Origin of the sequence: Phocaeicola faecicola (assembly GCF_013618865.1) — a bacterium.
In the GTDB taxonomy this organism is placed as follows: Bacteria; Bacteroidota; Bacteroidia; order Bacteroidales; family Bacteroidaceae; genus Phocaeicola; species Phocaeicola faecicola.
The window spans coordinates 1-53,778 of record NZ_JABSOE010000031.1 but is presented as its reverse complement, the minus strand read 5'-3'; the positions used below and the strand labels follow the sequence as shown (position 1 = coordinate 53,778).

Annotated in this window: 34 protein-coding genes, 5 tRNA genes and 1 pseudogene; 24 read left to right on the top strand and 16 right to left on the bottom strand. The window is 45.9% G+C overall.

The features are described from left to right. Positions 1-229: 229 nt before the first annotated feature. The 4 genes from H3001_RS10090 to H3001_RS10075 are packed head-to-tail and all read right to left on the bottom strand — an operon-like array spanning position 230 to position 7,206. Complete coding sequence (locus H3001_RS10090) at positions 230-1,396, bottom strand: DUF1735 and LamG domain-containing protein (protein WP_181214823.1); 1,167 nt, start codon at positions 1,394-1,396, stop codon at positions 230-232. 12 nt (positions 1,397-1,408) lie between these two features. Continuing rightward, the gene (locus H3001_RS10085) at positions 1,409-2,509 is read right to left on the bottom strand and encodes a glycoside hydrolase family 18 (RefSeq protein WP_181214822.1); all 1,101 of its coding nucleotides are present in this window, start codon (positions 2,507-2,509) and stop codon (positions 1,409-1,411) included. A gap of 35 nt (positions 2,510-2,544) precedes the next feature. Continuing rightward, the gene (locus tag H3001_RS10080) at positions 2,545-4,119 is read right to left on the bottom strand and encodes a RagB/SusD family nutrient uptake outer membrane protein (protein WP_181214821.1); all 1,575 of its coding nucleotides are present in this window, start codon (positions 4,117-4,119) and stop codon (positions 2,545-2,547) included. 12 nt (positions 4,120-4,131) lie between these two features. Next, positions 4,132-7,206 carry a SusC/RagA family TonB-linked outer membrane protein gene (locus H3001_RS10075; protein ID WP_246368547.1) on the bottom strand — a complete coding sequence of 1,025 codons (3,075 nt, stop codon included), beginning with the start codon at positions 7,204-7,206 and terminating at the stop codon, positions 4,132-4,134. 862 nt (positions 7,207-8,068) lie between these two features. On the opposite strand from H3001_RS10075, the gene gpmI reads away from it, so the two are divergent. Further along, the gene (gene gpmI / locus H3001_RS10070) at positions 8,069-9,583 is read left to right on the top strand and encodes a 2,3-bisphosphoglycerate-independent phosphoglycerate mutase (protein WP_178245714.1); all 1,515 of its coding nucleotides are present in this window, start codon (positions 8,069-8,071) and stop codon (positions 9,581-9,583) included. A 102-nt stretch (positions 9,584-9,685) separates the two neighbouring features. Further along, positions 9,686-10,267, top strand: coding sequence for a DUF3109 family protein (locus H3001_RS10065; protein ID WP_178245716.1), 582 nt, complete (start codon positions 9,686-9,688; stop codon positions 10,265-10,267). 37 nt (positions 10,268-10,304) lie between these two features. Here H3001_RS10065 and H3001_RS10060 read toward each other — a convergent pair whose 3' ends face one another. After that, positions 10,305-11,672, bottom strand: a complete 1,368-nt coding sequence (locus H3001_RS10060; RefSeq protein WP_178245718.1) for a FimB/Mfa2 family fimbrial subunit — start codon at positions 11,670-11,672, stop codon at positions 10,305-10,307. A 255-nt stretch (positions 11,673-11,927) separates the two neighbouring features. Here H3001_RS10060 and H3001_RS10055 point away from each other — a divergent pair, with 255 nt between their 5' ends. Then, positions 11,928-13,937, top strand: coding sequence for a family 20 glycosylhydrolase (locus tag H3001_RS10055; RefSeq protein WP_181214820.1), 2,010 nt, complete (start codon positions 11,928-11,930; stop codon positions 13,935-13,937). A gap of 119 nt (positions 13,938-14,056) precedes the next feature. Here H3001_RS10055 and H3001_RS10050 read toward each other — a convergent pair whose 3' ends face one another. The 8 genes and pseudogenes from H3001_RS10050 to H3001_RS10020 all read right to left on the bottom strand — a co-directional run bounded on the left by H3001_RS10050 (position 14,057) and on the right by H3001_RS10020 (position 29,246). Then, positions 14,057-15,877 (bottom strand): glycoside hydrolase family 13 protein, encoded by a 1,821-nt coding sequence (locus H3001_RS10050; RefSeq protein ID WP_394367804.1) that lies wholly within the window; start codon positions 15,875-15,877, stop codon positions 14,057-14,059. A 6-nt stretch (positions 15,878-15,883) separates the two neighbouring features. Beyond that, positions 15,884-16,744 (bottom strand): annotated as a pseudogene (locus tag H3001_RS19775) (alpha/beta hydrolase); the annotation flags it as partial. Between the two features lie 4 nt (positions 16,745-16,748). Further along, positions 16,749-18,890, bottom strand: coding sequence for an amylo-alpha-1,6-glucosidase (locus tag H3001_RS10045; protein WP_246368546.1), 2,142 nt, complete (start codon positions 18,888-18,890; stop codon positions 16,749-16,751). Between the two features lie 78 nt (positions 18,891-18,968). After that, positions 18,969-20,120: a SusF/SusE family outer membrane protein gene (locus H3001_RS10040; protein WP_178245724.1), complete on the bottom strand. Its 1,152-nt coding sequence runs from the start codon at positions 20,118-20,120 to the stop codon at positions 18,969-18,971. Positions 20,121-20,139: 19 nt separating this feature from the next. Continuing rightward, positions 20,140-21,807, bottom strand: coding sequence for a starch-binding outer membrane lipoprotein SusD (susD, locus tag H3001_RS10035; protein WP_178245726.1), 1,668 nt, complete (start codon positions 21,805-21,807; stop codon positions 20,140-20,142). Between the two features lie 21 nt (positions 21,808-21,828). After that, positions 21,829-24,834 (bottom strand): SusC/RagA family TonB-linked outer membrane protein, encoded by a 3,006-nt coding sequence (locus H3001_RS10030; protein WP_181214818.1) that lies wholly within the window; start codon positions 24,832-24,834, stop codon positions 21,829-21,831. Positions 24,835-25,028: 194 nt separating this feature from the next. Further along, complete coding sequence (locus H3001_RS10025; RefSeq protein WP_181214817.1) at positions 25,029-27,209, bottom strand: glycoside hydrolase family 97 protein; 2,181 nt, start codon at positions 27,207-27,209, stop codon at positions 25,029-25,031. A gap of 183 nt (positions 27,210-27,392) precedes the next feature. Continuing rightward, positions 27,393-29,246, bottom strand: a complete 1,854-nt coding sequence (locus tag H3001_RS10020; protein ID WP_178245732.1) for a glycoside hydrolase family 13 protein — start codon at positions 29,244-29,246, stop codon at positions 27,393-27,395. A 213-nt stretch (positions 29,247-29,459) separates the two neighbouring features. Here H3001_RS10020 and H3001_RS10015 point away from each other — a divergent pair, with 213 nt between their 5' ends. Continuing rightward, on the top strand, positions 29,460-31,055 hold the full coding sequence (locus H3001_RS10015; protein ID WP_181214816.1) for a DUF6377 domain-containing protein: 1,596 nt from the start codon (positions 29,460-29,462) through the stop codon (positions 31,053-31,055). Positions 31,056-31,085: 30 nt separating this feature from the next. Then, on the top strand, positions 31,086-32,450 hold the full coding sequence (locus H3001_RS10010) for an MFS transporter (protein WP_178243593.1): 1,365 nt from the start codon (positions 31,086-31,088) through the stop codon (positions 32,448-32,450). 172 nt (positions 32,451-32,622) lie between these two features. On the opposite strand, the gene H3001_RS10005 is transcribed toward H3001_RS10010, so the two are convergent. Further along, entirely contained in the window at positions 32,623-33,213 is a 591-nt protein-coding gene (locus tag H3001_RS10005) for a sugar O-acetyltransferase (protein ID WP_178243594.1), read from the bottom strand. 262 nt (positions 33,214-33,475) lie between these two features. Here H3001_RS10005 and H3001_RS10000 point away from each other — a divergent pair, with 262 nt between their 5' ends. Both H3001_RS10000 and H3001_RS09995 read left to right on the top strand, forming a co-directional pair. Beyond that, positions 33,476-34,969 carry a leucine-rich repeat protein gene (locus H3001_RS10000; protein WP_178243595.1) on the top strand — a complete coding sequence of 498 codons (1,494 nt, stop codon included), beginning with the start codon at positions 33,476-33,478 and terminating at the stop codon, positions 34,967-34,969. Next, the gene (locus H3001_RS09995) at positions 34,966-36,303 is read left to right on the top strand and encodes a hypothetical protein (RefSeq protein ID WP_181214815.1); all 1,338 of its coding nucleotides are present in this window, start codon (positions 34,966-34,968) and stop codon (positions 36,301-36,303) included. Before H3001_RS10000 ends, H3001_RS09995 begins: the two co-directional genes overlap by 4 nt. Before the next feature lie 114 nt (positions 36,304-36,417). On the opposite strand, the gene H3001_RS09990 is transcribed toward H3001_RS09995, so the two are convergent. Beyond that, the gene (locus H3001_RS09990) at positions 36,418-36,942 is read right to left on the bottom strand and encodes a gamma carbonic anhydrase family protein (protein WP_181214814.1); all 525 of its coding nucleotides are present in this window, start codon (positions 36,940-36,942) and stop codon (positions 36,418-36,420) included. Positions 36,943-36,955: 13 nt separating this feature from the next. Continuing rightward, the gene (locus H3001_RS09985; RefSeq protein ID WP_181214813.1) at positions 36,956-38,749 is read right to left on the bottom strand and encodes an aminopeptidase P family protein; all 1,794 of its coding nucleotides are present in this window, start codon (positions 38,747-38,749) and stop codon (positions 36,956-36,958) included. 209 nt (positions 38,750-38,958) lie between these two features. On the opposite strand from H3001_RS09985, the gene rpsU reads away from it, so the two are divergent. From rpsU to rpoC, 17 genes are all read left to right on the top strand, one after another. Further along, entirely contained in the window at positions 38,959-39,150 is a 192-nt protein-coding gene (gene rpsU, locus H3001_RS09980; RefSeq protein WP_178243599.1) for a 30S ribosomal protein S21, read from the top strand. A gap of 76 nt (positions 39,151-39,226) precedes the next feature. Further along, complete coding sequence (locus H3001_RS09975) at positions 39,227-40,105, top strand: tyrosine-type recombinase/integrase (RefSeq protein WP_181214812.1); 879 nt, start codon at positions 39,227-39,229, stop codon at positions 40,103-40,105. 17 nt (positions 40,106-40,122) lie between these two features. Continuing rightward, positions 40,123-40,422: a ribosome hibernation-promoting factor, HPF/YfiA family gene (gene hpf / locus H3001_RS09970; protein WP_178243601.1), complete on the top strand. Its 300-nt coding sequence runs from the start codon at positions 40,123-40,125 to the stop codon at positions 40,420-40,422. A 94-nt stretch (positions 40,423-40,516) separates the two neighbouring features. Continuing rightward, positions 40,517-40,590: transfer RNA gene (locus H3001_RS09965), tRNA-Thr, on the top strand. Positions 40,591-40,638: 48 nt separating this feature from the next. After that, positions 40,639-40,721: transfer RNA gene (locus H3001_RS09960), tRNA-Tyr, on the top strand. Between the two features lie 8 nt (positions 40,722-40,729). Further along, positions 40,730-40,802, top strand: a tRNA-Gly gene (locus H3001_RS09955). A gap of 16 nt (positions 40,803-40,818) precedes the next feature. Next, positions 40,819-40,890, top strand: a tRNA-Thr gene (locus H3001_RS09950). Positions 40,891-40,939: 49 nt separating this feature from the next. Continuing rightward, positions 40,940-42,124, top strand: a complete 1,185-nt coding sequence (gene tuf, locus H3001_RS09945; RefSeq protein ID WP_007564154.1) for an elongation factor Tu — start codon at positions 40,940-40,942, stop codon at positions 42,122-42,124. A gap of 54 nt (positions 42,125-42,178) precedes the next feature. Then, positions 42,179-42,251 (top strand) — tRNA-Trp (locus H3001_RS09940). 16 nt (positions 42,252-42,267) lie between these two features. Then, positions 42,268-42,462 carry a preprotein translocase subunit SecE gene (gene secE, locus H3001_RS09935; protein ID WP_181214811.1) on the top strand — a complete coding sequence of 65 codons (195 nt, stop codon included), beginning with the start codon at positions 42,268-42,270 and terminating at the stop codon, positions 42,460-42,462. 14 nt (positions 42,463-42,476) lie between these two features. Beyond that, positions 42,477-43,019, top strand: coding sequence for a transcription termination/antitermination protein NusG (gene nusG, locus H3001_RS09930; protein ID WP_181214810.1), 543 nt, complete (start codon positions 42,477-42,479; stop codon positions 43,017-43,019). 57 nt (positions 43,020-43,076) lie between these two features. Further along, positions 43,077-43,520, top strand: a complete 444-nt coding sequence (rplK, locus tag H3001_RS09925) for a 50S ribosomal protein L11 (RefSeq protein ID WP_178265699.1) — start codon at positions 43,077-43,079, stop codon at positions 43,518-43,520. Positions 43,521-43,536: 16 nt separating this feature from the next. Continuing rightward, positions 43,537-44,235, top strand: a complete 699-nt coding sequence (gene rplA, locus H3001_RS09920) for a 50S ribosomal protein L1 (protein WP_181214809.1) — start codon at positions 43,537-43,539, stop codon at positions 44,233-44,235. 15 nt (positions 44,236-44,250) lie between these two features. After that, on the top strand, positions 44,251-44,766 hold the full coding sequence (gene rplJ, locus H3001_RS09915) for a 50S ribosomal protein L10 (RefSeq protein ID WP_181214808.1): 516 nt from the start codon (positions 44,251-44,253) through the stop codon (positions 44,764-44,766). 79 nt (positions 44,767-44,845) lie between these two features. Further along, positions 44,846-45,223 carry a 50S ribosomal protein L7/L12 gene (gene rplL / locus H3001_RS09910; RefSeq protein WP_007567329.1) on the top strand — a complete coding sequence of 126 codons (378 nt, stop codon included), beginning with the start codon at positions 44,846-44,848 and terminating at the stop codon, positions 45,221-45,223. 203 nt (positions 45,224-45,426) lie between these two features. Then, a complete protein-coding gene (rpoB, locus tag H3001_RS09905; RefSeq protein ID WP_178243603.1) occupies positions 45,427-49,239 on the top strand; it encodes a DNA-directed RNA polymerase subunit beta in 3,813 nt (1,270 codons plus the stop codon). Positions 49,240-49,341: 102 nt separating this feature from the next. Then, positions 49,342-53,628, top strand: coding sequence for a DNA-directed RNA polymerase subunit beta' (gene rpoC / locus H3001_RS09900; protein WP_178243604.1), 4,287 nt, complete (start codon positions 49,342-49,344; stop codon positions 53,626-53,628). Positions 53,629-53,778 lie beyond the last annotated feature (150 nt).

Here is a 53,778-nt window from a genome sequence, read left to right as displayed (position 1 = left end):
CAGTTTGAAAGGATAAAATCTTCAAAACTAAGCTTATAAACTTCTCTCTTTAGAAAAATTCGAATGAATCCAATCTGAGATGAAACAATAGAGGCCATCTCAAGTTTATTTTGAGACAGCCTCTTTTAGGTTATAGGTTTTTAATCCATGTTTTCAGATAGATGCGATTGAAATCCCATCTTGTATCTGGTTGTTTTTTCATCTCGTATTTGAATACGATGACGATGGATTATTTACCATCCAGACGTTCGTTTTCTGCCCACTGAGTATTACCCTTAGACACAGCGTTATTACCATGGCCTGTCCAGTCTTTAAATTCATTTCCTGAACCTTCGTTCATCTTCCAGTATGCTTCCAGGCCATCTGTTGTCGGATCTACAGAATACATGTTTTCCTTGATCTGAGTCTGTGAACGAGGTATAGTCCAGAATCTGACTTCAGCTACTTTGGCATTGGCTTTCAGGTAATCGGTGTTTCCGAACTGGAACTTGTCTTTGCTCAAGTTGGTTACTTTACCGGTTACAGCCAGCTGGTTGTCCAATTCGCCGTTGATATACATATAGATGTTTGCACCATCACAAACCAGTGCAATGTGGTACCAGGTATTCATTGCAAACTCTGTATTAGAGTTCATCTGAGTACCCTGGTTCTTGATCTGGAAGATATTACCTTTAATCGGCGCATCACCAAAACGGGTGTAGATTTCACCGTCCATTCCGTCAGGTGCACTGGCTGAGAACATGGCCTGGTTGTTATACTGTCCAATGTTCTGTCCGAGCAAGTCCATGTTTACGCAGAATTCAACAGTCCACTGTGTAAGAGCATAGTCCTGGCGCATGTTGAACTTTATATTGTTGCGTGAGTTGACAATAGGTACGTCAGCGATAGGAAGGCTTTCCAGACGATATACGATTGAGTTGGCATCTGCAATCATTGACATACCGCTTGCATCTATGATACCAACCGGAACTACGTATTTCTTACCGCTGGCTATCATTTCTGATGAAAGGGCTTTGACATTTACGGTAATGCTGGAAGCCAATGTTTCTCCGGCTTTCAGTACAACTTCATTGGATGAAAACTCAACCCAGTCATCAGGAACAGATGTCAAATCCGTTCCGTTTCTCTGGTTGTACACGTTTAAGAAATTCTGGTCAAGACCTACACGGAGAGTTACATCTTCTGCCACTGGTCCAACAGAACGCGGGGTAATTGAAAAACTGTAGCTACCGTCTTCACTTGAAATGATTTTCTTTCCAACCAAGGCATTGGTGTTGGTTTCTGCCAGATAGATTCCGCTATCGACAGCCTTGTAATCGGCATTGTCACATGCTGTGAACGCCAGGGACATTATCCCCAGAGTCCAGATTCCTATTTTTGAATATAAAGACTTCATAGTTTCCGCTTATTATTTTGATGGATTCATAATTTGAATGGCTTTGCGCAGGAATGGATAATTTCCAGACATTCCGCTTACAGTGTATTCATATTCCATATGGAATGTACCTACACCACCGCTTCTTGAGAAAATCTGATCCTGGTATTTGGGTTTCCAGCGTGCCATACCTTCCAATGATTGATACGGGCCATTTCCGTCACGGTCATAGTAACCGCTGACTCCACCGGTTTGTGCGTAACTTTCGAAGTTTTCACAGACAATGAACTTTTTCGCACATTCTTCAGGAGTTAATACACCTTCGTAGTGAGAGATAATACGTGATAAGCGACCATCCAAATCGCTGTCTCCCCATGAACCGTATGCTTGTCCGATGAAATAGTTAAAGTCTTTACCCATTTCTGCCGGAATTTCACTGTGCTCAGGTTCACCGTCGATTACAAGTAATTTGCCTTTTCCGGCACGTGCTCCCAAACCGCGGTCAATCAATGTCTGCAGGAAAATCTTGATACGTCCGTTCTTACACATTTCTTTATTTGTTTCAAACGGCTGTGCGTATGAAGGTTCCCAGTCCAGATCGAAACCATCCAGGTTGTATTTGTCGATGGTATCGGCAAAGGCATTGGCGAATCTTACGATAGAAGCTTTGATGGCTTCTTCATCACCGTCTACCCATCCCCAGAATCTGTGGCGGTCTTCACGGGTTGCATTGTGCTCTTCCGGAGTGATCTGGTCACCCATTTCCATGATAATACAGCAGGCCAATGCTTTTGTTCCTTTGACAGTCTGTACAAACTTCAAGTCTTTCTGTACTTCTGGAGTCATTCCTTTCCAGCCTCCCCAGAGTGATACGAAGTCAACACTGTCAGGCAGTCCGGCCAGGCAGTTTTCCAGGTTTACTCCAATACCGGTTACATTACCGTACCAGCCAAAGGCTACGGCGTGATCAGATTGTTTGTAAGCTCTTAATGCTTCGTAGTATTCTTCAGATCTGTCTGTTTGTGTCAGGTCTTTTGCATACTTAGGCTCTAATTCTGTCCAGTCACTACAAGAAGTAGCTACTAAACCAAGTCCAAATATCGGAACCAATATTTTATTTAAGAAGTGTCTCATATTTCTTATTATTTTATTAAGGTCTTGTTATTAAATTACTTCTGCCACCACAATTTAGTTGCGTAATTATCCTCACCACCTAACAACTGTAATGCACCTGGCATGTTGGTCGGGTTGTTGTTGTATTCATTGTAAGAGAACGGCAAGCGGTTAGGAACGGTTCTGATTCCATCTCTTGCACTTTCCTGCAGATTGAATACTTTAGGATATCCTGTACGGCGGATTTCACTCCAGGCTTCCTGACCAAGCGGATACAATGCAATCCATTTCTGAATCATAATGCGTTCCAGCTTTTCATTTTCACTGGCAGAGTCGTTCCATTTGATTGTCATCTTTGTCGGTGCACTCATTGCCTTATGTTTTCCGGCCGGGTCTACATAATTGGCAGGAACCGATGTTTCATCAGCCATGTAATCAGCAGCTCCGGATGCATTCCACTGTTCAAATGAAAGCTGTATACCCTGGTTATAGAATGTTTCAGCATTTGCAGCTGTACCTCCGTCACCTACGTTCCAGTTCAGTAAGGCACCTTCTGCTCTACAGAATGCTACTTCTGCCGCATTCAGCCACATCAGACGGTCAGTCTTTGCAAAGTTAGGAGCTGAATACTTCTTTGTATTGGTCTGCAAATCTACATTTACTCCAGAAGGAATAGCTGCATATTCTACATTCTGCCATTCTCCGGTGTGTTTCTGCATGTATTTTTCCAATCGTTTGTCCTTATAACCGTTCATGTAGCAGTAAATGTCTGCACACATGCGGGCATCACCGTAGCTGTCCCACATTACGTTGATGGGGTTTCCTTTTTCATAATAATAACTTGCGTTATCTGAATTGCTGGTAATTACGCCCATCGGGTGTTTGACAGCCTCTTCAGCCTGCTGCTTTGCATAATCCGGCAAAGCTTTGCTGATACGGATGGCCATACGCAATTTCAATGAGTTGGCATATTTGATCCATTGAGAGAAGTTGCCTGAATATACATTATCGTATTTTGCCATTGGGGCTGCTCCCGGATTGGCTTGTACATACGAAGTCAATACTTCGATAGCGGCATTCAGGTCATCGAACATGGCTTTATAAGCGTCCTCTTGAGAATCGTAGGCTACTGTCAATGAAGATGAGTTGATGCTCTTGTACGGAATAGGACCATAAGTATCTGTCAGTCGCTGCATGAAGCTGACCTTCAGGATTTGTGCCCAGGCGTAATTGGTACCGTTTCCTTCGGTTTGTTTCTTTACTTCATTGTAAGAAGAGAAGAATTCAGCCATGTAACTGAACGGAGCAGAATACCAGTCGGAAGGAACGTTGCACAAAGGAGGATTCTTTGCAGAGTTCCATCCGTCATTGGTAAACATCATATAACGTCCGTAGATGTCACCGATCAGGTTTTCAGCCATCTGATAGTGGTTTTCCTGTGCAGGAACTACAAGGTCTTCCATCGGAAGGAAGAACGCACCGAGTCCGTAGTTATCTCCTTCCAGGTCTTCTTTTGATATCTTACCTCTTGGATCGTTCAAGTCGTCACTGATACATGATGTAAGAGGACTTGTTCCTAGCATCAGTAATCCAAAGGCTAATATATTGAGTGTTAATCTATTTTTATTCATAGTATCATATATTTAGAATTGAACTTTTACATTGAAACCAAAGCTTCTCTGGCTTGGCTGCATAAAATAATCAAGTCCCTGATAATAGGTTCCTGTAGATGCGGTTGCTTCTGGGTCGAATGGAGCCTTGCAGTAAATCATCCACAAGTTACGTCCTACTACAGAAAGATTGATTTTTACAACGTCGTTGAACCATTTTGCCGGCAATGTATAGCCCAAAGATAATTCCTGCAAGCGAACATTGGTTGCATCATATACATAGTCTTCCAGCAAACCGTTGGATCCACCTACAGTGGTATAGTATGCTTCAGCATCTACCAGTCCGTTATTAACCGGAACACCTCCGTTATCACGTGCAATGGCTGTAGTCTCAGATACACCGAATTTATCCATGTAGGCCTGTGTCTGTGACAATACGATACCACCGAAGCGTGCAGACAGCATAAAGCCTAAATTGATACCTTTGTAAGTGAAGTCGTTTCTGAAGCCCAGGTTTCCGTTCGGCAATACAGATCCTACTTTCTTCGGAGTCTTCAATGTCTCAAGTACTACGTTGTTGTTTTCAATCAGTACGTTACCGTTCTGGTCGCGCTTCAAGGCTGTCTTTACATACAGGTCACCCATTGTACCACCTTCTGTCAATAAGTACTGACAAGCATCGATACCTCCCTTTTCGATCAGATTAACTGAGTAGTGTTCGCCGGTATCCGGGTCTACATAGTCATTCAATAATTCAGTAACCTTATTCTTGTTGAAGCTGTATGTCAAGTTAGAACTCCATGAGAAGTCTCCCCATGTATTGTTGAAACCTAATGCAAATTCCATACCCCAGTTGCGTACATTACCAGACTGGCAATACATCTTGGTATATCCGGAAGTGGCAGACAACGGAACTTCAATGGTCTGGTTCTTTGTATCAGATCTATACCAGGTTGCGTCCAGATTCAGGCGGCCGTCAAAGAAACGGGCATTGATACCGGCTTCCCATGAATAAGTCTTTTCAGGAAGAAGTTCACCCAGCGGTTTGTATGACATGGTCTGCCATTTGCCAGTGGCTTCGTCCCATTCGTAACTGTAAGCAGAAGTCAGGTTTCTAGGAATAGAAGTACCCACAACAGCGTAAGAACCTCTTACCTTCAAATAGCTGAACCATTCTGGCAGTTTGACCATTTCAGAGATTACACCTGAAAGTCCGACTGACGGATAGAAGAATGATTTGTGAGGAGTGTTGATCAATGCTGAATCCCAGTCGTTACGTCCGGTCACTGTCAGGTAAAGCATGTTTCTCCATCCTGCTTCTACGCTGGCAAACAAGGCGTTGGTACGCTGGCTCCATCCTTCATAGAGAGGATAAGTATCACGACCGTTCTTGTCGATGTTGAAGTAGTTGAATACGTTAGGAATATCACCCAATGCTCCCTGGTAACCAGAGTTGTTATAGTTCAACTGAGTAGTGCTGGCACCCACGTTGGCATTCAATGTGAATTTTTCCCATGTCTTGGTAAAGTTTGCGATCACATCGGCATATACCTGACGGTCATCTGTCTTATGATATTTGTAGAAACCGCTTGTACTTGCAAACAACGTATTGGTAGAAGCGTAACGCTTTTCTTCATAGTCTGTAGCAGAGTTGTCAATGCGGACACGTCCTGTTACATTCAACCAGTCTGTGATGTCGTATCTCAAGCTGGCATTTGCCATATAACGCTGTTTCTTGTTGGTACGCGGCATTCTGTTCATTATCCAATAAGGATTCTGCATCTGAAGGCCCTGGTCACCCCACTGCCAGTTCTGGGTGTAGATATTACGACCTGTATCAAAGGTCTCGTATGCCTGAACTGCACCGAAGTTTTCTCCTCTCGGGAACAGATATACGGCAGCCAACGGGTTAAAGTACTGTCCCTGAGCGGTAAGGTTCAAGTCTTTCTGGATGATGAAGCTGAAACCTACATCAAGTGTCAACTTGTCATTCAGGAATTTGGTCGTGTTACGGCTGGTGAAGTTGTAACGCTCGTACTCGTTGTTCGGCAACATACCGTTTGCATTGGTAGTACCCACTGACAGGTAGGTCTGATTCTTGTCATTACCTACAGAAAGAGCAGCTGAGTTCTGAATGTTGGTACCTGTACGGAAGAATCCCATCGGGTCATAGTCTCCATAAGGTGAACTTGCTTTCTCACCCCAGGATGAGAAGCTTCCAGGAACATTCAGGTAGCTGTTCTGGAACTTAGGAGTAAAGAATGGATTAGAGAATGTGGTAGAGTTTGACAAAGTCACACTTACTTTTCCTTCTTTACCTTTTTTGGTAGTAATCAAGATAACTCCGGCAGAAGCGGCTGAACCATACAATGCTGCAGCTGAAGGACCACTCAATACAGACATGCTTTCAATATCGTCAGGGTTTAAGTCTGAGATACCTTCTCCTCTAGGCTGAGTAGAATAAGCTCCTTCTGTACTACCGTTGTTGGTGTTGAAGATAGGTACACCGTCGATTACGTAAAGAGCGTTGTTGTTGTTGGCGATAGATTTGACACCACGCATTACGACACGGGTTGCACCTCCGACACCGGAAGCAGATGCATTGATGTTTACACCGGCTACCTTACCAGCCAGTGAATTCATGAAGTTGGCATCCTTCACTGTAGTCAGCTCATCACCACTTACCTGCTGTACATTGTAGCTCAGGGCTTTTTCAGAACGTTTGATACCCAAGGCGGTAACAACGACCTCATCCAAAACCTCTGTGTCCTCTTTCATGGTAATTTTACCGAAATCAGCTTTGGCTGCCAGGCTTTGAGATTGATAACCGATATAAGAAAGTTCCAATATGGCATTGGGAGAAACTTGAAGAGAGAACTCACCGTCGAAATTTGTGATTGTGCCGTTTGTCGTTCCTTTTTCCAAAATACTAACCCCAATAAGAGGCTCTCCTTTTGCGTCTACTACGACTCCTTTTGTAGTTATTTTGTCCGCTTGCTGTGATAGTAAAACCTTGCTGTTCGAATTGTCATTCGAAGCTGCCCAAGTCACTGCTCCAGGAGTCATCAGTAAGAGCAACATGAGTTGTGATAATTTGCTCTGTTTCATAGATTTAGAATTAGTTAAAATAATGTTTATTAGTCATCTCTCCTTTCTGTATTTTGGTATGGCAAATCAGAGGAAAGGATAGGATTTGCGATTAACATTTCGGCTCTTTCTTAAATTTGCTGTTTTATTTTATGACAACAGCATGAATTTCTTTTTAAAATCTTTTTATAACAAAACAAATATAAGAAAGATATTTTTAATAAATTATTAATATCCGGTTTTTTTTTGAAAAAATATTATTGAAGCTAATATTTGTGCATTAGTCTTTGTGAATGTTTTCATGGATTATTGAGATCTGATCCTTTAAATTATAGGAAGATTGCCTCAGAATGATGTATTTACGAGAATTTGTTTAAACATATTCTGGACAGGGTCACTTTACAATTGACTTTTAATTGACTGCATCGGATGTATATTTCATAAAAACAGCAATAATTTTACTTAATTTTTTTATTGTATATATATTCTATTAAATGGTAGGATTGTAAATTATATTGGTAAATTTTTAAATAAGTGCATTTGATTTTATTAAAATATACAAAATTCAGTGGCGAATATGTTGCGGACTCATTTTGATAAAATGACGGGCAGATGGTATTGTGAACTGGTTAGGATGTTTGATGTGAATGTCTCAAGATGGGTTTATACAGCTGATAGGAGTCTTATTTTTTAATCTGCTTTGGATTTTGTGTGAGGAATGGGAGTGTGTTTATTTTAGTTTTTCATTTTATTTATGTATTTATTTAAATTTTAGGCTGACCAATAACTTGATGACATTTTTCTGTATCTCACTTTTTATTAGTATTTTTGCATGGATAAATCAGTTTAAACTCGAATATCAACTTTTAAACAAAATACTATTATGGCTAAGAAAGCTCTTTTAATGATTTTGGACGGTTGGGGATGTGGAGACCGTCAGAAAGACGATGTAATCTTCAATACTCCGACTCCTTATTGGGACAGTCTGTTGGCTAACTATCCTCATTCTCAGTTGCAGGCAAGCGGTGAAAATGTAGGTTTGCCTGACGGTCAGATGGGTAACTCTGAGGTAGGTCACTTGAATATCGGTGCAGGTCGTATCGTTTATCAGGATTTGGTGAAGATCAACCGTGCGTGCGCTGATGGCAGTATTATGCAGAACAAGGAAGTGGTTTCTGCTTTCTCATATGCAAAAGAGCATGGCAAAAATATCCATTTCATGGGATTGACTTCAAACGGTGGTGTTCACTCTTCTTTGGATCACTTGTTCAAGTTGTGTGACATTGCTAAAGAATATGGTTTGGAAAATACATTCATCCACTGCTTCATGGACGGTCGTGATACTGACCCGAAGAGTGGTAAAGGCTTCATCGAACAGCTCTCAGCTCATTGCGCACAGTCGGCTGGAAAGATCGCTTCTATCGTAGGACGTTTCTATGCCATGGACCGTGACAAACGTTGGGAACGTGTGAAAGAAGCTTATGACCTGCTGGTAAAAGGCGTTGGAAAGAAGGCTTCTGATATGGTCCAGGCTATGCAGGAATCTTATGATGAAGGTGTTACTGATGAATTCATCAAACCGATTTCGAATGCTAATTTCGACGGTACCATCAAAGAAGGTGATGTAGTGATCTTCTTCAACTACCGTAACGACCGCGCAAAGGAATTGACTGTTGTTCTGACTCAGCAGGATATGCCGGAAGCTGGAATGATGACTGTTCCTGGATTGCAGTACTACTGTATGACTCCGTACGATGCTTCATTCAAGGGTGTACACATCCTGTTCGACAAGGAAAATGTACAGAACACATTGGGTGAATACCTGGCAAACAATGGCAAGACTCAGCTTCATATTGCAGAAACTGAAAAGTATGCACACGTTACTTTCTTCTTCAACGGTGGCCGTGAAACTCCGTATGACAACGAAGACCGTATCCTGGTTCCGAGTCCGAAGGTGGCTACTTATGACCTGAAGCCGGAAATGAGTGCTTACGAAGTAAAGGATAAACTGGTTGAAGCAATCAATACTCAGAAGTACGACTTCATCGTGGTAAACTATGCGAACGGTGACATGGTAGGTCATACAGGTATTTATGAAGCGATCGAAAAAGCAGTAGTGGCTATCGACAACTGTGTAAAGGATACTGTAGAAGCTGCTAAGGCAAACGATTATGAAGTGATCATTATTGCCGACCACGGTAATGCCGATCATGCATTGAACGAAGACGGTACTCCGAATACCGCTCACTCTTTGAATCCGGTTCCGTTTGTATATGTAACCGCAAACAAGGATGCAAAGGTAGAAAACGGTGTTTTGGCAGACGTAGCTCCTTCTATCCTGCACATCTTGGGCATGGCTCAGCCTGCTGAAATGTCAGGAAAAGACCTGATCAAGTAAAAATACTGTATCTGAAAAGATAAGAGAAAGCCGGGAGAGATTTCTTCCGGCTTTTTTGTATTTTTGCACCGCTAATGACTAACCGATAAAGATACGAATAAAATGGTACAGATAGATGATGTGGTAGTAAGCCTGGATGTGTTCCGTGAGAAGTTTCTGTGTAACCTGGATGCCTGCAAAGGCGAATGTTGCATAGAGGGGGATGCCGGGGCTCCGGTAGAACTGGAAGAAGTGGAGAAGCTGGAAGAGGTGCTTCCGGTTATATGGAACGAACTGTCTCCTGAGGCCCGTGAGGTAATCGATCGTCAGGGAGTGGTGTATACCGATCAGGACGGTGACCTGGTTACTTCCATTGTGAACGGAAAGGATTGTGTATTTACCTGTTACGATGAAAAAGGATATTGCTACTGTGCGATTGAAAAGGCCTATCGTGAAGGACGCTGCAATTTCTACAAACCCATATCCTGTCACCTGTATCCGATCCGGGTGGGCAATTACGGTCCTTATCGTGCCGTTAACTACCATCGTTGGGATGTCTGCAAGGCAGCCGTTTTATTGGGTAAGAAAGAAAATCTCCCCGTGTATAAATTCCTGAAGGAACCGCTTATCCGCAAATTCGGCCCGGAATGGTACGCCGAACTCGAGAATGTAGCGGAAGAGTTGCAGAAGCAGCATCTGATCTGATTGAAATGACGCCGTGAGTCCTGGAATGGTATGTAAATTATTGTGTTTTGATTTTTACATTCTTGACAGGGCGCAGGTAATATTTGACAGTTTTTCCGGCATTCGTAATACGGGTGCTGGTGAAACTGAATGTCGACTGTCCCTGGTTGCACAGGTATCTCGCTTCCTTGCTGTAATAGAACCGTGCCATGCCATTCTCGTAAAGATAATTGTTTAAATCCCCCATCCGGTTCCCGAACTGATTTCTGAATGCCTGGGCTTCTTCCGTAGTAAAGACCCTCCATCCGCTTATGCCGTCTATGCGGTAGTTCTGCAGCCATTTGATGGCATCACCTGCAAAGGCAAAGGCCTGGTTGGGAGCAATGAGAGTAGCCAGAGCTTCATGCTCAGAGATTCTCTGAAGTTTCCAGATATAAAAGTATCCCCATATCACGTCTTCCGGGGGCAGTTCGGAGACAATAAATGTATCAATGTCTTTCTGTTCCGGATCCTTCTTTTCTGAATCCTTATCGGGTGTCTCACCGGAAGTGCCGGTTTGTGTTCCCTCTCCGGAAGGGTTTTTGTCAGCTCCAAGTTCTACATCGATTTCCGGTTGCCATCCTTCTATGTGAAAATCTCCCTCAAGTGCCAGGTTCGTTTCCAGGTCTCCGTTAAACCGGTACGGATAGCCGGGCTTCAACGCAGCCTTGTAGGTATATTCATGTATCTCTTCTTCCTGTGGCAGGGTGACGCGGATTGAAACAGAGGTTTCCCCTTGTGAATGAGGGATAATATAGGTGGGGTTGCAGACCCACCGTTTCTCATACTTATAACAATGAAGGGTGCAGTGCTGCCTGTCATCGGCCGGATTTCCTTTGAAATCAATACCGGAGCTGACGGGAGCAAACTGAACTGCTACCGCCTGTGCATCGGCAGGAATACCGGTCAGTGACACGCTGATGGCTGTAACGGCATAATCAAGTGTGATTTTGGCTGTGGTCGAACGGACCACGTCGATGTAGGTCTTTCCAAACAAGACAGCTTCCTTGCACGAGTTCTTTTCCGGTAACCTGATCCGGCTTTCATCCGTCGGGTTATCCGGTATCGTACACTGGTTCTTCTGTAAACCTGAAAACAGGCTTAAACGGTATTTTCCTTGTGGAAGAGAAACAGAGAAGGGAAGGTCTTCCTCCTCGATTTCTTCCTGCAGGATGCATTGCTGTTCCTGGTTGAATACAAAGAATGACAGAGGATAGTCGAGCGGGGCATTTCCCTTTCCGGTGACGGTGAGTTTTACCTTATATTTTTTAGTTTCCGTTTCTTTACCATTCTTTTTTTCCTGAGGAATATCTTCCTCTACCTGATAGGCGCTGCATCCGTATAAGAACAGGCAGCAAAGGATGAACAGGATTCGATGTATAGCCATAATGAATTGTATTGATGGATCTCATATAGATAAACGCAGTGTTTGAGTTTTTTATATATAGGAAGAGGGAAAAAATTAATTTCTTTGTTTTTTTTGAAAAAAAACATGAAAAAACACGGGCATGTCCCGATATTCATAAAAGAATACGGTATATTTATGCCGTTTTTAATAAAGAAAGAATAGAAATTCAGTATTGGAGTAAGTTTTCTGCTCCTGTATCTGAGTGAATTACCTAATTAACTAAAATAAAATACTATGAGGAAGTATGTACTTGTATGTATGGCATTGCTGCTGGGCCTGGCGGTAAATGCTCAGAAAAGTGTGCCGCAGGTCATCCCGGCTTTACAGCAATGGGAGGCAGGAAAGGGAAAACTGAAACTGCCGTCGCAGGGTGTGATCTCTTTGCCCCCCGAAGATGCTCCAAGTCTTAAGGAGTGTGCCGAAACCTTGTCGCAGGACTTGAAAGAGATGTTTGGCTGGGAATATACGGTCAGTATAGGAAAATCGTCGGGTAAGTCCATTCACTTGTCGCTGGGAAAGCCGGAGGCTGCATTGGGAGAAGAAGGATATCGGATGAATATCGGACGCGGGGTATCGGTACAGGCTCCGCAGACTATTGGCGTATTTTGGGGTACACGTACCTTGTTGCAGATGATACACAACCAGCCGGAAGGGCTGGACAAGGGAACGGCGGTCGATTTTCCGGAATATCCGAGCCGTGGCTTTATGATTGATGTGGCCCGTAAGTTCTTTACCCTTGATTACCTGGAAGATTATGTTAAGATCATGGCTTTCTACAAGATGAATGAACTGCAGGTGCATCTGAACGACAACGGTTTCGTGGAGTTTTTCGATAATGACTGGAACCGTACTTATTCCGCTTTCCGTCTGGAAAGTGAGCGCTTCCCCGGACTGACAGCCAAAGACGGGTCTTATACAAAGGATGAATTCCGTACGTTCCAGAAAATGGCAGCCCGTTACGGAGTGAAAGTCATCCCGGAGATTGATGTGCCCGCCCATTCTTTGGCATTCACTCATTATAATCCCCGTCTGGCAGCTGACAATAAGGCTTATGGAATGGACCATCTGGATTTGTACAAGAAAGAAGTTTACGAGTTTGTGGATACATTGTTCGATGAATATCTGTCGGGAGAAGACCCGGTATTTGTCGGAAAAGAAGTGCACATCGGAACAGACGAATATAATCAGAAAGAGGCCGAACAGTTCCGTCATTTTACCAATCACTGTATCCAGTTAGTCTCGGGGTATGGAAAGACAGCCCGTCTTTGGGGAAGTCTGAACCAGATGAAGGGAAATACCCCCGTCAATCTGGAAGGAACGGTAGTCAGTGCATGGAACTACGGTTGGATGGACATGGAAAGTGCCTTGAAATCAGGTGCCAAGGTAGTCAATCTCTGTGATTGCTTCCTGTACATCGTACCGGCTGTGAACTATTATCATGATTTTCTGGATTGCCAATGGCTGTATGAGAACTGGACTCCTGAAATGATGAAACCGGGACACCGGATCGACCGTCATCCGAACATGCTGGGTGCGATGTTTGCCGTATGGAACGACCGGGTAGGCAATGGAGTCAGTCAGCAGGACGTGCACGTACGTACCTTCCCGGCCTTGCAGCTGTTGTCGGATAAACTGTGGAAAGGAGAGAATGCAGACCACGTACCTTATTCCGATTTTGAGCGTTTGTGCAAAACCACTCTTGAGGCTCCCGGAGTCAATCTGCTGGCACAGGTAAAGGAGAAAACCGCATTGACCTTGCCGGAGCAGGAAGTCTGTCTGACAGGAAATGACTCCGTATCGACGGTGATTCCGGAAATCGGATATCCTTATGCGGTAGAGTTTGAAATCTGCCCTGATCCGACTTCCTATGCCGATGCCGTCTTGTTCAAAGGACCGCATTCGGAATGGATTGTCAACTGGCATAACACGGGCAAATTTGCTTTCCGCAGAGACGGTTACGAAATGATTTTCCATGATTATCGTCTGCCGGCCGGAGAATGGACAAAGGTAAGGGTAGAAGGTGATGTAGAGGGAACCTCTCTTTATATCAACGGCGAACTGAAAGAACGTCTGCAGGGACGTGTCAGACAGGTGTACAATCAGAAAGCAAAACGGATTGATTCCTGCTGGTACCGTGAAACCCTGATTTTCCCGTTGAAGCAGATTGGTGATCCTCATATCGGTTTTAAGGGAAAGTTGAAAAATGTAGTGTGTATCCCTCTTCAGCCGGAAGTGGCTGATTAATCTCAGGGAAATCAATCAAATCCGGAAGATTCGGATAATATGAAAAGGAGAAAAGGTACCGACGTTCATCGGTACCTTTTCTCCTTTTCATATGCTTGGGCTGCGGAATTTCCTATCCGTCAGAGTTCCAGTACGAGTACCTCTTTCGGAGCCAGTTTCAGGCTTTCTTTGAGAAGTACTTTTCTGCCACTGATGACATCGGTTCCGAACGGTTTATCTTTCAGGATTTCCTGATAATGATCCAGCGGAAGCTCGCTTTCCTGACTGACTCCGTTCATCACCACAATGAAGCTTTTACCTTTGTATTCCCGTTGATATACATAGACATTATTCCGGGGCATGAAGTGTTTCATGCTTCCTTTCGATACCACTTCATTTCCTTTTCTCCACTGCAGCAACTTCTGCATGAACGAAAAGGCTTCCTGCTGCATCGGACTTCTTCCTTCTTCCGTAAACAGACTGACAGTATCTTCTTTCCATCCTCCCGGCATATCCGGACGGATGCCTTCGAATCCGAATTCCTGAGTAGTTCCGCTGAATAAGAATTCCTGTCCGTAAAACAACTGCGGAATTCCCGGAACAGTCAGCAAGACAGTCACAGCCTGTTTGTACGCATTCAGGTCCTTCGGGGCCTTGGTCAGGAAGCGGTCCACATCGTGGTTCTCCAGCAGTCGCATGACATTGTACACATCCGGATAGCAGAAATCGTATGCAAAATGCTCGAAGATAGTCTGAAGTCCGGTATTCCATGAAGTTTCCTCATTGAATGCCTTGCTGGCAATCGCCTGCAGGTGGAAGTCCATTACCGATTTCAGACCCGTATCCGTCGGGTTCAACTTGTTTCCCTTTTGCCAGTAAGCCGTACCGGTAGGGTTGGTAATCAGGATTTCTCCCACAATGTTCATGTTCGGATATTCATTCATCACCTCCTTGCACCAGCGTCTCATCATCTCTCCGTCCGGATACGGATAAGTATCCTGCCGGATGCCGTCCAGTTTGGCATACTCAATCCACCAGATAGAATTCTGTATCAGGTAGTCGGCCAGGAACCGGTTGCGTTGGTTCAGGTCGGGCATGCTTTCCACGAACCATCCGTCGGTCATTTCTTCCTTTTCAATGTCGGCCGCATAGGGGTCGAAGAACACCGTCTTGTTATGGTTGGTGTAAACCTTCTCCCGCTGGTTGTTGAACCAGTCGCGGGTCGGCGGATCCAATCTCCACGGATGCTGGCTGCCACAATGATTGAATACCATATCCATGATCAACTTCATGCCTCGCTGATGCATCTGTTCGGCAAGCTGCACATAATCTTCGTTGCTTCCCAGTCGGGGGTCTACCTTGTAATAATCCGTGGCTGCATATCCGTGATAAGACATTTCACCCATGTCATTTTCCAGTACGGGTGTCGTCCATACCGCCGTGATGCCCAGTGTATCCAGATACCCCAGTTTTCCGCTCAGTCCTGCCAGGTCGCCTCCGTGGCGCGCTCCCTTGTTCTTCCGATCGGTAAGGTAAGGCAGTTTCATCGGAATACGGTCGTTGCTTTCATCGCCATTGGCAAACCGGTCCGGCATGAGCAGGTAGATAACGTCAGAAGAATTGAAACCAATCCGTTCCTCCGGTTTTCCGGTACGCTCTTTCAATTCATATGGACGGGTAATCCGTTCCTTTCCCCGTACAAACTGAATATCGAACTTTCCGGGTTTCGCCTTGGCCACGTTCAGATAAATCACCAGGTAATTCGGGCTTTCCATCGGATGAACGCTTTCAATTTCCACTCCCGGATAATCGATTTTCGGAGTAAATGAGGCAATCTGATTGCCGTAAACCATCAACTGCAGGCGCGGATTCTTCATGCCACACCACCAGAACGACGGCTCGATGCGGCTGACTCCTTCTGCCTTCCGTTTTCCCAGCAGGAACTGCAACGGGTTGTTCAGTCGTTCAGCCCAGTCGGTCTCGGTATGCGCCGCTCCGGGGAATACCTTTGAGGTCCAGGCCGGACCTTCCCATCCCTTGGCTTCCATCAGACTGTCTATTGCCTGCTGATAGGCCGGATAGAAACTGTCCAGGGTAGCATCTCCCCGGTCCATGTAAATCAGTTTGCTGTTTGCCTTGGGCAGGTTTTCGTTCAGGTATGCTCTGAATGCTTTAGCCCATACGTCGGCAGCTGCATTGGGCAGTGTCTTGCTCAACACCATCGGAACATGGGTAGAAAGACATCCTGCACCACCGAAGACCTCCGGATATTCGCACAGGGCATACAGGGAAATCAATCCTCCCATGCTCGAGCCCATGACGAACGTATGCGAATTTCCTTTATGGGTAGCGTATGTCTTGTCGATGAACGGTTTTACCTCTTTTACCAGGAAGCGCAGGTAATTGTCGGCATTGAACTGCGTATCCTTCGGAATACTTGTTCCTTCCGGCAACCATTGCAGGGTTTTCTGCGGAAAGTAATCTCCGTATCGGGTAGCGGCTATATTGGCTATACCCACCACAATACAAGGATTAATTTTTCCCTCCTCAATCAGTTGTCCTACCGTTTCATCTATCTTCCATTCCTGCTTGTTCCAGGTGGTAGCTGCGTCGAACAGCATCTGTCCGTCGTGCATGTAGAGTACGTCGTATTTTTTCTTGGGGGAATAATCCTCTGGTACCCACACCCAGACATCCCGGGGAGAGACATACTCCGATTTAAATTGAGGATATTCCAACAGTTTTCCTTTGCTCACATTGGGAGCTGCGGTCGTAAAATCGATATTCAACAATAAGGCAGCTGCCGTTGTTAGTAAGATTCTCTTCATAAGTTTAATATGTCAATGCTGGTTCATGATAAGTATCAAAACACGGATAATGTTCCAGTGGGGAAGGGGTACAGAACTTGATTCCATTGAAAATCGGGTCGTCGACCGGCTGTGGAAGAATCAGCTTGATTTCTGCATCGTCTCCCTCCAGTTTGCAGTCGAACTTGCCGTCCCGGTATACATAGTGCAAGGTTCCCTTTCCGATTTTCACCTGTGTCTCCAGTGAGGTGATTTCCTTAGGCAATTTCGGCTCGATGATGATGGTACGGTTCATCATATCCGGACGGATTCCCAGGAAATACTGATACCATACCCTCAGGTGCTCGGCGTTGCTCCATGCCTGCAGGAAAGTACCCGAACGGTTCACCCAGTTCTGTCCCGTTCTGGGGTGTGCGTCTGCATTCTCACTCAGACTGCCGATGGCTCCTTCCTTCAACGCCTGGCGGTTCATGTTCTGGAACAGTTCCCAGGCCATTTCCACCTGTCCGTATTCAATCATCCGCTGCATGGCTATGCCGTTGTTCCACAACCATACCGTTCCGTTGTGGTACGCATCATCCTTGTGGTAGTAATGCCAGTTCTCGTGCTGTGGGTGGAACTGATTGTCCCATTGCGTCAGTGAGGCAACTCCCCACGGATATACCAGTTCTTCCCAGCAGCGGCGGGTCACTTTTTTCTTGAAGGTCTCATCCTGAACCATTTCGAAACAGTAGAGCTGGTTAGGACGGACCTGCATGTCAGGACTGCCGTCGGCATTCAGGTGGTCGTATATCAGGACGTGCTTCTTGTCGCAGTAATCTTGCTCGAAATTACTTCTGACCTTCTCTGCCAGCCGGGCCCATCTTTCTGCAGTTTCCGTTTCTCCCATCTTCTCAGCCAGTTTGCTTCCCGCTTCCAGCTGCTTGTACCACAATGCCTGGATATCATTGGCACGGTTGCCGCGGGGCGATCCCGGAATACCGTTCCGCTTCACATCCATCCACGTATCGGCATCGGCATGAGTCAGATACCCTTTGTCGTCGGTGAAATTCTTGCATGAAGCCTCAATGCTGAGCTTGATGGCCGGATAAATGTCTCTGATAAATGCCGTATCTCCCGAGTATTCCAGCAGTTCGAAGGCCTGAATAACGAAGCGGGGAGTTCCGTCGGTCGTATTGTACAGGATACCTTCCAGGTTGGCACGGTTCGGAATTCTTCCGTAAGTAGGTGATTCCGGATTCTTGTCCTGAAGTTTGGCGAAATCCATCAGAATCTGTTTGGCGATATCAAACTGGCCGCTTACCAGGCAGGTACCCGGCATGGAAATAAACATGTCTCTGCCCCAGTATTCATTAAACCACGGAAGTCCGGCATAAATACCTTTGCCTTGTTGTTCCGTGACCAGCTCGTCCGTAGTCAGGGTAAGCCAGTTCAGGGCATGATCCAGTTCTTTCAGATTGGTAGAGACCGGATTGAATTCAGTGAGGAGGCGGGTCATTCTGAGGGCCCGTTCATTCAGCCACTGCTTTCCGTTTTTCCGGAATTCACTTAATAACTTCTTGTTTTCTTCCGGAGTACCGAACGTGATGAGGAAGCCCTGGGCCGATGCGGGTACTTTAATACCTTCCTTCATTCCTCGGAAATCGCAGTCTTTGGCCGGTGCCAGCAAGATCTGATGTCCGCTGTCTTCTGCCAGTCCGTATGCGATGCCTTCATCCTGCATCAGTCCGCCTTGCAGCAAGTCCTGGTTTAACCGGATGGCTATGGAGTCTCCCTCCACTTGATCCATGCCGATATATAATACCGGTCTGTCGTCTACCAGATAGAACGTTTCCTGTGCCTGTTTCCAGTTGCGCACCAGCTTATGCGGATACACGATACACGCAGCCTCTTTCCGGTTCAGGAAATCCTGGTCCACGCCCAGTTGGTAATCCGACAAAATCCGTTTTTTGGCAATGTTCCATCCCGACCAGAAAAAAGTAGAATCCTGATGCGTGGTTCCATACCAGTATCCCGACTTCTTGTCGGTATAAGAGTATTCCCTGTTTTCAGTAGCTGATACGGAGATACCCAGAGAGTCCAGTAATGCACAAGAGTCTGTGTTCGACTGCTGCTGGTTACAGCCGACACATGCCATCAGAGGAAATATTAATAAGATGTTTTTCATATGTATGGATTCTTTTATAAAAAAGTTATCCCAGGTTGGATAGCCTAGGATAACTTTTGATTGAGACAGTATGATGTATTATTTAACCGATCCTGTTCCTTCTGTGAAGTTCAGAGAGATTACTTGTCCCGGAGTACCTGCGATAGAATATTCCGGACCCAGGTCTGTCCATCCAGAGTTTACTGCATTGTTTTCACGATAGAAGATTTCGCTACCGTTCTTCAGTGTGAATTCCAGTCTCCACCAGTCTGTGTCTGCCTTGATACACATACGGACTTCTCCGGCAGCTGTCAATGCAGGCGACTTGAATTCGCCCGACTGGTCTTCCGGTACGGTGAACATCCAGCTGTCGTTGTAATCCCAGATATTTCCGTTGGTGCTTCCGAAGATGTATACATTCGGTTTGTAGAATGTCATGGTATACTGATAGTCATCACCGTTTACTTCGGCCAGGATATATACGATGTACCATCCGGCTTTGCTGACTACGATGTTGTCTGAACCGCTGATTCCGGCTCCGGCCTTGTCGTTGAAGGCTTTTACCTTACCGTAACCGTTCCAGTCCTGTTCAAACTTACCAAACTTGAATTCTGCGTTTGCAGGGAAGTAAACCATGCTCCAGAATTCACCGGCCATGCCGTTTACGCTGACCATCGGTTTCCAGGTGCTCCAGGCATTTCCAATGCATGAGCCAACCAGGAACATTTCAGTAGGAGGTTCCAGAGTAGTCTTGATTTCTCCCAGTTTAATCTGGTTAACCTTAACCACGTTTGAGGTAGCAGCACCTCTGTCACTGCCGGTAATTACGGCAGTCAGTCTGAAATAGGCAGGAATCACCAGACCTGTAGTCTCTTCGTCCGGATGTGCGGCCTTATACATTTCCACCAGCGCCTTATTCAGTTCTGTAGCCTTCAGCTCGATGGTAGTGCTGTTGTAAGTCGTGCTCAACACCGTATAGTTCGGCTCACTTTCTTCGGTGAAAGTCTCGTCCAATGACACCTGTACACTGTAAGTAGTAGCGGCTGTGAAGCCATATTCCGGCTGTGTGCAGTGCAGGGTAACTACATCCTGAGCATCACCCAGGTCATAAAGTTTGTCTTCCGGAGCATCTTGTACGAAGCTGCTGGCTTCGTACAAAGTAGGATTCTCGCTGGTATCGGTATTACAAGCTGTAAAAAGCGGCAGCCCTAATCCGATGATATATAACAGGGAAAATATTGTTTTTTTCATGTGTCTATCAATTATTAGATTAATAACCTTCGTTTTGGTGCATATTGTTATTGTTGTTGATATCTGTTACAGGGATAGGATATACATTATAGAAGTCGTTGACAGCCTTTCCTTCTTTCTGACCACCCTTCCAGTCCCAGAGATATTTATCGGTAGTGAAGCAGTCGAAGCGAACCAAGTCACTGCGGCGGCGTCCTTCCAGATAGAATTCACGGGCCCATTCATCCAGAATGTACATTTCAGTAATGTCATTCAGTGCCGGCTGTTTGGTACATCCACGTTTGCTGCGCAGCAACTTGATGTCTTCCCAAGCCAGGTCTTTATGATTCAGACGGAAGTTAGCTTCTGCACGTGTAAGGTATGCTTCTGCCATACGCAGCAAAGGAATATCAGTGTCAGGATATTCAGTGTGGCTGGTAGAAGCACCGTCAGAACGGATGTTCTGCCATTTCACTACAGAAAGACCGCTCTGGAAACCAGCGATAGCCTTAGGATCCATGGTTCTTCTACCGCCTCCGGCTCCTGAGTAGAACAGGGCTCTGTCGTCACCGGCAGCTTCTACCATATCTACGGTACGTACCTTGTACTGTGCGTCCCATGCGTCGATGGCAGCGTCATTGGCAAAGTCGCTCTGTCCCGGAACTTCTACATCTTCCGGAATCATAGGAACTTCTCCTTCGTTGAAGAACTTATAGATAAGTGCATTACGGGCAATCAGACAAGACCATCCGTTGGTGGTTCCCATGTGTGGCATACCGCCGGTACGGGTTCCGCAAACCAGGTAAGTAGAACCACCGTAGTTACGGGTTTTCATACCATCCTGACGGATCGGCAGAATGATTTCCTGCATAGCCTTAGGGTTCTGGTCATTGTCGGCCATGAACATCAGTTTGTAATCATCACAAAGTGTGTAATATCCGCCACCGATTACTTTATCGGCATATTTCACAGCGTCTTCATAATCAGCAGTACCGGTATAGACTTCTGCATTCAGATACAGTCTTGCTCTCAGCAGCCAGTTTGCAGCCTGGTCGGCACGTCCGAAAGGAGCCTGTCCCGGGGTGAACATATCGCCTTCACACTGTTCCAGTTCGGTCTGGATGTAGTCGTACAGGTCCTTGCCCTTCTTTTCTACAGGCAGTTCGTTGTCGAAATGTTCTTTAAACGGAGCCTTGCCGAACAAATCCAGGAAATACCAGTAATGCAACGCTCTCAGGAAGCGCACTTCCGCACGCTGACGCAATGTCTCGGCATCTGTCTTTCCTTCTGTCTGGTCGAGGAAGAAGTTCATCTGAGTGATGTTATATCCCAGGCGGACATATACCCATTCGGTTCTTTGACTGGAAGAGTTCCAGGAAATACTGGTGAACTGTGGGATATCCACGTTGTCCTGCCATACCCATACACATTCATCGGTAGCCAGTTCCTGGCAGTTGAATACCGTACGGTAAAAGCCCGATTCACCTTCATCCTGTCCGTCAAGGTCAGGTGTGCCGGCAGGCCCTTTTTGTCCGGTAAGACCCAGTAAGGCATACTGTTTTACAAAGGCTGCGTTCTGATCGAAACTTGGAGAAGATTGCGGATCAATGGAACTGATGTTCAAGTCATTGATGCATGAGGTACCTCCCCACATGGTGGCAACAATTAATGCTGCAGAAAATATATGTTTTAAATTAACTCTTTTCATATGATCGTATTTTTCAAATAATTAGAACTGTAAGTTTACTCCCAGCAAGAATGTGAAAGCACGTGGATACGGGTTGTTGTCGATACCGCTCTTTACTTCAGGATCCAGACCTTTGTACTTGGAAATGATGAACGGGTTCTGGGCAGTAGCATAGATACGTCCTCCGATACCTTTGTATGCATTTCCTTTCAGGAAGTTCTTGAATGAATATCCCAAAGTGATGTTGTCGCAGCGCAAGAATGAAGCATTGCGTACGAAGTAGTCACTCATGTAGTAATCACCCTTACCTGTGAATCCTAACTCAACAGCCTCCTGACTGGTGTTGGAGAATGCTGTATTAGAGAACAAACCAGAAGTACTTACGTTAGATTTTCCTGCAAGGAAGTCATAATATACATAGTTGTTCAAGCTTGCACGCAGTGAGAAGCTGAAATCCCATGCCTTGTAAGTCATCTTAGAAGTGAATCCCATCATGAAGTCGGCAGCCGGTTTCTTGTAGATGTATTTATCTGAACTGTTGATGATACCGTCACCGTTGCGGTCTACAAACATGTTTTCGATAGGTTTGCCGTTTTCATCGTATACTTGCTGGTATACATAGAATGAGTTAGCAGGATAGCCTACCTTGTTTACCTGGATTTTAGTGTTGTTACCTCTTGAAATCTTGTCACCGGTTTCTACATAGTAGTCTGCATCGTTTCCACCGGTCAGTTTGGTGATTTCATTGTGGTTCCATGTAAAGTTGTAAGTTACATCCCACAAGAAGTCATTGGTTACGATCGGTTTTGCGTTGATGGCGAATTCCACACCGTAGTTCTTCAATGAACCGATATTCTGCAGCATCTGAGCGTTGAAGTTGGTACCTACCGGAATCTTCACGCTGTTCAGCAAGTCGTCTGTCTCACGGTAGTAACCGTCGAGGTTGGCAGTGATACGTCCGTTCAGGAAACCGAAGTCAAGTCCGGCATTATAAGTAGTTGTCTGTTCCCACTTCAGGTTCGTATTAAAAGCGTTTGCACGTGAAGTGTGATAATAAGTATCTCCAAACGGATACTGTGCATAGTCGTCACTTACTACATAGAGCGGCATATAGGCAAAGTCGGAAGTTACGTCCTGCTGACCGGTAACACCCCATCCCAGTCTCAACTTCATGTCTGACAACCAGTTGACGTCTCTCAGGAATTTTTCTTCCTTGATCTTCCATCCCAATGCCAGAGAAGGGAATGTACCCCAACGGTTACCGTCTGCAAAACGAGAAGAACCATCCCAACGCATAGTGAATGTAAACAGATAGCGGTCGAGCAAGGAGTAGTTCAGACGTCCGAAATAAGAAACCAATGTGTTACGTGTAGCGTAAGCAGTCTGTTCTCTCAGAACCGCGTCATGAATTTCGTTTGTATAGCTGTCCCAGCCGTTACCGATAGTATAACCGTTTCTGTGGAAGTGCTGCTCTTCACCACCGGCCATGATGTCCAGTGTATGTGCGCCCAATGTCTTGATGTACTGTGCGTATACGTTGTACGACAGGTTGTATTTGTATTCAGTTACTTCTGAATGATTTCCATAATAGTTGTATGCGAAAGAATATGGAGAATAAACCGTAGTCTGTGTTCCTTCAGCATATTCACCACCGATACTAGCGTGCAGTCTCAAGTCGGGGAGGAAGTGGAACTTATAGTCCATTTCGATGTTTCCTACGAAGTCGTTGCTGTTGGCTCTGTCATCCTTCTGTTCCAGAGCAGCTACCGGGTTCTGCGGAGTATTCTTGTTGGCAGTGTATTTCCAGTTCGGGTCTGAGAAGTCGGAAGTTGCCTGTGCGTTCTGGTAGAAACCGTCGAAAGCATCGTACATTTCACCTTCTCCATATACCGGACGGGTAGGGTCCATTGACAAAGCACCACCGATGGCAGCACCTGAATCGGCATATCTGTTCTTACCGTTCATGTACTTGGCAGTTACGTTGAACTTCAAGTGGTCGTCGAAGAACGAAGGAGCCAAGTTTACAGAAGCTGTGATACGTTCGAAGTTAGAAGTCTTGATGATACCGTTGTTGTTGCTGTATCCCAAAGAAATACGGTAAGGCAAGTTCTTGAAACCACCGTTGATAGATACGTGGTGGTCTGTGCTGACTGCAGTACGGAAGATTTCATCCTGCCAGTCTGTGTTGGCTGTACCCAGAGTAGCCGGAAGGCTTTCACCGAATATCTGCTGTGCATATGCACGGTATTCATCACCGTTCAGCACGTCATAACGCTTCTGAGTAGTTGAGAAAGATACTGAACCGTTGTAGCTGATTCTCGGAGCCTGTCCGCTTTTTCCTTTTTTAGTTGTAATGATGATGACACCGTTTGATGCACGAGAACCGTAGATGGCAGTTGCCGAAGCATCCTTCAATACGGTGAAGGTTTCGATATCTTCCGGGTTGACCATAGACAAGCCGTTTGACATACCTTTGATACCGTTGTTATCGATTGCCAGTCCGTCGATTACGATCAGCGGGTCGTTGCTGGCGTTCAGAGAAGAACCACCACGGATTCGGATCTGGGCACCTCCACCCGGAGTACCGTCATTGGAGATAACGCTCACACCCGCAACCTTACCGGTCAACATGTCCTGTGCGTTGGTCGTGATACCTTTACTCAACTCATCCGGCTTGATAGCTGTAACAGAACCTGTGGCATCGTCTTTTTTCACCGATCCGTAACCGATTACTACTACATCTTCCAATACCTCTGAGTCGTCCTGCAATACCACGTTCATGGTAGGTGCCGCAGGCAATTCCTGAGTCTTATATCCGATGAAGGAAATTACGATAATGTCGCCTTTGTTGGCCGAGAGGGTAAAATTACCGTCGAAATCAGTAATGGTTCCGTTGGTAGTACCTTTCACCAGGATGTTCGCACCAATGACTCCCATTCCGGTGTTGTCCTTTACGTTTCCCTTTACTGTCAGGCTCTGTGCAAAGCCTTGTACAGAAAGCAAAATTCCCACTAACCATAAGAGAAGGAATTTACTTGAATTCTTCATTGTTATTTCCATGTTATTAAATTAAAGTGTTAATTTTTCAGTTGTAAAAATACCTATTGAAAACTACAACCCTTTACCTTTCGTTATTTACAGTATTTGACCTATTGATATTGTATGTTATCTTGTATGACCTTTTTTCATGGCATAACGGGGAAACTCGGGTTCCCCGTCATACCGATGCCTTTATGATTTTCTTATTCAATGGCTTTGATTGAGATGGCATATCCGCCACCTACTGCAGCCTTCAGATTCAGCTTGCTTTTGCTGGTTACTTTTTTCTTAGTAATAGTATATGCCTGCGGGTTTGTTTCCCAGTGTGCATCTTTTGCATCTGCATAGATGGTGGCTTCGTATTTCTTGCCCGGAGTCAGGAAGTCGAGTGACAGTTTTGACTCGTGGCCGTTATAGCCGGCTGTACATCCTACAAACCAGTCGTCAGTACCTTTGGCACGGCGTGCGATGGTGATGTATTCTCCCGGTTCTGCTTCCAGGTACTTGCTCTCGTCCCAATCCAGTGCCACGTCTTTGATGAACTGGAAGGCATCCATGAAACGTTCATAGTTTTCAGGGATATCGGCTGCCATCTGGAGCGGACTGTACATGGTGACGTACAGGGCCAGCTGACGTACCAGTGTAGAGCGTACGCGAGAATGGTTGGTCGGGCACATCTTGCTGCAGTCTGTTTCAAAGATACCCGGAGTGTAGTCCATCGGACCACCGATCAAGCGGGTGAACGGAAGAATCGTCGTATGGTTTACGTTGCTGCCGCCGAATGATTCGTATTCAGTACCGCGGGCCGATTCGTTACCGATCAGGTTAGGATAAGTACGGCAGAGTCCGGTCGGACGTACGGCTTCGTGAGCGTTGACCATGATTTTATATTCGGCTGCTTTCTTCACTGCATACAGGTAGTGGTTTACCATCCACTGTCCGTAGTGATGTTCGCCGCGTGGAATGATGTCGCCTACATAACCGCTCTTGACTGAGTTATAACCGTTGTCTACCATAAACTGATAGGCCTTGTCCATGTGGCGTTCGTAGTTGTGTACCGAACTGGAAGTTTCGTGGTGCATCATCATCTTCACTCCCTTGCTGGCAGCATAACGGTGAATTTCCTTTACATCAAAGTCCGGATACGGAGTTACGAAGTCGAACACATAATCCTTGCTCTTGCCGAACCAGTCTTCCCATCCCTGGTTCCAGCCTTCTACCAGTACAGCGTCAAATCCGTGAGCTGCCGCAAAGTCGATGTAGCGTTTTACGTTTTCCGTATTGGCAGAGTGCTTGCCGTTCGGGCGGGTCTTTGAATAATCCGTTTCTCCCAGTTTCACACTGGCCAGTTCGTCGGTATATGCCCATGAGCCTTTTCCGGTAATCATATCCCACCATACACCTACATATTTCACCGGCTTGATCCATGAAGTATCTTCGTATTTGCAAGGATCGTTCAGGTTCAGTGTAATACGTGAAGCCAGGATGTCGCGTGCATCGTCGCTTACAATGACGGTACGCCAGGGTGAGTGGCACGGAGTCTGCATGTATCCTTTGTCTCCCTGAGCATCAGGAGTCAGCCATGATTCAAATACCATGTTCTTGTCGTCCAGATTCAGGTTCATGCAGGAATATTCCACCAGTGCTGCTTCGTGCAGGTTGATGTACAGTCCGTCGTCGGTCTTCATCATCAGTGCAGTCTGTACGGCTGTCGGAGTAGCCAGCTTCTGTGAAGAGTTTTCGGTATAAGCCTTTTTCATCAGTCCTCTGATTTCAGAGAGGCGTGAAGTGGTATAATCGTATTCCTGTGTATCGTAGTCGCCCGGAATCCAGAACGCCGTATGGTCGCCTGCCATGGCAAACTGTGAATGTTCTTCCTTGATGATGAAATAATTCAGGTTCTTCTGCTGCGGGAACTCGTATCTGAAGCCCAGACCGTCGTTGAACAGGCGGAAACGGATCACCATCTGGCGGTCGTTGGCAGCCTGGTTCAAAGTCACTGTCAATTCGTTATAGTGGTTGCGGATTTCCTTTTCTTCACCCCATACCGGTGTCCAGGTTTCGTCGAAGGTAGCAGTCTGTGTATTGGCTACTGTAAAGCCTGTCATCAGGTTGGTCTTGCTGTCCAGCTGGTCATGGTCTTTGCGGGCAGTCCATTCGAAATCGGTTTTCTTGTTTGCATCTTCCTTCTTCAATTCCAGTCCCAGTGTACTCGGTTTGATGACTACTTTATTCTTGAAGTATAATTCATATACCGGAGCGCCGGCCTCATTTAATGAGAAATTCATGACGAGGTTTCCGTCGGGAGAATTCAACTTTTCTGCCTGTGCCATCAATGCACAACAGAATAAAAGTGCAGAGGTTAAATGTCTTTTAAAGTCCATATGTTTTCCAAGTCTTTAAGTTAACGGTATTTGGTTAAAACTTCTGAGTGCAAAAATATCAGTTCCCAAATACCGTTAACCCGGTTAGATTAAAAATATAAGTCTATAACGTCTTTCTAAAACAATAATTATTTGATAATCAGTGTTATAAAGTTTTGGTTTCTACTCTATAATATAAACGTTCTAGAAAGATAAAATCAAGGTTTCGCGCTTGTCAAGAGCCAGTTTGTCGACCAGTTTCACCTGCTTTCCGCTCAGGAAATCGGTAGCTTCCTGGCGCGGCAGAATCTCCTTGTACGGAGTCAGGTCAAGCGTCTGTGCCTGGTCTGTACCGTTCATGATCACTACTACAGAACGGCCCTGATAGCTGCGTTCGTATACATACGTGCCGCTGGCGATAGAGAAATGCTTCAGGCTACCCTTGCCGATGACATCGTTGTTCTTTCTCCACTGCAGCAGCTTGCGGGTATAGTCGAAGGCTTCATTCTGCAGGGCAGTACGTCCTTCGGCAGTAAAGCAGTTGGTGCGGTCACCGGGCCATCCGCCGGGGAAGTCCATGCGCAGGAATCCGTCTCCCTTGCTCTTGTCGCCCGGCATCAGGATTTCAGTACCATAGTAAATCTGCGGAATACCGCGGGTAGTCAGCAGGAATGCCAGGGCCTGTTTGTAGCGTGTAATGTTAGCAGTCTGTTCTTCAGTCTGATAGAAGCGTGAAGTGTCGTGATTGTCCAAAAAGGTCAGCAGGTGCATCGGATCGGCATATACCAGGTCCTGAGTCAGGTAGTCGTACAGACGATACAGTCCGTTGCTCCATTCACCTGTTTCTTCGTCGAATGCCTGGTTCATGAGTCCCTGCAATGGGAAATCCATTACCGTAGGCAGGTTGGAGTTGCGCGGAGCCGCCAGTTTACTGTCTTTCTGCCAGAAAGATACCAGTACGTTGCTGTTCAGCCAGGTTTCTCCTACAATATTGAAGTGAGGATATTCTTCCATTACTTCCTTGCACCACTGTGACATAAAGTCGAAGTCGGCATACGGATGCGTGTCCTGACGGATACCGTTGATTCCGGCATATTCAATCCACCAGATACTGCTCTGAATCAGGTAACGAGCCACGTGGCGGTTGCGCTGGTTCAGGTCGGGCATGCTCTGTGTAAACCATCCGTCTGTAGCGATTTTGCGTTCGTATTCGCTGGCATGTACGTCCTGTACGCTGGCAGTCTTGAACGAAGTCTGTACGTATTCCGAACGGAAGTTGAACCAGTCCTTCGACGGTTTGTCTCTGAACAGGTAGTTTTCGCTTCCGCAGTGGTTGAAAATCATGTCCATCACCACTTTCAGCCCCTTTTCGTGTGCCTTTTCAGTGAGTTTCTTGAAGTCCTCATTTCCACCCAGACGACGGTCGATCTGATAATAGTCAGTGATGGCATATCCGTGATAAGAACCCTCTTTCATGTCATTCTCCTGTGTCGGATTCAGCCAGATGGCAGTCACTCCCAGGTCGGCGATATAATCCAGATGATCTGCGATACCTTTCAGGTCGCCGCCATGACGTGCATATTGTTCGTTACGGTCTACCTTGTCTTCCCGCATTCCTTTTACGATATCATTGTCCGGATTGCCGTTGGCGAAGCGGTCAGGCATGATCAGATACAATACATCGCTGGCTGTAAATCCCTGGATGTCACATCCCTTGCGTTCTCTTTCCTTCAGTTCGTAAGGAATGGTAGTGCTCTTTTTTCCCTGTTTCAGCACAATCTGGAAAGTCTGTGCCTGAGCTTCCGCAATATCCAGATACAAAAGTAAGTAGTTGGGATTTTCCTGTTTGACAACCTCCTTTAATATTACCTGGTTGCCCGACAGACTGACTTCCGAAGAAGCAATGTTTTTACCGTAGAGTAAGATTTGTAGTTCTGTGTTCTTCATACCTGCCCACCAGAAAGTAGGAGCTATCTTTTCAATGTTAACGGCATGAAGACTGTTTGCCCCGAATAATAGAGTAATAAAGCTGCATAAAGCTAATAGTGTTTGTTTCATGATATGAATGGATTTTTGGTTTCTGCAAAAGTATTTATTTACCTCAAGCCGTGCGGGACATAGAATGAAAATATAAGTGATTTAGAAAATTAATTACTTGTATATCAGTTGGATATATATGCTTATTAGACGGAATAATATAAATGATTTTAAAAAACATTTTTTATGAATTTTATTTATTATATATTTGTGTATACATGAAAAATGAATATTATGAAAAAGGCTTCTATCATTATATGTGTGTTTTTGGGTTGTCTGGTTGGCCACGGGTGGGCCGCCAAGCCTTCTGTCTCTGAACTCCTGGATGAACTGGATGAGATGATTATCCAGAAAAAGCAGTATCATGCCCGTAAGGAGGATAAGCTGAAATACCTGAAAGAGGCCTTTCATATGGCTTCCGACCTGCAGAAAAAGTATGAGATCTGTGGCGATCTTTTTCTGGAATATTTACATTATCAGACCGACTCGGCCCTGTATTATGTGAATGAGAAGTCGCTGATACTCTCCGAACTGGACAGTCTGGCATCGAAGGATGAAATCATCGTGAGCCGTGCCGAAGTCATGGGAATCATGGGCATGTACAATGAGGCCTTGTTTGAGCTGCTCCGCCTTTCCCCGTCGACGATGAGCAAGGAAACCTTATCATATTATTACCGTACCTTCCGTGGTTATTACGGCTGGCTGGCCGATTACACTGCCGATACCAAGGCCAAGCAGAAATACCTGGAAAAGACCAATCTGTACCGCGATTCCATCCTGCTGTTCACTGCGCCCGGAATCGACCGGGACATTGCTTTTGCCGAGAAACATATTTACGAAGGACGACCGGAGGAGGCCTTCGATATCCTTCAGAAATACGAAGATAAAAATCAGAGTATCAAGCAGGAAGCCTATGCCTATTATACCCTTTCGGAGGCGTATGAGGCTACCGGTAACATCGATATGCAGGTGTATTATCTGGCAAAGACGGCCCTGCTCGACATGCAGATGGCGGTACGTGAATATGCTTCGCTTCAGAAACTGGCACGTGTGATGTACAGCAGGGGCGACCTGGAGCGTGCCTACCGTTACCTGAACTGTTCCATGGAAGATGCCGTTGCCTGCAATGCGCGCCTGCGCTTCCTGGAAGTGACGGAATATTACCCCATCATTGACAAGGCCTACAAGACCAAGGAGGCTGAAGAAAGGGCGGTTACCCGTAAGATGCTGATTATCGTCAGTGTACTGGCGGGGCTGCTGATTGCACTGACGGCTTATCTGTATTACTGGATGAAGAAGCTGACGGTGATGCGCCGCCGGCTGTACGAAGCCAACCGGAAGCTGGTTTCGGCCAATCAGAACCTGGCTGAGACCGGAAAAATCAAGGAGGTATATATAGCCCGCTACCTGGATAAATGTGTGGGTTATCTCGAAAAACTGGAGCAGTACCGCCGTTCGCTGGAGAAACTGGCGATGGCTTCGAAAATCGAGGAACTTTTCAAGACCATCCGGTCGGAACAGTTCCTGCGCGACGAGCGGAAACTGTTTTACAACGAGTTTGACAAGTCGTTTTTAGACCTTTTCCCCAATTTTATCGAAGATTTTAACGCTTTGTTGCAAGAAGAAGGAAAAATTTATCCTAAATCAGGTGAACTTTTAAACACAGAACTTCGTATATTTGCACTGATTCGTTTGGGAGTAACCGACGCCAACCGTATCGCACATTTTTTAGGTTACTCATTAGCCACTGTTTATAATTATCGAAGCAAGATCCGGAACAAGGCGGCCGGAGACAAGGAGGCTTTTGAACAGGCGGTAATGAATCTCTAGCACGCAAGCAAATATACATTACATATTACCATGAAAAAAATACCTGATTTGAGTTTCTCGAAGCTGTGGAATATCAGTTTCGGATTTTTTGGCGTGCAGATTGCTTATGCGTTACAGAGTGCTAACATTAGTCGTATTTTCTCTACTTTGGGAGCCGACCCGCACAGCTTGAGTTATTTCTGGATTTTGCCTCCTTTGGCGGGAATCATCGTACAACCTATTATCGGTGCCTTGAGCGACAAGACATGGACCCGTTTCGGAAGACGTATTCCGTATCTTTTTGTCGGTGCCCTGATTGCGGTGCTGGTCATGTGTCTCTTGCCGAATGCCGGAAGTTTCGGCATGACGGTTTCGGCCGCAATGATTTTCGGATTGTTTTCTCTGATGTTCCTGGATACATCCATCAACATCGCGATGCAGCCTTTCAAGATGATGGTGGGGGATATGGTGAACGAGAAGCAGAAGGGGCTGGCTTATTCCATCCAGAGTTTCCTTTGCAATGCCGGTAGTCTGGCCGGATACCTTTTCCCTTTTATCTTTGCCTGGGTAGGTATCAGTAACGTGGCTCCGAAGGGAGTGATTCCGGATTCTGTGATTTATTCGTTTTATATCGGTGCCCTGATCCTGATTCTTTGTGTGATTTATACGACGGTTAAGGTGAAGGAGTATCCGCCTGCCCTTTATGCCGAATACCACGGTATCTCGACCGAGGAAAAGGAAGAGAAGGTCAATATGTTCAAACTGCTCCTGCGGGCGCCGAAGGCGTTCTGGACCGTGGGACTGGTGCAGCTCTTCTGCTGGGCGGCGTTTATGTTCATGTGGACTTATACGAACGGTACGGTAGCGGCCAACGTGTTTGATACGCCTTCGGTGGAACTGGTGAAGGACGGGGTTACACACTGGGTGCTTGATACACAGTCTCAGCAGTACCAGACTGCAGGCGACTGGGTGGGAATCCTCTTTGCCGTGCAGGCTATCGGTTCGGTAATCTGGGCCGCAGCCATGCCTTCCATCCGCAACCGCCGCTTTGCTTATTCACTGAGCCTGGTGCTGGGAGGTATCGGTTTCCTTTCTATCGGCTGGATTCATGATCCGTACTGGCTGTTTGTTTCATTCCTGCTCATCGGATGTGCATGGGCAGCCATGCTGGCACTTCCGTTTACCATCCTGACCAACGCACTGACGGGCGGTCATATGGGTACGTACCTGGGACTGTTCAACGGAACGATCTGTGTACCGCAGATTGTGGCAGCGGTAGCAGGAGGATGGATCTTGAAAATGTTTACTACCGAGGGAAGTATTCCTCCTGAAGTCAATATGCTGATGCTGGCGGGAGTGCTGCTGTTTGCAGGTGCCTGCTGTGTAGGCTTTATCAAAGAGAAAAAGTCTGAATAATTATACGGAAGAGAGGGAAGAGACTCTTTTTCGGATTTCCGACCCGCAGGTGGAGGTGGTGTAACCTCGGTATGCGGGTTGAAGAACCCCCGTACGGAAGTCGTGCGACTTCCGTACGGGGGTTCGCTTATATATACATATATATAAAAGAATGTATTTCGGGAAAATGATATCAACGCAAGCGTGTCTGAGGATTTGCTTCTCCCGGTTCGATGTGGCGGATGACCCTGCAGGGATTGCCGTATGCCAGCACTCCCGACGGGATGTCCTTGGTGACCACGCTGCCGGCACCGATGACGCTGTTGTCGCCGATGCTTACTCCGGGGAGGATACATACGTGTCCGCCGATCCATACGTTATTGCCGATGGTAATCGGGTAGGCATATTCCAGACCGGCATTCCGCTGCTCCTTGTCCAGCGGGTGTCCGGCAGTGTAGATGCCTACATGAGGGGCGATGAACACATTGTCTCCGATGGTGACCTTAGCCCCGTCGAGGATGACCAGGTTGGTGTTGGCAAAGAAATTGTCACCGATATGGATGTTTGACCCATAGTCACAATAAAACGGTGAAATGATGCAGCCCTTCTTTCCCATGTGCAGAATGGAACGGATCAGCTCGTCTCTCTGCTGCAGTTCTTCGGGCGGCAGTAAGTTGTACCGGTGCAGGCGGCTGTGGGTTTCCAGCATCTCCCGCTGCAGGTCGGGGTCGTTGTTGGCATCGTACAGCAAGCCTTCGGCGGCTTTTTGTTTTTCTGTTTTCATAGTCTGGGGTTTTAATAAATATATTAGCCCTGTTCGGCAGATGACATCCGGCAAGAGCCCTATATAATAAAGAGTATTTGAACAATGCTATTGATAAAATTAATCATTTCGTCCTCCTTTCTTAGTGATAATTAATAGAAAGATTTGTTTATTTGGCTTATTTAACTTTTGAGGGGTTTCTTTTTCATCATTAATGGGTATTGATTACGAAATGTAGGTACTTTAATTTTGCAGTAAATTTATAACTATAAGTATAATTAAGATGAAATTTTATTCAATTAGAGTGGCGTTTGTGTTACAAGTGGTGTGGATGATAATGATGTCATCTTGTGAAAAAAATCAGAATGTGTATTCTCAGCCGACGGATATCCCGGATAATCCGTCTTCGGTAGATGTGTTGTCTGATAAGTATGCTTCCAGGGAGATAACTCTGGAACTGAAAGAAAATGTACCGAATTCGGATGGATGCATTTATTTTTCGTTTACTTCAGGGAAAATCTCTGGTAAAAGTACTTCGGATGCAGCAGATAGTCGCGAATGGGATATTGCTTTTGATAAGGTAAATGGCTTTACAAATGGAGAAAGGAAGGGGAACGCTTCAGTCTCTGTTTATGTAACGGATTATCAGGATTTCGATTCGGTAGTGAGTTACCGTCCTTTTGTAGATTTTCCATCTCAGTGGCAGGGAAATGATAATATAGAAGTTATGTTGTTTGATGCCATGCCTCCCCGTAAAGCGGTAGCGTATTTTAATGCGGGTATCTGCAATTATTATACGTTTGATATGGCCTCCATGCCACCGGCTGTTACTTTGGATAACAGAATAAGGATAATTAAAACGGTGTCTGGAGAATATGTGAAGCTTCAATTTATAGGTGTATATAAAGATGCTCAGGCTAAAACGGGCTTTGGTACAGTCTCTTTCAGATATGCGTTTTTGAAGGCAGAAGGGACTAACGGATTGCGTACGGGCGAAGTGTTGGTGGAACATCTGGAACAAGGTACGCTTAAGAAGCGTCTGGAAAGCTATCATCCGGAAGAAATCCGCATTCTTACCATTCAGGGGATACTTGACCAGACCGATGTCAATGCGATTAAGGAAATCAGAAATCTGGATGTGCTTGATTTAAGTAATGCTTCTCTGGCGGTAACCCCTCATCAATATTTCTTGAGAGACAATTCTTCGGCATTGAGGAAGGTCATCTTGCCGAGCAACTTGGAGAATATAGGACAAGGATGGCTGGGGTATTGTTCTTCCCTTCAAGAGGTCGTTGTGCCCGGAAATACTCTGAAGGGGATAATGGACGGTGCGTTTGCTTTTACTCCCTCTCTTGAAAAGGTTACCTTACCGGAATCTGTGCTTACTGTTTCGCATGAGGCTTTTGCGTATTCGGGTATCCGGGAATTTGTTTACCCGCCTTCGGTGCAGGATGTAGAGTATAAAACTTTTTATGCATGTAAGCAGCTGGAAAAAATTACACTTCCTTCCGGAGTAAAGACCATTCAGGGAGGGGCACTGGCTTATTGTAGCAAGCTGACTGATATACATCTTCCTGGTATGATACCTCCGGTCCTTGACAATACTTATTATGAAATCCGCGGCTCAAAGGGGAGTCTGTATCCTTTTGCCGGACTGAACTGGTATAATGAGAACGATGAAATTCTGGTTCACTTTTATGTGCCCCGGGGAACCTTGGCTTCTTATATTTCTACATGGCATTGGGAAGATTATACCGAATATCTGGTCGAGCAATGAAGTTTCGTATCGCTTATTGGTTATTGCTGGTTGCCTTGGTTTTAGGAGAAAGTTGTAGCCGGTCGTCTGGAATTGAAGTGACCGATACAACCGTCAGTGATGAGACTGAAGTCTCCGATTGCATTGCACGGTATTTTAGGGAGCAATTGGATACGTTGCTTCCTTCCTCTCCTCCCGAATGGCTTTTTACAGTGGGGGTGAGCAAGGACAGTGTGGCAGATGCAAAGAAAAAGTTGTGGAACAATTGGAAAAAGATAAATGAGGTCGATCTGTCGGAAAGCGGATTCTTGCAGGGAGATACGACTGCTTACTGGAGGCTTCCCGGAAAGCAACTGATGCCTGTACGTTTCTTGACGAAGGGAGAAGAACCTCCAGGGGGATACCCTATGATTATCAATCTGCACGGTGGAGGTCAGTATGAGGTTGACGGTCCGTACTCAGCTGTGGTTAACACCATTTCTTGGGAAAGCATGATTGCACTGTCCCGGGAGCAGGACGATGCTCCGGTATTATATGTGATACCGAGAATGGCTGATGACAGAATCGGTTCATGGCATAAGTATCCGCAGCGTTATGCCATGCGGAAAATGTGCAGGCTGGCTGCTGTGTCCGGAAAGATAAATAGAAATAAGATATATCTGTCGGGTACTTCTCAGGGGGGATATGGAACCATCCGGTTGTCGACTTTCATGCCGGATTATTTTGGAGCGGTATCTGTGGTGGCTGCTGCAGATGCTCCTGGAGAGAATTTGCTGAATTACCGGAATCTGCCATTGAGAATGGATGTAGGGCGGATGGACAGTGATTTCAGTAGAAATGTGTATGCCATGAGGTGGAAAGAACAATTGGATGCCTTATCGGCAACGGCAGCCCCGGGAGAGTTTGATGCCTTGGTGAATATTCAGCAGGGTAAAAGACATTCCGTAGATATTTCAGGGATTTCCGGATGGCTGATGGGGCACGTGAGAAATGTTTCATTTTCTCATATAAGTTTTTTGTTTGCCTACTGTGACGACGGTTTTCCGGGGGGCGCTCATAATCTGGGTTTTCTTGACTGGACTGCTACCCCTTCGTGTAGAGTGTTGATAGAAGAATCGGTGCAGGACAACGAGATACGGCTGGACATAAAAAAGATTGCCGGAAATGTGAAGGGGTGTCTGGAGGTATATTTGCCAGAGAGCATGCTGGCTTATGATGTGGTGAGGGTTGTTGTGAACCGGGACAGAGTAGTAAGCAAAAAGGCAGTGCCCAATTTGGGAGTCATGGTTAAATCACTGGCTTTGTTTCAAGACCCTGAAAGGATTTTTATTGATAAGGTGGATGTGGATTTATAACTATGATGTACATTCAGACTGAAAAACGGAAAGCCCGGAATGGCAAACGGAAAACTTTTTCCGGCTGTCGTTCCGGGCTTGATTATGATACGAGGTAACAGCCTTGCTGTAGTTTTATTTCTCTTCTTCCTTGAACCAGGAAGCATACATTAAATATCCGTTGGCGATTTTCTGGTTCAGTTCCTTGCTCTGCTGCGGGTCGACCTTCTTGATGAATCTGGCAGGTACGCCGGCCCAGAGCGTGTGAGGCTCGATGACCGTATTGGCAAGTACCAGGGCGCCGGCTGCCACGATGGCTCCTTCGCCCACCACCGCATGGTCCAGCAGGGTAGATCCCATACCGATCAGGGCATGGTCGTGTACGGTTGCCCCATGGAGGGTCACATTGTGTCCGATGGATACATCGTTCCCGATCTCCACGGTCGATTTCTCGTAAAGTGTATGCAGCACCGTACCGTCCTGTATGTTGACACGGTCGCCGATACGGATGGAATTCACATCACCGCGCAGTACGGCATTGAACCATACGCTGCACTGCTTTCCCATGACTACATCGCCCACGATGGTGGCGTTTTCAGCCAGGTAGCAGTCTTCTCCTATCTGAGGGGTAAACCCTCTTACTGATTTGATTAAAGCCATAATAAATAAGTGGTTAACTGTTTCGGACAATGGGCCGGGTAGCCTGTCTCAGCCATTCGCTTTCCTCGCTGTCCAGCAGTGGGGAAATCTTTTCGAATACGAGCTGATGATAGCTGTTCAGCCAGTTGATTTCGTCTTCACTCAAAAGGTCGGTCCGGATTGGTTCGGTGTCAATCGGACACAGGGTAAGGGGCTCGAAGCGGTAGAATGTGCCGAAGTCCGTTTGCCGGCTTTCGGTCACCATCATAGTATTTTCGATGCGGATACCGTATGCCTCGGCCCGGTAGATACCCGGCTCGTTGGTGACGGTCATTCCCGGCAGCAGCAAGGCCGGAATGTGGTTCATACGGATTTGATGAGGGCCTTCGTGCACACAGAGGAAATGACCTACTCCGTGGCCGGTGCCGTGACCGTAGTTGATGCCTTCCTTCCACATGAACTGGCGGGCCAGGACGTCGAGCTGCGTACCGCAGGTGCCGTGTGGAAACTCAGCCTGCGAGAGGGCGATCATTCCCTTCAGTACCAGTGTATAATCGGTCTTCTGCTCCATCGTTACGGGGCCCAGTGCAAAGGTACGGGTGATGTCAGTAGTTCCGTCCAGGTATTGGGCACCGCTGTCGAGCAAGAGCAGTCCCTCGGGTTTCAGCGGGGAGGCCGATTCGGGAGTGGCGGCGTAGTGCACAATGGCTCCGTGGGCCTGGTAACCGGCAATGGTTTCGAAACTCAGTCCCTGGAACAGCGGCTGTGCAGCCCGGAACTCCGTCAGTTGTTCATCGATGGACAGTTCCGTCAGCGCTCCGGTACCTACCGATTCCTTCAGCCATTTGATGAAGCGGACCATGGCTGCTCCGTCGCGTATCATGGCCTGGTGGAAGCCCTCGATCTCTGTCGGGTTTTTGACGGCCTTCAGCATCGAAACCGGTGAGGCGACCAGCCGGATGTCCTGGCAGTGAGCCGCAAGCGACCGGTAGATGGCATAGTTGGCACTGGAGGTCAACAACATGGAGGTGGCGTGCAACTGCGAGAGGTCGGCTGTGATTTCCCGATAATCTCTTGTCTGAATCTGCAGCCGGTTCAGGTACTCCGTAACCTCCGGAGTCAGTTTCTCGGGCAGGATGTACAGACAGGCCGACCGACGGGTAATCAGCAGGTAACTGATAAATACCGGGTTATAGGAAATGTCTTTTCCTCTCAGGTTCAATGTCCAGGCAATTTCATCCAGGGCCGAAATCAGGATGCCTTCGGCATGCTGCTCACAGAGAAAACTGCGGAGCTGCTCCATTTTCTGTCCGGCATCGATACCGGCGTAAGACAATGGGAGGATACGGACCGTCTCGGTGGAAATACCGGGGCGGTCTTCCCACAGTTCAGCAAACGGGTCGGGGGTAGCGACCACTTCTATTTGGTAGGGCTGCAGCCGCTTCTGCAGGTAATCGGCAAACTCCCAGCTGTTGACGCTGCCGTCGATGCCGACCTTGCTGGAAGAGGGGAGTACCTCGCTCAGCCAGCCGGCGATGTCGGGAGTATCCGGCATGCGCTCCTTAAACAGGGTGATGCCGCTGTCCTGCAACTGCTGTCCGGCCTGTAAGAAATAACGGGAGTCAGTCCACAGTCCGGCCTGGTCCAAGGTTACTACCACAGTACCTGCCGAGCCGGTGAATCCCGAAATCCACTTCCTGCACTCCCAGTGTGCAGGGACATATTCGCCCGAATGCGGATCGGTGCTGGGAACAATAAAGGCGGAGATTCCATGCGCCTGCATGAATTTTCTCAGCCGGGAAATTCTTTCTTTTATGATTTCTGCCATAAGCTTCGTGAATTTAGAATAATACCTGTCCTGCCGTCCGGTGCCGACCGGGTTACAGCAAGACGAACGCTCCTTGCAAAGTTACGATTTCTGGAATATTTTCAATAAAATATACCGGAAAGTTTTGTAAATAAAGAAAGTATATGTAATTTTGCGCCGCAATTCGACTATCGAAATAATTTAATAACAACATACTTAATTTAAAAAACATGATTGTAGTACCAGTAAAAGAAGGCGAAAACATTGAAAAAGCGCTGAAAAAATTCAAAAGAAAATTTGAAAAAACAGGTGTTGTAAAAGAATTGAGAAGCAGACAGCAGTATGACAAACCGTCTGTTTTGAAAAGACTGAAAATGGAACGTGCCGTTTACGTTCAGAAAATGCAGCAGGTAGAAGAGTAATAATTCTTACAAAACTCTTGAATTATTGAATTCTTTTTCATAAATTCGTTGCTGAGATACAAAAGCGATGTTTCTTATGTGGAAAGATTCTTTTTTGAAATATCTTCGCTTTGAGAGGAATTATTCCGAGAAGACAATCGTCAGTTACGGGATTGACCTTGATAAGTTTGAAGCATATTTCCGGGGAGTGGATGAAGGCCTGGATTTCAAGTCCGTGGATGCCGACGTGATCAGAGGGTGGATACTCTCGATGATGGATGAAGGCTATTCCGCGTCTTCCGTAGGCCGGAAGTTGAGTGCTCTCCGCTCGTTTTATCACTATCTTCTGAAAAAAGGTGAAATAGAAGCGGATCCTGTTCGGAAGGTGATGGCGCCCAAGAAGAAGAAAACGATTCCGGTATTTGTCCGTGAAGAGGATATGAATCGTCTGCTGGATGATACGGATTTCGGAAAGGGCTTTGAGGGGGTGAGGAACCGGTTGATTCTGGAATTCTTCTATGTGACGGGTGTCCGCTTGTCGGAACTGGTCGGGTTGAAGGATGCGGATGTGGATTTCTCGGCAAAGGTGGTAAAGGTGACAGGAAAAAGAAACAAACAGCGGATCATTCCGTTTGGCTCGGAACTGGACGCTGACTTGAAACAGTATCTTTCTCTTAGAAATGAAACATGCGGCATGACGGATTTCTTTTTTGTCCGGAGTAACGGACAGAAATTGAATGCTCCGGCCGTGTATCTTTTGGTAAGGCGTAGTTTGTCGAAAGTCGTAACGTTGAAAAAGAAGAGTCCTCATGTGCTGAGACATTCTTTCGCAACCTCGATGCTGAATAATCAGGCAGAGCTGGGTGCGGTAAAAGAACTGCTGGGGCATGAGAGTCTGACGACAACGGAGATTTATACTCATACGACTTTTGAAGAATTAAAAAAGGTTTATGAACAAGCTCATCCCAGAGCTTAAAAGAAAAGGAGGTTTTTATGGAAGTAAGAATTCAATCAATTCATTTCGAAGCATCTGAAAAGTTAGAAGCTTTTATCCAGAAGAAAGCAGAGAAGCTCGAGAAGTTTTGTGATAATATAAAGAAAGTAGAGGTGTCTTTAAAGGTAGTGAAACCTGAAACAGCGATGAACAAAGAAGCTGGAGTGCGCGTTCTGGCGCTTAATACAGAGTTTTATGCCGAAAAAGTAAGTGATACATTCGAAGAATCAATAGACGTGTGCATGGATGCACTGTCTAAACAACTGTTGAAAGCCAAAGAAAAACAACAGGGTAAGTAAAAAAACAAACGAAAAGTTTTGTGATTAAAAAAAAATATCTAACTTTGCAGCCGCTAAGCTACTGGAAGCAGTACTTTGGCTGCAAAGTAGATTCGCCTCTTTAGCTCAGTTGGCCAGAGCACGTGATTTGTAATCTCGGGGTCGTTGGTTCGAATCCGACAAGAGGCTCAAAAAAGAAGAATGAAGTAGTTTCTTGATTGTTCTTTGAAGCAAGTGGGGCAAATACCAGAGTGGCCAAATGGGGCAGACTGTAAATCTGCTGGCTTACGCCTTCGGTGGTTCGAATCCATCTTTGCCCACTAAAATTGCGGAAGTAGCTCAGTTGATAGAGCATTAGCCTTCCAAGCTGAGGGTCGCGGGTTTGAGTCCCGTCTTCCGCTCTTCTTTTCTTCTTTTGCTGTTATAGCTCAGCGGTAGAGCACTTCCTTGGTAAGGAAGAGGTCCCGGGTTCAAGTCCCGGTAACAGCTCGTGAAAATGTAAAGCTGATTATTAATCAAATATAATAAAATTAAAGCTATGGCTAAAGAGAAATTTGAACGTTCGAAACCGCACGTTAACATTGGTACTATCGGTCACGTTGACCACGGTAAAACCACTTTGACTGCTGCCATCACTACAGTATTGGCAAAAAAAGGTCTGTCAGAATTGCGTTCTTTCGATTCAATCGATAACGCTCCTGAAGAAAAGGAAAGAGGTATCACTATCAATACTTCTCACGTAGAATATCAGACTGCAAATCGTCACTATGCTCACGTAGACTGTCCGGGACACGCCGACTACGTTAAGAACATGGTTACTGGTGCTGCTCAGATGGATGGTGCTATCATCGTAGTTGCTGCTACTGATGGTCCGATGCCTCAGACTCGTGAGCACATCCTGTTGGCTCGCCAGGTAAACGTTCCTCGTCTGGTTGTATTCTTGAACAAATGCGACATGGTTGATGACGAAGAAATGTTGGAACTGGTTGAAATGGAAATGCGTGAACTGTTGTCATTCTATGACTTCGACGGTGACAACACTCCGATTATCCGTGGTTCTGCTCTGGGTGCATTGAACGGTGTTCCACAGTGGGAAGAAAAAGTTATGGAACTGATGGATGCAGTTGATAACTGGATTCCTCTGCCTCCGCGTGATGTTGATAAACCATTCTTGATGCCGGTTGAAGACGTATTCTCAATCACTGGTCGTGGTACTGTTGCTACAGGTCGTATCGAAGCTGGTGTGATCAAGGTAGGTGACGAAGTTGAAATCCTGGGTCTTGGTGAAGACAAGAAATCAGTTGTAACTGGTGTTGAAATGTTCCGCAAATTGCTGGATCAGGGTGAAGCTGGTGATAACGTAGGTTTGTTGCTCCGTGGTATCGACAAGAACGAAATCAAACGTGGTATGATTTTGTGTCACCCGGGTCAGGTTAAGGCTCACTCTAAATTCAAAGCTGAGGTTTATATCCTGAAGAAAGAAGAAGGTGGTCGTCACACTCCGTTCCACAACAAATACCGTCCTCAGTTCTACTTGCGTACTATGGACTGTACAGGTGAAATCACTTTGCCAGAAGGAACTGACATGGTAATGCCGGGTGATAACGTAACAATCAACGTTGAGTTGATCTATCCGGTTGCATTGAACGTAGGTCTGCGTTTCGCTATCCGTGAAGGTGGACGTACTGTAGGTGCTGGTCAGATTACTGAACTTCTTGACTAATATCATAGTATAAAGATAATATAGTTCCCGGATCTCGGTTCGGGAACTATTTTTACGGGAATAGCTCAGTTGGTAGAGCATCGGTCTCCAAAACCGAGTGTCGGGAGTTCGAGCCTCTCTTCCCGTGCTAATATTGAATGAATATGTTTAAAAAGATAACGAATTATTGTAAAGAATCTTACGACGAACTAGTCCATAAAGTATCATGGCCTACTCGTTCAGAACTTTCTAGTAGTGCAATGGTTGTTTTATATGCTTCCCTCCTCATTGCGCTCGTTGTTTTTCTTATGGATTCTGCCTTCCGTTTCATCATGGAAGACGTTATCTATCCGCACTAATAAACAGTTAGAAAATGTCTGAGATTGAAAAAAAATGGTACGTACTTCGTGCCGTAAGTGGTAAAGAAGCTAAGGCAAAGGAATTTATTGAAGCAGAAATGCGCAATACCAGCCTTGGGGAATACGTATCTCAGGTATTGATTCCTACCGAAAAGATTTATCAGGTTCGCAATGGTAAAAAAATTGTGAAGGAAAGAAGTTATCTTCCTGGTTATGTCTTGGTAGAGGCTGCTTTGGTTGGAGAGGTAGCTCATCATTTGAGAAACATCACCAACGTGATCGGCTTCTTGGGCGGTCAGGAACATCCGGTTCCCTTGAGACAATCTGAAGTGAATCGTATACTGGGTACGGTGGATGAACTGCAGGAAGTAAGCGAAGATGTAAATGTTCCTTACACTGTAGGAGAAACAGTGAAAGTTGCGGTCGGACCGTTCAGCGGATTCAGTGGTATCATTGAAGAAGTGAGCGCGGAAAAACGCAAACTGAAAGTAATGGTCAAAATATTCGGGCGTAAAACTCCGCTTGAATTAGGCTTTACGGATGTGGGAAAAGAATAATGCATTTGTTACGTGTGTTGTTCAATTCGTTAATCAATTATATTAAATTTTACAAAAATGGCTAAAGAAGTTGCTGGACTAATCAAATTACAGATTAAAGGAGGCGCTGCAAATCCATCACCTCCCGTTGGACCTGCTCTGGGTTCTAAGGGTATTAATATCATGGAATTTTGCAAGCAATTCAACGCCAGAACCCAGGACAAGGCAGGTAAAGTATTGCCTGTAATCATTACCTACTACACAGACAAGTCTTTTGATTTCGTAATCAAGACTCCTCCTGTAGCTATTCAGTTGCTCGAGGCTGCTAAGATTAAGAGCGGTTCTGCAGAACCTAACCGTAAGAAAGTTGCTGAACTTACTTGGGATCAGATTCGTACAATTGCTCAGGACAAATTGGTAGACTTGAACTGCTTTACTATCGAAGCTGCTATGACAATGGTAGCTGGAACAGCTAGAAGTATGGGTATCGCTGTAAAAGGTGACTTCCCGGGTAATAACTAATTAACTTCAATTGATAATGGGTAAACTGACAAAAAATCAAAAGTTGGCTGCAGAAAAAATTGAAGCAGGGAAAGCATACTCACTGAAAGAAGCTTCTCAGTTGGTAAAGGACATCACTTTTACTAAATTTGATGCTTCATTAGATATTGACGTACGTTTAGGTGTAGACCCTCGTAAGGCAAACCAGATGGTTAGAGGCGTTGTGTCTCTGCCTCATGGTACAGGTAAGCAGGTTCGTGTGCTTGTTCTGTGTACACCGGATGCTGAAGCTGCTGCAAAGGAAGCTGGCGCTGACTATGTTGGTCTTGATGAATATATTGAAAAGATCAAAGGTGGATGGACTGATATTGATGTGATCATCACTATGCCGTCTATCATGGGTAAGATCGGTGCTCTGGGTCGTGTGCTCGGTCCTCGTGGATTGATGCCGAACCCGAAGAGTGGTACTGTAACTATGGATGTTGCTAAGGCGGTTAAGGAAGTTAAGCAAGGTAAGATTGACTTTAAAGTTGACAAGAGTGGTATCGTACATACCTCTATTGGTAAGGTGTCTTTCACTGCTGATCAGATTCGTGAAAATGCGAAAGAATTTATCGCTACTATCATTAAACTGAAACCGACTGCAGCTAAGGGTACTTATATTAAGAGTATTTATCTTTCAAGTACTATGAGTAAGGGTGTGAAAATCGACCCTAAATCAGTAGAAGAAATCTAATTATAAGGAGGAATCATGAGAAAGGAAGATAAAGGCGTAATTATAGGTCAGTTGGCTGATACCGTAAAGCAGTATGGACATTTCTACTTGGTTGATACTACAGCTATGGATGCTGCTTCAACAAGTGAATTGCGTAGAAAATGCTTTAAGGCCGGTATTAAGCTGGTAGTTGTGAAGAACTCTTTGCTTCACAAGGCTTTGATGGGCTTGGATGTTGATTACTCACCATTGTTTGGCTCTTTGAAGGGTACAACTTCAGTAATGTTTAGTGAAGTGGCTAACGCTCCTGCTAAATTGCTGAAAGAATACAAGGATGGTGTTCCTGCATTGAAAGCTGCATATGCAGAAGAAGGTTTCTATGTAGGTGCTGATCAACTTGAAGCTCTCGCAACAATCAAGAGCAAGAACGAAGTTATCGCAGATATCGTGGCATTGCTGCAGTCTCCTGCGAAGAATGTTATCTCTGCTCTTCAGTCTGGTGGTAACACCATTCACGGTGTTCTTAAAACTTTGGGTGAACGCGCTGAATAATGGCTCGTTGGAAAAGTGGGAACACAACCAAAACAACTTTAATATTCAATTAGTAACAAACAATTAAATTCATACAAAAATGGCAGATTTGAAAGCTTTTGCAGAACAATTAGTTAACTTGACAGTAAAAGAAGTTAATGAACTTGCAACTATCCTTAAAGAAGAATATGGTATTGAACCTGCTGCTGCAGCTGTAGCTGTTGCTGCTGGTCCTGCTGCTGCTGGTGCAGCTGCTGCTGAAGAAAAAACTTCATTCGATGTAGTTTTGAAGAGCGCAGGTGCTGCTAAATTGCAGGTTGTTAAGGCCGTTAAAGAAGCTTGTGGTCTTGGCTTGAAAGAAGCAAAAGACATGGTTGACGGTGCTCCTAGCGTAGTAAAAGAAGGTTTGGCTAAAGACGAAGCTGAATCTTTGAAGAAAGTTTTGGAAGAAGCTGGAGCTGAAGTTGAACTTAAATAAGATTATCCTGTAAATCAGGTAGTTCGGTTAAGAGTCCTCTGTAAGGAGGATTCTTAACCTTTTTGCGTCTATATTAAGTTGACTGGCTGGCAGGTGTGGATTGACAGGTTTTTTTATCGTTTCCGATGCTTGGAGATGCCGGATCCGGCTCCTGTTTTTTCCTGCTTGTTCACGCTTTCTTAAAAATAATAAAACTCATACAGATGTCTTCAAACATTATCAATCAACGAATTAACTTTGCTTCTATTAAGAATCCGATGCAGTATCCGGATTTCTTGGAAGTTCAATTGAAGTCATTTCAAGACTTTTTGCAATTAGATACCCCGCCTGAAAAACGAAAGAACGATGGCTTGTACAAGGTATTTGCAGAGAATTTCCCGATCGCAGATACACGTAACAACTTCGTGCTCGAGTTCCTCGACTACTATATCGATCCGCCTCACTATTCTATCGACGACTGTCTGGAACGTGGATTGACTTATAGTGTTCCCTTGAAAGCTAAACTGAAGCTTTATTGTACAGACCCCGATCATGAAGATTTCGATACAGTGATTCAGGATGTATATCTGGGACCGATCCCTTATATGACTCCGAAAGGTACTTTCGTGATTAATGGTGCTGAACGTGTCGTTGTTTCGCAGTTGCACCGTTCTCCAGGCGTCTTCTTTGGACAGAGTATCCATGCCAATGGTACGAAACTGTATTCAGCTCGTATTATTCCGTTCAAGGGGTCTTGGATTGAGTTTGCTACCGACATCAACAATGTAATGTATGCGTACATTGACCGTAAGAAGAAGTTGCCGGTAACTACGTTGTTGCGTGCGGTGGGTTTTGAAAACGACAAGGATATCCTTGAAATCTTCAACCTTGCAGAAGACATTAAGGTAAATAAGGCTAATCTGAAGAAGATTATCGGCCGTAAACTGGCTGCACGTGTGCTGAAGACATGGACAGAAGACTTCGTGGATGAGGATACCGGTGAAGTGGTTTCTATCGAGCGTAACGAGGTGGTTATCGACCGTGAAACCATTATCGAACCGGAACATGTAGACTTGATCATTGAATCGGGTGTACAGAATATCCTGCTTCATAATGAAGAGGCTAACAGTTCTGATTATTCTATTATTTTCAATACTTTGCAGAAAGACCCGAGTAACTCGGAAAAAGAAGCTGTATTGTATATCTACCGCCAGTTGCGTAACGCTGACCCGGCTGATGATGCCAGTGCACGTGAGGTTATCAACAACCTGTTCTTCTCTGAGAAGCGTTATGACTTGGGTGAGGTAGGCCGTTACCGTATCAACAAGAAGCTGAATCTGGATACGGATATGGATGTCAAGGTATTGACAAAACAAGATATTATTGAGATCATCAAGTATCTGATCGAGTTGATCAACTCTAAGGCAGATGTGGATGATATCGACCACTTGAGCAACCGTCGTGTACGTACGGTAGGTGAACAGTTGTCTAACCAGTTTGCCATCGGTCTGGCTCGTATGTCACGTACTATCCGTGAACGTATGAATGTACGCGACAATGAGGTGTTCACTCCGATTGATTTGATCAATGCGAAGACTATTTCTTCGGTTATCAACTCATTCTTCGGTACCAATGCGTTGTCTCAGTTCATGGACCAGACTAACCCGCTGGCTGAAATCACTCACAAGCGTCGTTTGTCTGCCCTGGGTCCTGGTGGTTTGTCTCGTGACCGTGCCGGATTTGAGGTACGTGACGTTCACTATACTCACTATGGCCGTCTGTGTCCGATTGAAACTCCTGAAGGTCCGAACATCGGTTTGATTTCTTCTTTGTGTGTATATGCAAAGATCAACGACCTCGGATTTATCGTGACTCCGTACCGTAAGGTTAAGGATGCGGTGGTGGATCTTTCACCGGAAGGCATCGAATACCTGTCGGCTGAAGAAGAAGAAGACAAGATCATCGCACAGGGTAATGCGCCGCTGAATGATGACGGTACATTTATCCGTGAAAAAGTAAAGGCTCGTCGTGATGCGGATTATCCGGTGGTTACTCCTGATCAGGTAGAACTGATGGACGTGGCTCCGCAGCAGATTGCTTCTATCGCGGCTTCTTTGATTCCGTTCCTGGAACACGATGACGCGAACCGTGCGTTGATGGGATCTAACATGATGCGCCAGGCAGTTCCTTTGTTGAAGACTGAAGCGCCGATTGTGGGTACCGGTATCGAAAAGCAGTTGTGTGAGGATTCTCGTACACAGATTGCTGCCGAAGGCGACGGTGTGATCGACTTTGTGGATGCAACTACTATCCGTATTTTGTATGACCGCACAGAGGACGAAGAGTTCGTAAGCTTTGAACCGGCTCTGAAGGAATATCGTATTCCGAAGTTCCGCAAGACCAACCAGAGCATGACCATCGACTTGCGTCCGATCTGTAACAAGGGCCAGCGCGTGAAGAAGGGTGATATCCTGACTGAAGGTTATTCTACTGCCAACGGTGAATTGGCTTTGGGTAAGAACCTGCTGGTTGCATACATGCCTTGGAAGGGTTACAACTACGAGGATGCGATTGTATTGAACGAACGCGTGGTACGTGAGGATATCCTGACCTCTGTACACGTGGATGAATATATTTTGGAAGTCCGCGAAACAAAACGCGGTATGGAAGAGTTGACTTCTGATATTCCTAATGTAAGTGAAGAAGCTACCAAGGATCTGGATGAAAACGGTATCGTACGTATCGGTGCCCGCATCGAGCCGGGTGACATCCTGATCGGTAAGATTACTCCGAAGGGTGAATCTGATCCTTCTCCGGAAGAAAAACTGCTGCGTGCTATCTTCGGTGACAAGGCGGGTGATGTGAAGGATGCTTCTCTGAAGGCTTCTCCGTCTTTGCGTGGTGTGGTTATCGACAAGAAACTGTATTCACGTGTAATCAAGACCCGCAGTGAGAAGAATGCCGACAAGGCTATCCTGCCGAAACTGAACGAAGAGTTCGAAGAAAAGGCAGCTGCCCTGAAGGAAATCCTGGTGAACAAGTTGCTGGTACTTACCAACGACAAGGTTTCTCAGGGTGTGAAGGATTACCTGGGTACTGAAGTGATTGCCAAGGGTGCCAAGTTCACCAAGCGTGATCTGGAATCATTGGATTATACCATCATTCAGTTGAGCAAGTGGACTGCTGACGCTCACAAGAATGACATGATCCGTGACCTGATCGTGAACTATCTGAAGAAATATAAAGAGCTGGATGCCGAACTGAAGCGTAAGAAATTTGCACTGACTATCGGTGATGAGCTTCCTTCAGGTATTATCCAGATGGCTAAGGTTTACATTGCCAAGAAGCGTAAGATCGGTGTGGGTGATAAGATGGCAGGTCGTCACGGTAACAAGGGTATTGTTTCACGTGTGGTACGTCAGGAAGATATGCCGTTCCTGGCAGACGGTACTCCGGTAGATATCGTATTGAATCCGTTGGGTGTGCCTTCTCGTATGAACATCGGACAGATCTTTGAAGCAGTATTGGGACGTGCCGGAAAGGAACTGGGAGTGAAGTTTGCTACTCCTATCTTCGACGGTGCTACGCTGGAAGATTTGGATGAATGGACAGACAAGGCTGGTTTGCCACGTTATTGCAAGACTTATCTGTATGACGGTGGTACCGGTGAACAGTTTGACCAGCCTGCTACGGTAGGTGTGACTTATATGTTGAAGTTGGGTCACATGGTTGAAGATAAGATGCACGCGCGTTCTATCGGTCCGTACTCTCTGATTACTCAGCAGCCATTGGGTGGTAAGGCTCAGTTTGGTGGACAGCGTTTCGGAGAAATGGAGGTTTGGGCAATTGAAGCCTTTGGTGCTGCTCATGTACTTCAGGAAATCTTGACTATCAAGTCAGACGACGTGGTAGGACGCTCTAAGGCTTATGAGGCCATTGTGAAGGGAGAACCGATGCCAACACCGGGTATCCCTGAGTCTCTGAACGTATTGTTGCATGAGTTGAGAGGACTTTGTTTGAGCATCACATTGGAATAAATTTATAGTGTAGAAGACCGAAGGCTGTGAAACGGCTTCGGAAGGTTGCGGCCTTCGGTTTTTTCACTCTTCAACTTTCAAATTTCATATTATAGATAAAGTATGGCTTTTAGAAAAGATACTAAGATAAAAAGTAATTTCTCGAAAATTACGATCGGTTTGGCTTCGCCGGAAGAAATTTTGGAAAATTCGTATGGTGAAGTGTTGAAACCGGAAACCATCAACTACCGTACTTATAAGCCAGAACGTGACGGCTTGTTCTGCGAACGTATATTCGGACCGGTGAAGGATTATGAATGTCACTGTGGTAAGTATAAACGTATCCGCTATAAAGGAATTGTCTGCGACCGTTGTGGAGTAGAGGTTACTGAAAAGAAGGTACGCCGTGAACGTAGCGGACATATCCAGCTGGTTGTGCCGGTGGCACATATCTGGTATTTCCGTTCTTTGCCGAACAAGATCGGTTATCTGTTGGGCTTGCCGACAAAGAAACTGGATGCAATCATTTATTATGAACGTTACGTCGTAATACAGCCGGGTATCAAGGCTGAAGATGGCATCAGCCAGTATGACTTGTTGTCTGAAGAAGAATATCTGGATATTCTGGAAACTCTTCCGAAGGAAAATCAATATTTGGAAGACAGCGATCCGAATAAGTTTATTGCCAAGATGGGTGCGGAAGCCATTTACGACTTGCTGACTCGTCTGGATCTGGATGCGTTGTCTTATGAATTGCGTCACAAAGCCAATAATGACTCTTCGCAGCAGCGTAAGAATGAGGCTTTGAAGCGCTTGCAGGTGGTTGAATCGTTCCGTGCTTCTCGCGGACGCAACAAACCTGAATGGATGATCGTGCGTATCGTGCCTGTAATTCCGCCTGAACTGCGTCCGTTGGTTCCGCTGGATGGTGGCCGTTTCGCAACTTCCGACTTGAACGATTTGTATCGTCGTGTGATCATCCGTAACAATCGTCTGAAACGACTGATTGAAATCAAGGCTCCTGAAGTGATCTTGCGTAATGAAAAGCGTATGCTGCAGGAGGCTGTCGACTCATTGTTCGATAACTCACGTAAGTCGAGCGCAGTGAAGACCGATGCAAACCGTCCGCTGAAGTCTTTGTCTGACAGCTTGAAAGGTAAGCAGGGACGTTTCCGTCAGAACTTGCTGGGTAAACGTGTAGACTATTCAGCACGTTCGGTAATCGTCGTTGGTCCGGAATTGAAGATGGGTGAGTGCGGTATTCCTAAGCTGATGGCTGCGGAATTGTACAAGCCGTTCATTATCCGTAAACTGATTGAACGTGGTATCGTGAAGACAGTGAAGTCGGCCAAGAAGATTGTAGACCGCAAGGAACCGGTAATCTGGGACATCCTGGAACATGTAATGAAGGGTCACCCGGTATTGCTGAACCGTGCGCCGACACTGCACCGTCTGGGTATCCAGGCATTCCAGCCTAAGATGATTGAAGGTAAGGCTATCCAGTTGCACCCGTTGGCTTGTACAGCGTTCAACGCCGACTTCGACGGTGACCAGATGGCGGTACACTTGCCTTTGAGCAACGAGGCTGTACTGGAAGCACAGATGCTGATGCTGCAGTCGCACAATATCCTGAACCCTGCGAACGGTGCGCCTATTACTGTGCCGGCACAGGATATGGTTCTTGGTTTGTATTACATTACTAAGCTGCGTAAGGGTGCCAAGGGAGAAGGTTTGATCTTCTACGGTCCGGAAGAAGCTTTGATTGCATATAACGAAGGCAAGGTAGATATCCATGCGATTGTAAGTGTGGTAACCAATGACTTGGATGAAAACGGTAACATCGTGAAGAAGATGATCAAGGAAACATCTGTAGGACGTGTGATCGTTAATGAATTGGTTCCGGATGAATGTGGATATCTGAATACGATTATCTCTAAGAAGTCTTTGCGCGACATCATCAGCGACGTGATCAAGACTGTCGGTGTGGCTCGTGCTTGTGAGTTCCTGGATGGAATCAAGAACTTGGGTTACAAGATGGCCTTCGAGGGTGGTCTGTCATTCAACTTGGGTGATATCATCATCCCGAAAGAGAAGGAAGAACTGGTTAAGCGTGGTAACGAGGAGATCGAACAGATCATGATGAACTATAACATGGGTTTCATCACCGACAACGAACGTTACAACCAGGTTATTGATACTTGGACTCATGTCAACAGTGACTTGTCTGATATCCTGTACAAGACAATTAAGAACGACGACCAGGGATTCAACTCAGTATTTATGATGCTTGACTCTGGAGCCCGTGGTTCTAAGGAACAGATCCGTCAGTTGTCTGGTATGCGTGGTTTGATGGCGAAACCGCAGAAAGCCGGTGCAGAAGGTGCTCAGATTATCGAGAACCCGATTCTTTCTAACTTTAAGGAAGGTCTTTCGGTGTTGGAGTACTTTATCTCTACTCACGGTGCTCGTAAGGGTCTTGCCGATACTGCGTTGAAGACTGCCGATGCGGGATACCTGACCCGTCGTCTGGTCGATGTTTCACACGATGTGATCATCAACGAAGAAGACTGTGGTACACTGCGTGGTCTGGTTTGTACAGCGTTGAAGAATAACGATGAAGTAATTGCTACATTATACGAACGTATCCTGGGACGTGTTTCTGTACACGATGTGATCCATCCGACAACCGGAAAACTGTTGGTTGCTGCTGGAGAGGAAATCACAGAAGCGATTGCCGAGGAAATCGAAAAATCGCCGATCGAAAGTGTGGAAATCCGTTCAGTATTGACTTGTGAGTCTAAGAAGGGTGTATGTGCGAAGTGTTACGGACGTAACCTGGCCAGCAGCCGTATGGTTCAGAAGGGTGAAGCTGTGGGTGTCATCGCTGCACAGTCAATCGGTGAACCGGGTACTCAGTTGACTCTGCGTACGTTCCACGCCGGAGGTATCGCCGGTAACATGGCGGCCAATGCAAGTATTGTGGCAAAGAACGACGCTCGTCTGGAATTCGAAGAATTGCGTACGGTAGATGCAGTAGAAGAAACTGGAGAAGCAGTGAAGGTGGTAGTCGGCCGTCTGGCTGAAGTACGCTTCGTAGATGTGAATACAGGTATTGTATTGTCATCTCACAACGTTCCTTACGGTTCTAAACTGTATGCTTCTGACGGTGAAGTGGTAGAAAAGGGCAAGCTGATTGCGAAGTGGGACCCGTTCAACGCTGTAATTGTTACGGAAGCTGCCGGTAAGATTGATTTCGAATCGGTAATTGAAAACGTAACTTACAAGGTTGAGTCTGACGAAGCAACCGGTCTGCGCGAAATCATCATCACTGAATCGAAGGACAAGACCAAGATTCCTTCATTGCACATTACTGATGAAAATGGCGGAATCATCCGTACTTACAACTTGCCGGTAGGTGGCCACGTAGTAGTGGAAAACAAACAGACTGTCAAGGCGGGTGATATCTTGGTTAAGATTCCTCGTGCGGTTGGTAAGGCTGGTGATATCACCGGTGGTCTTCCACGTGTAACTGAGTTGTTCGAAGCACGTAACCCGTCTAACCCGGCAGTGGTTTCTGAAATCGACGGTGAAGTGACTATGGGCAAGATCAAACGTGGTAACCGCGAAATCATCGTTACTTCTAAGACAGGTGATGTGAAGAAGTATCTGGTAGCTTTGTCTAAGCAGATCCTGGTACAGGAAAATGACTACGTACGTGCCGGTACACCGTTGTCTGATGGAGCCATTACTCCTGCCGACATCCTGGCGATTAAGGGTCCTACGGCCGTTCAGGAATACATCGTGAACGAAATTCAGGACGTTTACCGTCTGCAGGGTGTGAAGATCAACGACAAGCACTTCGAAATCATCGTACGTCAGATGATGCGTAAGGTTCAGATTGATGAGCCGGGAGATACCCGCTTCCTGGAACAGCAGGTAGTTGACCGTCTGGAATTCAACGAAGAGAACGACCGTATCTGGGGTAAGAAGGTGGTTGTAGACGCTGGTGACTCTCAGAACTTGCAGCCGGGACAGATTGTAACTGCCCGTAAGTTGCGTGATGAGAACAGTATGCTGAAGCGCCGCGACCTGAAGCCGGTTGAAGTACGTGATGCAGTTCCTGCAACTTCTACTCAGATCCTGCAGGGTATTACACGTGCTGCATTGCAGACATCCAGCTTTATGTCGGCTGCATCATTCCAGGAAACTACAAAGGTACTGAATGAAGCTGCCATCAACGGTAAGGTGGACCGTCTGGAAGGTATGAAGGAAAATGTGATCTGCGGACACTTGATTCCTGCCGGAACCGGACAGCGTGAGTTTGAAAAGATTATCGTTGGCTCAAAAGAAGAGTACGACCGTATTCTGGCAAACCGCAAGAATGTGATTGATTACAGTGAAGTTGAATAATCGTTCAACTGACAGATAAAAAAGAGAGGCTGTCTCAAAATACTTTGAGATGGCCTTTTTTGTGTCTGCAAAAAAAATCGGGCAAGCCCTAACTTCACTAAGTCAGAACTTGCCCGTTTCCCTAATTTTTTGTATCTTAGGGAATCAAAC

Bases quoted from the DNA above. Each gene is read 5' to 3' on its own strand.
- H3001_RS10090 (WP_181214823.1), bottom strand. From the start codon at position 1,396: ATGAAGTCTTTATATTCAAAAATAGGAATCTGGACTCTGGGGATAATG.
- H3001_RS10085 (WP_181214822.1), bottom strand. From the start codon at position 2,509: ATGAGACACTTCTTAAATAAAATATTGGTTCCGATATTTGGACTTGGT.
- H3001_RS10080 (WP_181214821.1), bottom strand. From the start codon at position 4,119: ATGAATAAAAATAGATTAACACTCAATATATTAGCCTTTGGATTACTG.
- H3001_RS10075 (WP_246368547.1), bottom strand. From the start codon at position 7,206: ATGAAACAGAGCAAATTATCACAACTCATGTTGCTCTTACTGATGACT.
- gpmI (WP_178245714.1), top strand. From the start codon at position 8,069: ATGGCTAAGAAAGCTCTTTTAATGATTTTGGACGGTTGGGGATGTGGA.
- H3001_RS10065 (WP_178245716.1), top strand. From the start codon at position 9,686: ATGGTACAGATAGATGATGTGGTAGTAAGCCTGGATGTGTTCCGTGAG.
- H3001_RS10060 (WP_178245718.1), bottom strand. From the start codon at position 11,672: ATGGCTATACATCGAATCCTGTTCATCCTTTGCTGCCTGTTCTTATAC.
- H3001_RS10055 (WP_181214820.1), top strand. From the start codon at position 11,928: ATGAGGAAGTATGTACTTGTATGTATGGCATTGCTGCTGGGCCTGGCG.
- H3001_RS10045 (WP_246368546.1), bottom strand. From the start codon at position 18,890: ATGAAAAACATCTTATTAATATTTCCTCTGATGGCATGTGTCGGCTGT.
- H3001_RS10040 (WP_178245724.1), bottom strand. From the start codon at position 20,120: ATGAAAAAAACAATATTTTCCCTGTTATATATCATCGGATTAGGGCTG.
- susD (WP_178245726.1), bottom strand. From the start codon at position 21,807: ATGAAAAGAGTTAATTTAAAACATATATTTTCTGCAGCATTAATTGTT.
- H3001_RS10030 (WP_181214818.1), bottom strand. From the start codon at position 24,834: ATGAAGAATTCAAGTAAATTCCTTCTCTTATGGTTAGTGGGAATTTTG.
- H3001_RS10025 (WP_181214817.1), bottom strand. From the start codon at position 27,209: ATGGACTTTAAAAGACATTTAACCTCTGCACTTTTATTCTGTTGTGCA.
- H3001_RS10020 (WP_178245732.1), bottom strand. From the start codon at position 29,246: ATGAAACAAACACTATTAGCTTTATGCAGCTTTATTACTCTATTATTC.
- H3001_RS10015 (WP_181214816.1), top strand. From the start codon at position 29,460: ATGAAAAAGGCTTCTATCATTATATGTGTGTTTTTGGGTTGTCTGGTT.
- H3001_RS10010 (WP_178243593.1), top strand. From the start codon at position 31,086: ATGAAAAAAATACCTGATTTGAGTTTCTCGAAGCTGTGGAATATCAGT.
- H3001_RS10005 (WP_178243594.1), bottom strand. From the start codon at position 33,213: ATGAAAACAGAAAAACAAAAAGCCGCCGAAGGCTTGCTGTACGATGCC.
- H3001_RS10000 (WP_178243595.1), top strand. From the start codon at position 33,476: ATGAAATTTTATTCAATTAGAGTGGCGTTTGTGTTACAAGTGGTGTGG.
- H3001_RS09995 (WP_181214815.1), top strand. From the start codon at position 34,966: ATGAAGTTTCGTATCGCTTATTGGTTATTGCTGGTTGCCTTGGTTTTA.
- H3001_RS09990 (WP_181214814.1), bottom strand. From the start codon at position 36,942: ATGGCTTTAATCAAATCAGTAAGAGGGTTTACCCCTCAGATAGGAGAA.
- H3001_RS09985 (WP_181214813.1), bottom strand. From the start codon at position 38,749: ATGGCAGAAATCATAAAAGAAAGAATTTCCCGGCTGAGAAAATTCATG.
- rpsU (WP_178243599.1), top strand. From the start codon at position 38,959: ATGATTGTAGTACCAGTAAAAGAAGGCGAAAACATTGAAAAAGCGCTG.
- H3001_RS09975 (WP_181214812.1), top strand. From the start codon at position 39,227: ATGTGGAAAGATTCTTTTTTGAAATATCTTCGCTTTGAGAGGAATTAT.
- hpf (WP_178243601.1), top strand. From the start codon at position 40,123: ATGGAAGTAAGAATTCAATCAATTCATTTCGAAGCATCTGAAAAGTTA.
- tuf (WP_007564154.1), top strand. From the start codon at position 40,940: ATGGCTAAAGAGAAATTTGAACGTTCGAAACCGCACGTTAACATTGGT.
- secE (WP_181214811.1), top strand. From the start codon at position 42,268: ATGTTTAAAAAGATAACGAATTATTGTAAAGAATCTTACGACGAACTA.
- nusG (WP_181214810.1), top strand. From the start codon at position 42,477: ATGTCTGAGATTGAAAAAAAATGGTACGTACTTCGTGCCGTAAGTGGT.
- rplK (WP_178265699.1), top strand. From the start codon at position 43,077: ATGGCTAAAGAAGTTGCTGGACTAATCAAATTACAGATTAAAGGAGGC.
- rplA (WP_181214809.1), top strand. From the start codon at position 43,537: ATGGGTAAACTGACAAAAAATCAAAAGTTGGCTGCAGAAAAAATTGAA.
- rplJ (WP_181214808.1), top strand. From the start codon at position 44,251: ATGAGAAAGGAAGATAAAGGCGTAATTATAGGTCAGTTGGCTGATACC.
- rplL (WP_007567329.1), top strand. From the start codon at position 44,846: ATGGCAGATTTGAAAGCTTTTGCAGAACAATTAGTTAACTTGACAGTA.
- rpoB (WP_178243603.1), top strand. From the start codon at position 45,427: ATGTCTTCAAACATTATCAATCAACGAATTAACTTTGCTTCTATTAAG.
- rpoC (WP_178243604.1), top strand. From the start codon at position 49,342: ATGGCTTTTAGAAAAGATACTAAGATAAAAAGTAATTTCTCGAAAATT.